Raw genomic sequence first — 57,671 nt, 5'->3', positions numbered from 1 at the left:
TCCGCTGCTTTACGTATCGGATGCGCGGATCCCGCTCCACGTACTTCCGCACGATTCTCTCCGTCTTATCCTTCGAGCCGTCGTCGACGATCAAGAGCTTCCAATTGTCGATCGTCTGCTTCAGCACGCTCTCGATCCCGCGGCGAATGAACTTCGCTCGATTATACGTCGGTATAACGACGGTGACGACCGGCTCGCGTTGCCCGGTCGATTCGGGAGTCTCGCTCCCGGAGTTGATCGTAAACAAGCTTATCTCCCCTTTCGCAGCAATCGGCGATAGATGCCTTCCAGCCTCTTTACTTGCTTGACCGCGTCGAACCGCCTCTCGACCTTCGCGCGGCCGTTCCGTCCCATCTCCTCGCGCAGCGCCGGCTGCTCGATCAAATCGATCAATCCCTCGGCCAGCCGCTTGATGCTGCGCTCCGGCACGAGAATGCCTTCGACGCCGTTCCCGACGAGTTCCGGAATGCCGCCGTGCTTCGTCGATACGACGGGCAGCCCGGTGGCCATCGCCTCCTTGATCGAGTTCGGGATGCCCTCTTGGTTGCCGTCCTTCGTCGTCAAGCTGGGCAGACAGAAGATGTCGGCCCGGCGCAGCAGATCGGTCAGCTTGTCGTGCCGGATATGGCCGCGGAGCCGAACGCGGTCCTGCAGCTTCCACCTGCGGATGAGCCGCTTCAGCCGGCGCCCCTCCTCGCCTTCGCCGACGATGACGAGCCGGCTCGTCGGATGCTTCTCGAGCACCTGCCGGAACGCCTTCACCAAGTACCGAAATCCCTTCTTTTTATGAAGCCGGCCGACGCCGACGATCGTGACCCCCTCCGTCTTCGGCTCCCGTTCGACGTATGGAAACCGAACGAGATCGATCCCGCTGTACATGATCTTGATTTTGCGCCGGGGGCAGCCCCAACGGATCAGCTTGTGTTTCATATGCCGAGACGGCACGGTGAACTTCTCGCCGGTGCGGAACAGCTCCGGCAGCTTGCGATGATAGGCCTTGCGGGGGTTCCGCTTCGTCGGCAGGTCGAAGCCGTGGAACGAGGTCAGCATCGGGATGCGCAGCCGGCGCTTCACCGGCAGCAGGCTGACGCCGGCGTTGCCGAAGCGGGCGTGAATCAGGCGGACGCGGCGTCTGCGGAAGGCGCGGACGATCTTCGAAGGCCGATTCGGCAGCCGCTTGATTTTTTTATAAGGGAATTTCTTCAAGTTCATGCGCTTGCGCGCGAATACGATCGGCCTCACCGTGCGGATGCGCCGCAGCTCTCCGTAGATGAACGTCTCCGACGGAGGAAGGTAGCGAAGCCGGACGAATGCGATGCGTTTCATGCTTTCCCCTCCTTCCCCGCGGACGCGCCGCTTCCGAAGAACCGCTTCATTACGTATTCCGTTCTTCGCCGCTCATGCTCGAGCCAGAACGCCACTTCTTCCTCGGTCATCTTCTTATACTTCTTCTTGCGCAACGTCCGTTCGAATACGTGAGGAAACAGCAGGTCGATCTCGACGAGCCGGCGGACGTCCTGCGCCAGCGGATAGATCTCGAGGTAGCGCCGCAGCATGAGGCGGAACGTCTTCGCTTCGAAGGCGCGCCGTTTCGCGTACATGCTGTGAATGCGGATTAAATCCTTGGACGGGGCGTCGTACCGCACATCCTCGAAGTCGATGAGCTTGAGGCTTCCGCCGTGAATCAGGACGTTCTTGTTGTGCAGGTCGCCGTGCACGAGCGTTCGAGCGCCGGCGCTCCCTTCCGCGTACGCCCCGTAAGCGCTATTCTTCAGCTCGCGGAACGCCGTCTCCCCCGTCTTCAAGAAGAAGGGGATCGCCGCCGCGATCAAACCCTTCTTCCCGCTCTTCGCTTGGCCTTCCTTCGCCAGCCAATCCTCGATAGAGCGCAGCCGTTGGGCGTACTCCTCCCGCCAATCGAGATGGCCGTACACCTGCACGCCGGAGGGGTACTCGATTCCCGCCGAGGCGCGGTGGAACAGGGCCGACAGCTCGACGATCCGCAGCAGATCGTCCGGCTTGTCGAGCGGCGCTCCTTCGCCCGGAAGCCACTCGTACAGGACGTACGGCGCCCCCTCGTGCTCGAAGAAGAGGCGGCCGTCCTTCGCACGCACCGGCGGGGCGAGACCGACGCCGCGCTCCGCCAGCAGCCGCTCCGATTCCGCGATGAATCGCTGACGCTCCGGCGGTTCGAACAGGCTCTTCAGCGCGTACGCTTCGCCGGATTCGGCGATCAGCTTCGCCACGAAGCTGGAGTCCGCTTTATGTTTGATGAGCTCATGCGATTGGAGGCGGATGTCGTACGCCGCCTCTACTTTTTCGTAAAGCTTTTCCGTAGTGACCACGCTCCCCTGACAGCAAACCCCTCTCTCCCCATCAACCTATGCTCGGGCGGAGTACGAGGAGTGGGCAAAGCGGCAACGATTCTGTGCGGACGACCCGGTTTGGAAGGCGGCTGTCTATACACACCTACCCGGCGCGTCATAGAGTAAAGCAGCACATTGAAGGGAGGAATGCCTTCTGAATCGCATCGCCGTCGTGCGTTCCGTCTTTCTGCCCGTCAGCGAAACCTTCATCTATGGAGAGGTTCGCCGATTGAAACGGTACGAACCGCACGTATTTTGCGGAAGGCGCATCAACAGAGGCGAACTTCCGCACGAGCATGTCACCGTCGATCCGTCGCACCGACAGCTGGACGCGCGTCTCGGGAAGGGCGAGTTCGCCTTGATCCACGCCCGGTTCGGCAACTCGGGCATCCGCATGCTTCCGTTTCGCCGGAAATGGCGCGTGCCGCTCGTCACCTCGTTCCACGGCTGCGACGCGCCCGGCACCGCCCGCATGCGTCGACGCCGCGGCGCATTAAAGCGCCTGTTCGCCGAAGGGGACTGCTTCACGGTGCCCTGCGAATCCATGAAGTCGGACCTCGTCAAACACGGTTGTCCCGCGGAGAAGATCGTCGTTCATTACAGCGGCATCGACCTCGAGCGATTCGCCTTCAAGGTACGCGAGGCGCCGGATGACGGTACGGTCCGAATCCTATACGTGGGACGGCTCGTCGAGAAGAAAGGCGCGGATACGCTGCTTCGCGCGTTCCGTTACGTCCATCAGGTGTTCCCGCACGCGCGGCTGACGATGGTCGGGGACGGCAAGCTGAAGTCCCGCCTGAAGCTGCTCGCGCGACGGCTAGGCATCGCGCAATATGTAGAGTTCCTTGGAGCGCTTCCCCATCGCGCGATCGCGAAGCAACTGAACGAAGCCCATATCTTCTGTCTTCCGAGTCGGAAAGACCGTACGGGCAACGTCGAGGGCATCCCGAACGCGCTCAAGGAAGCGATGGCGTCGGGGCTGCCGGTCGTCTCCACGTTCCACTCCGGCATCCCGGAGCTGATCGAGGACGGTATCAGCGGCCATCTCGTCCCGGAGGACAGCGTCGGCGCGCTCGCCGGGAAGCTGATCCACGTCGTGGGGCGGCCCGATACGTGGGCGAAGCTCGGCAAGAACGCCCGCGCGCGCGTGGAGGAGGATTTCGACGCGGCTCGGCAAACGGTGAAGCTGGAGAAGCTGTTCGACGGCGTCGTCGCCGCCTACGAGAAGGCGGAACGCGAGCGCCGGGAGCGTCCGCTGTTCAGCGTCGTCATCCCGACGTACAACCGGGAGCGGTATATCGCCCGCGCGATCCGCAGCGTGCTGAACCAAACGTGCGACGACTACGAGCTGATCGTCGTCGACGACGGCTCCACGGACCGAACGAGTAAGATCGTCCGGTCGTTCGGCCGACAAGTCCGGTATATTCGTCAGCGGAACCGCGGCCCGTCCGAGGCGCGCAACGCAGGCATCCGGGCGGCCAAAGGTCGATTTATCGCGTTCCTCGATTCCGACGACCGGTTCCTGCCGAAGAAGCTCGAAGAAAACAAGGCGTTCCTCGCGCGGCATCCGGACTGCCACTTCCTTTATTCGTGGTACTACGACGTCCGGGGCGGCCGGAAGCGGCTGCGCAAAGGGAAGGAATACGACGACCTCGACCGGTTCCGGTATCGGCTCTATCGGCGCGACTTCACGATCCGTACCTCGACCGCGGTCGTCCGCCGCGACTGCTTCGACAAGATCGGCTTGTTCCATCCGAAATACCGATACTCGCAAGACTGGGATATGTGGCTGCGGCTCGCGACGTATTATCGGGGCTTCTGCCAGCGGAAGCCGTTGGCGATGTACCGCCGGCATCCGCGCAAGCCGATCCCGCACGCGAAACGCCACCGCAGCATCCGGCGTACGGCGCGGACGATGTACCGGTGGGACGAAGCGACGATCGCGTCCTTGCGCGTGAAGTACGACCGCGGAGGACGCCCGAAGCCGCAAGGCGCGCCGCCGGGCTTCGGCGCGTTATTCGGTACTCGAAGGGGGCCAAGAGCATGAACGAACCGTTGCCGTCGATTTTGCATCATAAATATTCTCTCGAGGACGGACACGTCATGGCGCAAATCCGCAATGTGGAAGGCTACCGCGGGGTGCTCGTGACGAAAAGTCCGAAGGAGCTGCGGCCCGGCGCTCCCAAGTCGCAGGTGCTGCAGCTCGAGAAGCTGCGCTCCGATCCGGACCTGCTGAAGCGGCTCCACGTCGCGGGGCTGCACGTGCATCACGGGACGCTGGCGCCGCCCTTCCAATTCCTGAAGGAGAAATACGGCGTCCCGATGTTCGTGGGCTTTCGCGGCAACGACGCGACGGCCTATCCGAAGAAGGACGAGGAATACCGGAAGGCGCTGCGCAAGCTGTTCGCCATCGGCGATCGATTTTTCCCGGTATGCGAGCATCTGAAGAAGGAGATCGTCCGGCTCGGCTGTCCGGAGGACCGCATTCGCGTCCTGTACGGCGGCGTCGATCTGTCCCGCTTCGAGTTCCGTCCGAGGTTCGTCCAAGACGGGAAGAAAATTCGCTTCCTCGCCGTCGGCCGCTTCGTCGAGAAGAAGGGCTTCGACGATCTGATCCGAGCGTTCGCGGAGGTGAAGCGCAGGCGCGAGAAAGCGAAGCTCGTATTGGTCGGTCAAGGTCCGTGCGAAGCGCAATACCGGAGGCTCATCTCGCGGCTCGGCCTCGACGGCAGCGTCAAGATCAAGGGATGGGTCGACTACCGGGGCATTCAGAATATGTATTACCGGTCTCACGTGTTCTGCGCGCCGAGCGTCACCGACGTCGACGGGAATCAGGAAGGGATTCCGAACACATTGAAGGAAGCGATGGCGACCGGTATGCCCGTCGTCTCGACGACGCATGCCGGCATACCGGAGCTGGTCGACTCCTCGATTTCCGGACTGCTCGTCCCGGAACGATCGCCGGCGAAGCTGGCGGAGGCGATGATTTGGTTGGCGGAGCACCCTGAACGTTGGAAGGAGCTTGGAGGGAACGCACGAAAGAAAGTAGAGACGGATTTCAATTTAAGCGTGCAGCTGAGGAAGCAAAAGTCTTATTACGACGAGGTCGTCGAGCGCCGTCCGTAAGGGCGGCGCAGCGGAGTTGTCGGAGGGCGGGGCAGCCGCCTTTTCTTTCTAGCCGGCGTCGGACGGGCTGCCCCGGGGCGGCGGCGCCGCCCTTTAACGAGGGAAGAATAACTGCGAATGGTCGCCGATCCACAGCTTCACGCTTTGCGGAGGCTGGGTCCGGCCAAGCACTTTCGAATCGCTGCCGATCAAGCTTTCGTCGATGCGGCGGGCGACGCCTTCCAACACCGCGTCTTCCATGACGATACTGTTCTCTACCTCGCAGCGAGCGATGCGAACGCGGTCGCCGACCGATGTGAACGGTCCGATGTAGCTGTCTTCGATCACCGCATCGTTCCCGATGACGACCGGTCCGCGAATGACGCTGTTGACGATCTTGGCGTTCTCTCCGATCGAGACGGGACTGGACACCTGCGAGCTCGCGTCGATCGATCCCTTCACCCTCAACCCTTCGATCCGCTGCAAATAATGCTGATTGCACAATATCAAGTCCTTCGGCTGTCCGGTGTCCTTCCACCAATACGGCGACCGGAATACGCCGAGCGGCCGGCCGTCGTCGACGAGACGTTGGATGGCGTCGGTGATTTCGTATTCTCCCCGAGCCGACGGCCGAAGTCCCGCGATGGCGTCGAAGAGCGAAGGCCGGAACAAATAGACGCCGTTGATCGCGAGATTGCTAGGCGGCTCCTTCGGCTTCTCGACGACCTTCACAAGCCGTTCTCCGTCGAGCTGCACGACCCCGAACTGCTGGGGCGATTCCACCTCGCTCACCGATACGAGCCCTTCGAGACGCTCCCTATGGAAGCGCTCGACGAGCGGCGCAAGCGATCCGTCGATCACGTTATCGCCCAAATAAAGAATAAAATCGTCGTTGCCGACGTACGCTTCCGCCATCCGAACGGCGTCCGCGAGCCCTCGGGGCTCCGGCTGCTCGATCAGCGAAATTTCGATATCCCAAGGCGCCCCGCCCTGGAGCGCTTCGTCGAAGGCCTCCCGGTACACGGGCGGAACGACGACGGCGATGTTGTCGATGCCTGCTTCGATCATGGATTCGATGCCGTAGTACAGCACCGGCTTATTCATGACCGGCAGGAGGTGCTTCGGCCTTGAGAACGTGTGCGGCCTGAGGCGCGACCCTTTTCCGCCGCATAAGATGATGCCCTTCACGCGAATAACCTCCCCGAAAAGGATTCCGTGCCGCTCCCCCATCGCCGGCTTCGCGTCCGCGTCGGACTTGTCGCCGGTTGCCGAACCGATTCGGCCCTTATGTCCGCTTGCTCGACCGAACCGTTCGAAGAAGCGACAGCTGTATCGTATTACTCTATGTGGGCAAGTCGCCGCTGGACACGGTAAGTATCACGGAGAGCCATAGGAAAATGTTGCGTTTCTTAGTATAATAACCGAGTGAACCTTCGAAAGGATGGAATCCGCTCATGACGACGGAGCTCGATGCTTTAAAGCGCAAGCTGCTGCGGCTCGCGACCGAACTCGCGACCGGTTGTTCCTTCTGCGTATCCGTATCCGACGACCCCGACAGCAAGGCGCCCGTCGCCTGCACCAAGTGGTCCGGCTCTTCGTACCCGGTGGGCGTCAATCCGGCGACCTGCCTCTCGTGCGGCGAATATCGAAAATCGACAACTTTGACATAGGAGACGCTTGCCATGTGGAGCCCATTGTTCCGAGCCCTTACCGAGCTCTCGTCCAGACCGACGATCGCCCGGCTCGCCGGCGCGTTCGCCAAGTCGGCCGCCAGCCGCAGACTGATTCCGCGGTTCGCCTCCTTTTACGGCATCGCCCTCGAGGAAGCCGAATACGCGATCGACAAGTATGCGTCGCTGAACGACTTTTTCATCCGAAAATTGAAGCCCGGCGCCCGTCCCGTCGACGAGGACGAACGCTCCGTCGTCTCTCCCGTCGACGGCCTCGTCGCCGAAGCGGGGACGATCTCGCCCGATCGCACGTTTCTTGTGAAGGGCCAGCAGTATACCGTCGACGAGCTCTTGAACGGCTCGCCGCACGCGGCCCGTTACATGGACGGAACGTTCGCTGTCATCTACTTAAGCCCGGCGAATTATCACCGCATCCATGCGCCCGTCGACGCGGAGGTCATCGAGAGCGACCGAATTCCCGGCGCCGTCTATCCGGTGAACGATCCTTCCCTCCGGCTCATGAAGCGGGTGTTGTCCCGGAACGTGCGTCTCGTGACGTACTTGGAATCCGAGGGCGGCGCCACGACGGCGCTCGTCAAGGTCGGGGCCATGAACGTCGCCTCGATCCGTTACGTCTCCGGCGATCAGCCGCCGGCGCGCGTCGCCAAGGGCGAAGATCTTGCGTACTTCGAATTCGGGTCTACCGTCGTGTTATTGTGGCAACGCGGCCGATTCGTTCCGACGGAGCGCCTCTCAGCCGGCGTCAAGGTGCGAATGGGCGAGAAAATCGGCGAAATCGCCGTCCCTCGCGGATGACGCTCCCGTAGCGTCATGATATAATACACAAAACTACGTCGGAAGGATGAATTGTTTTCCATGAACCCTCAAGCGGTCCAACTGAACGAGACGCTCTCCCGCGTCGCGCCCGTCGTGCACGACATGCTGTCGCGGCTCGGTCTCGGCATGTATTTTCCGAAAGTCGGCATTCTGAATCAATCCGCCGAAGCGAAAAAACAAGCGACGGCGTTCAACGCGACGATCGGCATCGCGACGGAAGGCAAGACGCCGATGCACCTCGGCATCATTCAAGAGACGCTGTCGGCTTACGCGCCGTCGGACTTGTATCCGTACGCGCCTCCGGAAGGCAAGCCGGAGCTTCGCGGCGTATGGCGCGAGAAGATGCTGAGCGAGAACCCGTCGCTCGCCGGGAAGACGTTCGGCAAGCCGATCGTCACGAACGCGCTCACCCACGGCCTCAGCATCGTGGCGGACCTGTTCGCCGACGAGGGCGACGCCGTCATCATGCCGGAGAAAAACTGGGAAAACTACGAGCTGACGTTCGGCGTGCGCCGCGGCGCGAACATCGTGACGTTCCCGCTTTATAACGAGGACGGCTTGTTCAACAGCGAAGGACTTCTCGCCTCCGTCCTCGCCCAGAAGGAGCGGGGCAAGGCGATCGTCGTGCTCAACTTCCCGAACAATCCGACGGGGTATACCCCGACGGCGCGCGAAGCGGACGACATTCTTTCGGCCGTGAAGGCCGGCGCGGAAGCGGGCGTCAAAACCGTCGTCGTGACGGACGATGCGTACTTCGGCTTGTTCTTCGAGGATTCGCTGCGGGAATCGCTGTTCGGCCGCTTGATCGGCCTGCATCCGAACGTGCTGCCGGTCAAGGTCGACGGCGCGACGAAAGAAGAGTTCGTGTGGGGGTTCCGGGTCGGGTTCATTACGTTCGGCTGCGAGTCGCTTGAAGCGAACGAAGCGTTGGAGCAGAAGACGCTCGGCATTATCCGCGGCACCGTGTCCAGCTGCTCGCACCCGTCGCAGACGTTCGTGCTGAAGGCGCTGCAGCATCCGGATTTCGAGAAGCAGCGAGACGAGAAGGTGGCGATTCTGAAGGCGCGCGCCAACCGGACGAAGCAGGTGCTCGACGCCGGCAAGTACGACGACGCGTGGGATTACTATCCGTTCAACTCCGGCTACTTCATGTGCCTGAAGCTGAAGACGGTGAACGCGGAATCGCTTCGCCGCCACGCGCTCGAGAAGTTCGGCGTCGGCACGATCGCGCTAGGCGACACCGACCTTCGCGTGGCGTTCTCCTGCCTCGAGGAAGGCGATATCGAGAAGCTGTTCGATCTGCTGTACCAAGGCGTGAAAGAACTGGAGCAAGCGTAACGACGACGAAAGCCGCCCCGGCGCAAGGTTTCCTGCGCGGGACGGCTTTTTTTAAGGTTTCACGGTTGCCGATTTGTTAATTATGCGGCCTCCGCCATTTCGCTTGCCGATCGCCGGTTTAACCTCACATGTGCACCTAAGTCTACCTTTTCGCTCGCCGGCAGCAGCGCTCAAAATAAAAAACGGGCCGCCGGCGGTAGCCGGGGCCCGGTCTTGCGCAAACAATTAGTTGCCCTTCGCGCTCTGCAGCGCACGCTCGATCATCGCGAGCGCGTTATCGGCGTTCTCCGAGTCGAGGCGAATGCCGACGATCATATCCTGCATCGCCAGCGGCAACGATTCGGCGAACGCCGTACCTCCGAGGTCGATCCCGTACACATGCTCTTCCCCTAATAAGACGCCGCTCGGGTTGTTCGGGTCGGTCTCCGCCTCGGCCGCCTTCTTCGCCGCTCCTTCGGGGAGGATATCCTTCAAGCGGCCTTCGACTTCCGCGTCCAACGGGAGCAGCACCCCGTTGCGCGCGATCCACTCGAAGCTGGCGCCGTCCATGACGTAGATGTCCGGCGATTCGGTCGCCAGCATGACGACGACCTTCTGCAGCATCGCCGCGTCCGTCATTCCTTGCTCCGCCATATTGAACGTAAGCACGTCCGCCTCGACGCGCTGCCAACCCGGCATCTGCTCGACGATCGCCGCTTCCAACGCTTCTTCCGAATCGTCCGCCGTCGGCAACTGGAATAGGCCTAAGAACGATGCCTCCAGCTCGGCCGGCGGCAGCGCGGCGAGCCTCGCTTGCTCCTCGCGATGCTCCACGTAAGCGAAGATGCCGTAAATGACGAGAGCGATCGCCGCGATTCCGCCGATAAGATGCCATTTATAATAGCTGAAAAAATGATCGACCCGCTCCGCCTGACTCGCATATTTCTTATACTTCCCGTATTGCTTCTCTTGAATCGCGCCGACGGCCTCCCGATGTTCCCACTCCAGGATAAGCTTATACGCCCGGTTGATCTGTTCGAAGTCGCTGGTTTCCCCGCGTATCTCCTTCTGCTTCTCCCGGCGCATCAAAATCTCGTAACGCTTCTCCACTTCATCTCTCGTCGCGCCTGCCGTCAATCCAAGCTTCTCGTACGCTTGTTGTTTCTCCATGTCGCTCATCTCGTCCACCTCGTTTTTCTAACTAAAATTATATACGATTTCACCCCGTTAACAAATAACTTCCGATTTATACTTACGTGGGAAGTATCCCCTTGGATGCAAAAAGGCGCATTCCCAAGCTTTAAAGGGAGTTCTCCGTCTAAACCGCCGAGCGAAGCGCGGAAGCAACCTCCGAGGCGCAGCCAACCGACGCAAAAAAACTACCGCCGACCAATCCGCTAACAGAAATCAGGAACGCAATAAATTGGGGCGCTTCTCCGCAATCAATAGGGCATCCTACCCCGAAAAATGAGGAACTCCTCCCAATTGGCCCCAAAACACGAGTTTCATCTTGGTAGTGAGCTATAAATTGGGGCGCTTCTCCGCAATCATTAGGGCATGCCACCCCGAAAATTGAGGAACTCCTCCCCAACTGGCCGCACAACATGAGTTTCATCTTAGTAGTGAGCTATAAATTAGGACGATCCGTGTGCGTGAATTGGTCAGTCGTAGAAAAAAAAGCGAGGCGGCACAAGGCCGCCCCGCTCCCGCTTACGCGATTATTCGTTCCACAGCTTGACGCGTTCTTTCACGAGCGCCTCGTAGCCGTCTTCCATCTTCTCGACGCCTGCATCGAGCAATTCTTGCTGGTAGGCGTCCCACTTCGCGTCGAATTCCTCCGGCTTCGCCAAGATGATTTCCGGGATTCGCTTCCACGTGATGCCCTTCATCTTTTCGGCCAAGATGTTCGTATCGCTGTCGCTCGGCACTTGGATGTTCCAAGCCGCGCCCCACGGACGAACCGGGAATTCCTCGCCTTTCGGGAAATGATCCTTCCACGTTTGCAAGCCGTACGCCGCAAGCGTTTCTTTCTCGACGTCGTTATACGTCGCGATGATTTGCTCAGGGAAGGCCGTCGTGTAGTAATTGCCCGTCGGATCGAGCACGCCGTCGCCGTAGTGCGCGCCGAGGTTGTGGTAGAAGCCTACGCCGGATTCCTTCTGGAAGCCCGCCGGATCGTTCTTTTTCTTCTCCAGGACGTCGGCCGGGATAACGCGTTTACCGTTTTCGATGACGTAATGCTGACCTTCGACGCCCCAGTTGTCCAAGATTTGGCCTTCGTCGGAAGCGAGGAAGTCCAGGAATTTGATCGCGCGGACCGGATCCGGGTTGTCGACCGTGATGCCGACGCCGTTGCCCGCCATGAAGCCCGTCGGCCAGTACGACGTATCTTTATACTCTTCCGTCAACGTGACCGGATAGTGGCCGTACCCGTATTCGAACTTGCCTTCCGCTTTCAGCGCGTTCTCGCCGTCCGCGAAGTCCCAACGCTGGTCGATGAGACCAAGGACGCGGCCCGATGCGATTTTCGCCTTGTATTGGTCGTACTTTTGTACGAAGCTTTCTTTATCGAGCAAGCCTTCCGCGTTCATGTGGTTCAACCAGCGGAAGTACTCTTTCTCTACCGGACGGCGGAAGTGGTATGTGACTTCCTGCGTATCGATATCGATATGATACTCGCCGTCGTCCGGAGCGCCCGTCGTGTAGAACGCAGGGTTCGTAACGGAGATGTACATGCGCCAGTCGTCCGCATTCAACGTCAGACCGATGTTCGGGTTGCCGTTCTCGTCCGTCGGGTGCTTCTCGAGATACGCCTTGATCGCGTTCTCGAAGTCTTTGACCGTACGGATCTTCGGATAGCCAAGCTCTTTCACGACGCGGTGCTGCAGCTCGAAGCCGCCGCCCGCCTCGAGGCCTTCGCCGCCGACTTCCGCGTAGGTCGGAATGACGTAGATCGACGGATCTTCCTCGCTGTAACGCAAACGTTTGATTTGGTCGCCGAACAGCTTCTTAAGATTCGGCGCATGCTCTTCGATCAGATCGGTCAGGTCGATCATCGCGCCCGCATCGACCAGCTTGCTCAGTTCGCCTTTCGGGCTGATCAGGTCCGGATAATCGCCGGAAGCCGCGATCAGGGCGATTTTCTGGGAGGAATCGCCTACGGCGTATTCCGCGTCAAGCGTAACGCCGGTCCGCTCCGTGATGACTTTGCCGACGGCGTCCTGCATCTTTTGCCAGTTCGGGCTCTCGTCCGCGCCATAGAACGTAAATGTGATCGGCGACGTATCGTCGGCCGCCGCTTCGCCGCCGTTGCCCGCCGGCGCCGGCTCCTTCGCGCCGTTGTCGCCGCTGCCGCTATTCCCGCCGCAAGCCGCGAGCAAGCCCGCTACCATGCTGACGGAAAGAAGAATGCTTCCCCACTTTTTCGTCGTGCCCATGTTCGTAACCTCCCATTTCTATTGACCCTCTGTCTATTACTTGTATTGTACAGGTTACCCTGGTAATACCTTACCCCAGCCGTACGGCCCCCATTCGGTTCAGCTCTTCACCGAACCGAGCGTCATGCCGCCGACGAAATACTTCTGCAGGAACGGATAGACGAGCAAGATCGGAAGCGTGACGACCATCGTGATCGCCATCTTGACCGATTCCGGCGACACCTGCGACATGACCTGGCTCATGTTTTGATCCCGGTAGTCGCTGCCTTGCGTCGTGCTCTGCAGCACCTTCATTAGCTCGTACTGCAGCGTCGTCAACGCTTCGTTCGAAGAGTTGTAGAGGTACGTATCGAACCACATGTTCCATTGGCCGACCGCCAGGAAGAGCGCGATCGTGGCGAGCGCCGGCTTCGTCAGCGGCAGGATCACCCGCCAGTAGATCGTGAAGTCGTTGGCGCCGTCCAGCTTGGCCGATTCTTGAAGCGCATACGGCAAGCCGTCGATGAACGAGCGGATGACGAAGACGTTGAACGCGCTCACGAGGCCCGGCAGGACGTACACGGCGAACGTGTTGATAAGGCCGAGGTCCCGCATCAGGATGTAACCCGGGATGAGGCCGCCGGAGACGTACATCGTCAAGGCCAAGAACACCGAGACGAAGCGGCGTCCTTGGAAGTCGGGGCGGCTCAGCGTGAATGCAAGCATCGAAGCGCTGGCGAGACCGAGTACCGTGCCGACGATCGTCCGCAGACCCGAGATCTTAAACCCTTGCAATAACCCTTCATAAGTGAAAATGACCTTGTAGTTTTCAAGCGTAAACTCTCTCGGGAAAATCGTGATGCCCCCTCGGACGCTGTCGACGGAATCGTTCAACGAAATCGCCAGCACGTTCAGGAAGGGATACAGCGTAGCGATCGTGACGATCATCGCGACCGCGTACACCACGACGTCGAACATCGTATCGGACATGGACTTGCGTTGACCTCGGATGACTTGTGCGGACATGTGCGCCCCTCCTTACATAATGCTTTCTTTGGTAATTTTCTTGAACAAGCCGTTCGCCGCGAACAGAAGCATCAAGCTGACGACGGAGTTGAAAATGTTGATCGCCGTACCGAACGAGAAGCGGCCCATCCCTAACCCGTAATTCAACGCGTACAAATCAAGGACGTTCGAGTAGTCGGCCACCAGATTGTTGCCGAGCAGGAACTGCTTCTCGAAACCGATGCTGATGAGATGCCCGATCGACATGATAAGCAGAATAATGATCGTGGAACGGATGCCCGGCAGCGTGATATGCCACATTTGGCGGAGGCGGCTCGCGCCGTCGACCTTCGCGGCTTCGTACAGCTCCGGACTGATGCCGGCGATCGCGGCCAAGTAGATGATCGCGTTCCAGCCCGTCTCCTTCCACACGTCCGAGGCGGTGACGATGCCCCAGAACCATTCGCCCTTCGCCATGAACTGAATCGGTTCGCTGATGACGCCGAGCCATAGCAGCAGATCGTTAATGGCGCCGTTATCGGTCGACAGCATCTTCGTGACGATGCCTGCGACGACGACCCAAGAGACGAAGTGCGGCAGGTAAGAAACCGTTTGTACGAATCTTTTAAAGAACATGTGTCGAACTTCGTTCAGCAGCACCGCGAACAGGATCGGTACCGCGAAGCCCGCGACGAGACCCATGAAGCTCATCGCCAGCGTGTTCCGCATGACGAGATAAAACATATCGTCTTGGAACAACGTCTTGAAATGTTCGAAGCCTACCCATTCTTGTTCGAAGAAGCCTCGCCCCGGCCGGAACTTCTGGAACGCCATCGTCCAGCCCCACAGCGGCAAGTAACTGAATACAAACACCCATGCAACGAACGGCAATGACATCGCGTATAAGTACCGATTTTGCCAGGCGATATGGAAGAAATGCTTTCGTTTTCCGGCTCTCGTCTCGGTCTTCGCTTGACCCGCTACCGTTACCATCTGTCGGTCCCCCCTAGCTCTATGCTCTTAATCATAAAGAATGAAACCGCATTCAACTACCCGAAGGAACCGACACAAAATCATATAAAAATTAGTGCACATCCGATGTCAGGTCTTCCCATGAAAAAAGCGCGCTTTCGCAGCGCGCCGTATCGAATAGGTTATTCCTTCTTCTTATACGCGGACGGTGACGTACCGACGTATTTCCGAAATTTCGTATGAAAATAATCGACGTTCGCGTACCCGACCTGCTCGGCCACCTGATACACCTTCATGCCCTGCTCGAGCAGCGCCTTCGCTTGTTCGATCCTTACTTTGTCCAGATACGTGTTAAAGTATTCGCCCGTCGACTGCTTAAACACCTTGCCCAAGTACGCGCTGTTGTAATGGAACAGCTCCGCGATCGTCTCGAGCTTCAGATTTTCGTGATAATTGCGGCGAATCAGGTCGACGACTCGCTTCACGAGCTTCTCCGCGCCCTGCTCCTCGGTCGCCGACATGAGGCTGTGGAACAGCGACTTCGTCGCCCGCAGCAGCTCGTCGTACCGATATTCGCGGAACAGGGCGAGCATGTCGACGGACAACCGGCGGTCGACCGTCTGCAGCTCGGGCCGGTTCGTCGCCAGCTTGCCGACGACGGCGGAGACGATCTGCACGATCCTCGTCTTGAGCGTCTGCTCGGGCAGGCACGCTTCCCGCATCAGTCTGCCGGCCTCGTCGACGAGACGCGACGCCGCGTCGGCGTTGCCGACGTCGACGGCGAGGTACAGCTTGTCCTCGAGATCCCTCGTCGCGTCCGCGGCGGTCTCCGCGAAAGACGCCTCGGCCCCGTCAGTCGGGGACGACGCTTGCGCGTCGCCGAATCGACGCAGCTCGTCGGCGTCGTGGTAAAACCGATCCTTCATGAGCTCGAGCGCGCGCTCGTACAACGACTCAAGCCGATCCCACTCGGACGTCGCCCCCCCGGACACGGCGTCGCAATCGAGCCCTCGGTCGTGGCACGGCTCGCGAAGCGACCGCAGCAGCGAATCCCGAGCTTCCGCATCGTCGAGCCGGTGTTTCCAGAGCAAGCCGACGTACGGCTCCGCGGCGAATAGCACGCCCTTGCCGGTCGGCTCGTACGCCGCCGCCCACTCCTTGCGCACGGCGGCGGCCACGATCGGGTCGATGTCTTCCCGCGCGAGCAGCCTGATCAACACGAGCTCGTAGCTCGGCCAGCCGAAGCCGTCCCCGGCGTCCCCTCCGCCGCGGAGCGCGGCCAGCACCCGCTGCTCCTTCGTCGCTTCTTCCCAACGATCGGCTTGTTTCGACCGCGCCCGCTCCTCCTGCAGCGTCGTCTTCAGCTTACGCAAGTACTCCTCGAGCTCGTCCTCGTCGACGGGCTTCAGCAAATAACCGTCGACGCGGGAGAGGATCGCCTTCTTCGCGTAGTCGAAATCCGCGTATCCGCTCAGAATCAAAATATGCAAGCCGGCGTCGACCTCCCGCAGCGCCTCGATCAACTCTAGCCCGTCCATTCCCGGCATCCGGATGTCCACGATCATCAGATCGGGTCGCAGCAGCTCGTGCTTGCGCAGCGCCTCCCTTCCGTTCGACGCCGTGTCGACGACCTCGAATCCGTGCTCTTCCCAAGGCAGCAGCGTTCGAAGCCCTTCTCGGATCATCGGTTCGTCGTCGACGATCAATACGCTATACATATCGATTTCCTCCCAGCGGAATATAGAAGTGGATGGACGTCCCCTCGCCGACGGCGCTTCGAATGACGAGACCGTGCTCGGGTCCGAAGCTGAGCTGCAGACGAACGTGAACGTTGCGCATGCCGATCCGGTTGTGCTCGAGTTCTTCGGGCGCCTGCAGCGTCTCGTTCAGTCTTCGCAACGTCTCGGGACTCATGCCGATGCCGTCGTCCTCGACGGACACGCGGACCCGGTCGCCGACGACGTCGACCCGAATGCGCACCGCGCCGCCGTTTTCCTTATTTTCCAACCCATGGATGACGGCGTTCTCGACGAGCGGCTGGATGATGAGCGGCGGAATCGGCGTCGCTTCGGCCCGCGGGTCGACATGCAGCTCGTACTTCAGCCGATCCTCGTAGCGGAACGATTGAATTTCCAAGTAGCAGCGTACCATGTCGATTTCGTCGGCCAGCTGAATGACGCGGCTGCCGGCCTCGAGATTTTTCCGCATCATCTTGCCGAGCAGACGGACGATGCGGGAGATTTCCTTCTCACCCTTGAGGTGCGCCCGCATGCGGATCGACTCCAGCGCGTTGAACAGGAAATGCGGATTGATCTGGCTCGCCATCATCTTGAACCGAATTTCGTTCTGCTTCGCCTCCAGCAGACTGCGCTGCCGGTTCGTCTCTTCGACCTCGTCCATCAAGTCGGCGATGCTCGCGGACATCGAATTGAATTGTCTCGCGAGCTGCCCGATCTCGTCCTTCCCGTCGATGCGGACCGTCGTCCGCCACTGTCCCGTGGCCATGCGCTGGATATGCTTGCTAAGCCGCAGCAACCGAGAGGAAAGCATGCCCGAGAAGGCGTACATGAGAAGGAGCGACAAGGCGAGGCTCGCGCCGATGACGGACAGGGCCAGCCGGTTGATCCGATTCGCGTCGGCGACGATCGTCTCGATGGAAAACACGGAGACGATGCGAAGGCCGTTCGCGCTCGCTTCCGGCACCAGCGACTCGATGCGAATTTCGGACCATTGCCCGTCGACGACGCCTTCGAAGCGCCCGGTTTCGCCCGCCGTAATGAAGTCCTGCACCATGTCGATGTCCGCAAGCGTCAAGCCGATGCGGTCCGTCCGATTGGCGGCGACGATGCGGTCGTTCGAATCGACGATCATCGTATCGAACGTCTCCTGCAGCAAGATGTCCTGGAGCATCTCCATATTGACGTTCAAGACCAGCACGCCGAACGAACGGTATTCCCAGAAGTCGATCTTGCGCACGAGGCTTAACGTCTGTTTCAAATACCGCTCGTCCTCCATGTACCGCCAAACCGCCAGGCCGTTCGCCTCGACGGCGTCCTTGTACCAAGGCGCGTTCACGATGCGCTCGGTCGGGGGAATAAACTCCCAGTTGTTCAGCATCGTCGGGTTGTCCATATAAAATCGGACGCTGGAAATTTCCTTATATAAGCCGACCGTATCGCGAAACTCCGTAAAGTCCCGGTACGCGGAGACCACCTCGTAGGTGGTGCCGTACCTCCGGTTCGCCACATCCTCCAGCAGCTCGTCGTTCGCGAACCGATACGCGTGGTCGTACGCCACGTCGATGACGTCGCTCGTCCGCTTCATGACCCGCTCGACGTTAATCGCGGTCTGTTCCACCGCGTTGTTGAGCGCCATGGCCCGAAGCTGTCCGGTCAAGAAGAAGCCGACGATCAACACCGGAACGAAGACGACGACGATGAACGAGAAGATCAGCTTCGTTCGCAGCCTTAAATCGTTGATAGCGGTAATCCATCGCTGCCACATCCGAGCGGCCCCCCTCGACTCTCTCCCACAATCGTATTATGAAGCATATCCAAATTACACCGGATTTCGCAACCAATTTCGCGGGTATTTTTCCTTCGCGCCCTCATGATAGAATGAAACCCGCGTAAGTGAACCATGCTGATCCATAGGAAAATGCAACCGTATCCAAGGAGAGGATCGATTCCATGACTGCGAAAACGACGGAAACCTACCCGTTTCAACATCCGGATTTGCCGCTCGACGAGCGGGTGAACGATCTCGTTTCCCGGTTTACGCTGGACGAGAAGATCAACCTGATGTGCCAGTATCAGGACGAAGTGCCGCGTCTCGGCGTCGGCGCATACAAGCACGGCACCGAAGCGGCGCACGGCGTCGCTTGGCTCGGCGAAGCGACGTCGTTCCCGCAGCCGATCGGGCTGAGCTGCACCTGGGACGAAGCGCTGCTGCGGAAGATCGGCTCGATCATCGGGGACGAAGCGCGCGGCTTCTACGCCCGCGATCCGAAGATCAACGGCCTGACGCTATGGGCGCCGACCGTCGATATGGAGCGCGATCCGCGTTGGGGCCGCACGGAGGAAGCGTACGGCGAAGATCCGTACCTCGCGGGCAAGCTGGCCGCGGCGCTCGTGCAAGGCTTGCAAGGCGACCATCCGCTGTACGTGAAGGCGGTCGCATCGCTGAAGCACTTCTACGCCAACAACAATGAAATCGACCGCGGCACATGCTCGATCAGCATCGATCCGCGGAATAAGCGCGAATATTACCTCAAGGCATTCGAGCTGCCGTTCAAGGAAGGCGGCGCTTTGTCCATGATGACGGCGTACAACGCGGTGAACGGCGTACCGGCGAACGTCAACCCGGAAGTGCGCGACATCGTGAAGGGCGAATGGGGCATGTCCGGCTTCGTCGTAAGCGACGCCGGCGACGTCACGGGCACCGTGGACGATCACGGCTACAGCGCGTCGTATAAGGAAGCCGTCGCCTTGACGATCAAGGCGGGCGTCGACAGCATCACCGACGACCATCCGCGCTTCAAGGAAGCGATTCGCGAGGCGCTCGCGGACGGACAGCTCGCCGAGAGCGATCTCGACGTCGCGCTGCGGAACGCGTTCCGCGTCCGCTTCCGGCTCGGCGAATTCGACGCCGAACGGAATCCGTACGCGAGCATCGACGAGTCGGTCATTCTTCGGCCGGAGCACGCGGCGTTGTCGCGCGAAGCGGCGCGCAAAGGCGTCGTGCTGCTGAAGAACGAAGGCGGCGCGCTGCCGCTTCAGAGCGGCAAGCTCGGCAAGGTCGCCGTCGTCGGGCCGCTCGGCGGCATCGTCTACCGCGACTGGTACAGCGGCACGCTGCCGTATTCGGTGACGCCGGCCGACGGCATCGCGGCGAAGCTGTCCGCGGGCGACGTCGTCTTCCGCGGCGGCGCGAACCGGATCGCGCTTCGCTCGTCGTCGACGGGCAAATACGTGCGTCTCGGCGAAGGCGACGCGGCGCTCGCCGCGACGGCCGATGACGCGGCGAACGCTTCCGTGCTGGAGACGACGGATTGGGGCTGGGACAACCATACGATCGTCGCGCTCGAGAACGGCAAGTACTTGACGACGAACGACGAGATCGTCAGCGCGACCTCGACGCAAATTTGGGAGTGGTTCACGAAGGAAGTGTTCCACCTCCGCCGGACGGCGAACGGCGACGCGACGCTGACGACATGGAACGACCGTCCGGTCGTCGTCGACGCGGACACCGGCGCCCTTCGCGTCGTCGACGGCTCGAAGGACGATGCCGAGACGTTCGCCGTCGAGGTGATCGGCGACGGCCTTCAGGAAGCCGTCGAGGCGGCGGCGAGCGCGGAGGCGGCGATCGTGTTCGTCGGCAACCATCCGCTCGTGAACGGCAAAGAGACGATCGACCGACCGGACATTACGCTCGCGGCTTCGCAAGAGCGTCTCATTCAGGAAGTGTACCGGGCGAATCCGAATACGACGGTCGTCGTCGTCGGCAGCTACCCGTACGCGTTCCCTTGGGTCGACGCGAACGTTCCGGCGATTCTGTACTCGTCGCACGCGGGCCAAGAGCTCGGCAACGCGATCGCCGACGTCCTGTTCGGTGACTTCAACCCGGCGGGCCGCTTGTCGATGACGTGGTATCAATCCGTCGATCAGCTGCCGGCGTTCCTGGATTACGACATTATCAAGGGCAATCGCACGTACCGGTATTTCGAGGGCGAGCCGTTGTATCCGTTCGGTTACGGCCTGTCGTATTCGCGGTTCGAGTACGACGGCCTCGCGCTCGATCGCGAACGGCTCGGCGCGGACGACGTCGTCGCGATCCGCTTCCGCGTGACGAACAAGAGCGGCGTCGCCGGCGAAGAGGTGCCGCAGTTGTACGCGCGCGCGCTCCGTTCGCGCGTGAAGCGCCCGAACAAGGAGCTGCACGGCTTCCGCCGCATCGCGCTCGCCGCCGGCGAATCGACCGAGGTGACGTTCGAGCTGAAGGCGGCCGACCTCGCCTTCTGGGACGTCACTCGCGACCGGTATTGCGTCGAAAGCGGCGACTATGAAGTCATGGTCGGCGCCTCCTCCGCCGACATTCGCCTCGCCGCGACGTTCGCGATCGACGGCGAGACGGTGCCGCCGCGCGATCTGTATCGGGCGACGAGCGCCGCGAATTACGACGACTACGCGGGCGCTGCAATCGGCGAAGGCCCGAACGGCGGCGATTGCGTCGTCGTCGACGATCCCGCGGCCGGCGCGTGGATCCGGTTCGACGACGTCGAGCTCGGCGAAGGCGCCGGCGCGAACGGCGTCGAGCTCGTCGCCGCGGCCGCGGCGCCGGCGGCGTTCGAGGTGCGCCTCGACGCGCCGGACGGCCCGATCGCCGCATGCGGAACGGTGGATGGCGTCGAAGGCGCGAAGCCCGCTTGGCGGGCGTTCGCGGCTGCGGCGACCGGCGCGAACGGCCGCCGCTCCGTCTACGTGACGCTCCGCGGCCCGGCGCGCGTCGCAACGATTCGTTTCCTGAAGTAATCAAGCTCGTCGGCTAGCCCCCGTTCGGACCCTCTTGGGTCCTTTGGACGGGGGCTTTTTCATGGATTTTCAAAAATCGAGGAATCGACGTGAAAACGAAAGCTTGCATGATATCGCCGCGGATTCGGCGGCGATGCGGCAAGAAGCGGCGGATTTCATGAAAAATCCCGCTTCGGCGTCGCTTTACTCCCTCCGGGGGAAGGAGTAAGATTCATTTCAGCCATTCGTGATGGAATACGCCAGACCGCTGAATTCCCGGAACCAACGCCCGGGAAACGGGGGAACCATCTGCGGCGCGTTCGAAACGTTCGAACTTTCGAAGCGCGGACCGCATGGGGTGAATCGCAGGAATGCGTCGCCTTGAAGGCGCGCGACCTTGCGTAGGGCGACTCTCGCCGCCCGAATCCGACAGCTAACCTCGTAAGCGTAGATCGAGAGGATTGACGACCTGTGATCCGGGAACCCGCCTCTGCGTTTTTCTATTGCCAAAAATGGCATTACGTTCGAAGGAGCTGCTTGTCCCCATGATTGCCGAATTGAAACGATTCGTGATCGGCCGCCCGTTGAAATCCGAAGGCCTGAAGCGCGCTTATGCGGTTCTTATCGCCGTGGATTCTCGTCATCGCGTTCGCGTTATTTCTGTATAGCTACAACCAGTATAGCAAAAACAAGAAAATTTACGGCTGACCGCAGTCCGATCGGCGGCTTCACGCCGGCGGGCAGTCCTTATGTTCTCGGCCGCCTCCGCGCGGCTTCCCAGCTTCGCAGCCATAGACGGGTAAAGACGAGCAGCAACCCCTGCAAGCAGCCGTAAACGAAGAAGGAATAAAGCAGGTTCCAGTGTTTATGAGTAAACACGCCTGCCAACGTGCCGATCCATTCGATCCCGATGCCGAGCAAGGAATAACCGACAATCCATGCAATCGTCGCCGGTCCCCTGATCCGAAACCGAGCATAGCCGTATATGAAAAAATAAGCGAAAGGCCCGTAGGTGAAATGGAGGAGGATATCCATCAGCTCGAGTTTCGGGTAGTCGTTGATGTCGTATAGCTCGAACGGCGGAACGGCAAGCGTCGCGTCCCACAGCTTCGGCACGGTGATGCCGAATAATACGATCACCAGGCTAACCGGAAACGGAAACAATCTTCTGGGGAGAAAGACGGCCGCGTAACCGGCGGGCCAAACCGGCGATTACGAACCATTCGTTGGCGTCGAACCGCTTGGGAAGCGGCAGAGGATTCACGGCAGAAGCAACTCCTCTCGGATCAAGCGGCGAAATATCGTCATACAACCGGAGTATATTCCCAAAAGTACGAACCAAGCGAGGGCGGACCAATACATGCCGGCGGTAGAGTATCGAATGATACCGGTCCAATGGAACAACGGCTGCACAAGAGCGAGCAACCCGCCGGACACGACGATTGCCGCGAATCCTGCCGCCCGCGACCGCTGCCTCCATGAATCGTAAAGCTGTAAAAAACACAGGGCTAGGATAGGGAACATGATGAATCGGACAACAATGGATGCGGCTACTTTATCAGGGCTTTCAGGCAAGGAGACGAATTGTAAATTCGTAAACACGCTGAACTGATACGTGTAGAAGTAAACGTAAACGATGGCATTGAACCATAACTCGAGCAAGTGAAGCCGTTTCGGAAGGAATGCGAAAACAAGGATAACCAACAGCGTCGCGACCAGATAAGCGCCCAGTACCATGCGGACATTCTCCCACCTTCAAGCCCCTTCGCGATTCTGAGTTAGTATGCTAGAAGTTTCAGAAGTTTATTCCAATTCTTATACAAGCTTGTCCCGCCCATCGGGTAAAGCCGCCCGGGGCGGCGATAACGAACAAACCGCCTTTCGGCGGTTTGTTCGTTCATTCGCGTTTAAAACACCCACTGGCCGTTCTTCTGCACGAGCTCGCCGTCGAGGTAGATTTCCCCGCCGTCTTTAAGGCCCTTCACGATGTCCCAGTGGATGACCGAGACGTTGCCGTCCGGGCCGCCTTGCGGGTACGCCCCTCCGAGCGCCAGATGCACCGAGCCGCCGATTTTCTCGTCGAATAAGATGTCCTTCGTCGGGCGTTCGATGCCGAAGTTCGCGCCGATGCCGAGCTCGCCGAGGTAGCGCGCTCCCTCGTCGGTGTTCAGCGCTTCCTCCAGAAACTCCTGCCCCTTCTGCGCCGAAGCTTCGACGACCTTCCCTTCGCGGAACGTCAGCCGGATGCCGGCGATTTCGCGTCCCTTGTACGTGGTCGGCCACTCGAAAAATATCGTGCCCTCCGTCTTCCGGAAGTTGGGCGTATAATAAAACTCGCCGTCCGGCACGTTGTGGCGGCCGGCCGCGAGGATGCCCTTGCGCCCTTCGATGTCGACGGTGACGTCGGTGCCGTTCGATCCGACGACGCGCACCCGGCTCGCGGCATCGAACTTCGCCGCGGCCGCGAGCATCGAACGTTCGATCTCGGCGTAATCGACGAGAGCGGCGGAGTAGATGAAGTCCTCCAGCTCCTCGAGCGACATCTCCGCGTCTTGCGCGTACGCCTGCGTCGGAAACTTCGTCAGCACCCACTTCGCCTTGTCCGCCATCAGATGCTCGAGCGCCGGCCGGCGCGCCTTGCTGCGGGCGGTCGAACGCCAGGCTTCGACGTTCGTGAGGTCCTTCGTGTTTTCCTCGGACAGAATGTTCACGTAACCGTCCATATGGAAGAACAGCAGCTCCGTCCAGCCGGCGTGGGTCAGCTGTTCCTCCGTCCCTTCGCGCAGGAACATGCCGAGCAACCCTGGAATTTCCACGTTCGTATGCGGGTGACCGCCGGCCTTCAATACGGCGCGGTACACTTCCTTCATCAGAGGGATGGCGCTCGTCGAGCCGCTGATCAAAATTTTCTCCCCGGGCTGCACCTTCAGGGAATGATTCACCAGTATGTCCGCCAGTTTAACGACTCTTTCGTCAGCCATCGAACTACCCCCTGCGTTCTATTATTATCTACACATTATACGCGTTCGGGGCGTGTTCTTGCAAAAAGAAATGCGGCCGCCATCCCCGCCGCCGCACACCCCGCCGCCAGCGGCAGCGAGACGACGAAGGCGGGCGACACCGCCAACAGCGCGGCGGCGACCGCATGCGCCGTTCGGCGGACCGAGCGTTGCGAGAGCGCCCGCGCCGCCTGCGGCTGCGGCGACATCGCGGCGAGCAGCGGCTCCGCGGGCGGCGACTGGATGCCGCGCAGCTGCAGTCCGATCAGCCAGCAGAAGACGACGTACATCGCGACCGCCGTCCACGGATGGGGAAACAGCCATACGAGCGCCGCTTCCAATACGACCATCCGGAGCGCTAGCGACGCCATCGACGAGCGAAGGAACATCCGCCAATACATATACAGGAACGCATGGCCGGCGTCGTAGCGGATGAGTCGCAGCAAGGCGTTCAGATAACGACGCGGGCGATACGTCTCCGCCCGATGCGGCAAGTCGACGAAGAAGCCGAACCAGCTCTCGTGCAGCGCCCTCGTCCGCCGCTCCCGCTCGAGTTGATGCTCCCAGTGAATCCGATACGCCTCCGGCAAGCGCAGCGCGGCGGCGTACGCGATCCAGACGAGCGCGAGCAGCGCGTCCGCCGGTTCGAGCGGTCCCCGGAGCAGCGCGAACGCGGTGGCGACGACGGCGATCGCCTTGACGGCCGCGAACGCGGCGCGGACGCCGCCGTACCGGAAGCGCCGCTCGCGCCAGGCTCCCGCGTACAGCAGCGCCTTCAGCGCCAGCAAACTCGCGGCCGCGACCGCGTACGACGCGGCGCCGCCGGCGCCCGCCGCCGCATACAGCGGCCAATACAGCAGGAGCGCCGCCAGCGTCAGCGCGGTGGACGTCGCCGCCCCCCAAGCCCAGGCGCCGCGGAAATACGCGTTCATCCGGCTCTCCAGCCGGAGCAGCAGCGCGAGGTCGGGTTGCCGCAAATACGTCCGCGCCGGGTTCCATAAGAGCGCTAGCGCGAGCACCGCCGCCGCGCCGAGCGGCAGCCAGGCGTCGGCGCTTCCCGCCGCCCTCGTCCGGTTCAGCAGCGCCGCGTAGCCTTGGATCGTCAGGATGACCGCGAAGCCCATCGCCACGCCGCCGCTGCTCATGACGTATTTCCAGTACGGCAGCACCTCGCGCAAATAACGAGCCCGCCGTTCCTTCCAGAGAAGGCGCAAGTTCATCGGCCGCCTCCTCCTCCCACGAGTCGGAAGAACGCCTGCTCCACCTTGCCGGACGGCGGCGTACCGGCGGCCGCGATCACGTCCTCCGCCGTTCCGCTCGCGACGACCGCGCCGTCGTGCAGCACGACGTAGCGATCGCAATAGCTCTCCAACATGGACAAAATATGCGAGCTGACGATCAGCCCGCAGCCGGCCTCCTTCTCCTCTCGCATCTGCTCGAGCAAGGCCCGAATCGCCAGAGGGTCGAGTCCGAGGAACGGCTCGTCGATGACGTAGAGCGGCGGCCTCGCGAGGAAAGCGCACATGAGCATCACCTTCTGTCGCATCCCCTTCGACAGATGACCCGCGAACTTCGTTCGTTCCTTCTCCATTCGGAAGCGGTCGAGCAGCCGCTCCGCCCGCTCCCGGAACGTCTTCTCTTCGACGCCGTACGCCATGGCGGTCCATTCGAGATGCTCCCAGACGGATAACTCGTCGTATAACAGCGGGCTCTCCGGCACGAACGCGAACGAAGCGCGGTACGCTTCGCCGGACGATTGCAGCGTATGTCCGCACACTTCCACCGTGCCTCCGATCGGCTGCAGCAAGCCGATAATATGCTTCATAAGCGTGCTCTTCCCCGCCCCGTTCAGCCCGAGCAGTCCGAGCAGCTCGCCGGGCCGCACGCTCGCGTCCACGTCCTTCAAGACGGGCCGCCTCCGGCTGTACCCTCCGACTAAGCCCCGCACCGTCAACACCGATTCGCTCATCGTTCACCTCATGGTATGATGTCTTATGGAACATTCTGTTTCCATTATAAACCACGGCGGCGTCGAAATAACATTCGCGGCCGGTTGCCGAACGGAAGGAGACGTTGACTCGCATGAACAAGGAACCTTTATCCCCGCCGGCGCGCGGCATGCCGTTCGACGAGGTAGAATAAAATTCCATGCTTGTATTCCTTGACACGCATATTCGAGCTGCAGTATATTCAAATCATGGATGCTACTACATTTAGCGCTCTCGCCGAGCCGAACCGATTGCAAATCGTCGAACTCTTGAGAGACGGACCGCTCGCCGTCGGCGAAATCGCCGAACGCATCGAGCTTCAACAACCGCAAGCGTCCAAACACTTGCGCGTGCTCAGCGAAGCGGGTCTCGTCGAGGTGCATCCGGTCGCCAACCGTCGGATTTACAAGCTTCGCCCCGAGCCGCTCCAAGAGCTGGACACGTGGCTGGAGACGTTCCGGCGCATGTGGGAAGAACGCTTCGACCGGTTGGACCTGTACCTTCAAGCCTTGCAGAACAAGGACACGAAGCCGGGCGATTTGAACTGACGGAGATCGCCTTGCCATCTTGACCGGGAAGGGGGATCGTCGTAACCGCTTGTTTCCGAATGAATGACGCCGCTCGCACGAGCGGCGTCATTTTGTTTGCCCGAACGTGAAGAGGCCTCAGCCGTATCCTCGGCTGAGGCCTCTTTCCGTAGAGCTTACTTAATGGTAATCAAGGTCACCAATTGGTTCGTGACGAGCAATTCGACGTCCGTTTCGCCCTTCTCGAGCGTCAGCGCGTTGCCGTTCACGACCGCGTCCGGCGAGACGTTATAGATGCGAGTCACGACGCCGTTCGACTGCACGGTGCTGATCGTGATTTGCGTCACTTTGCCGTTCGACGTCCGGTGGCTTTGGTACTTGCCTGCTACGGTGTATACGCCGACGTTGTTATCCGATACCGGATCCGTCACGTTCAAGTGCAGCACCTTCCCGTTCACGAGCAGCACGCTCACTTCGTCGCCCGGCTGTACGACGTTCAGCGCGACGGTGACGCCGTTGCGAACGATCGTCGCATTCGTTTCGACCGCGTACGTGACAGAGGAGCTGCCGTTCCACAAGTCGATTTTATCGGCGTAGACCGCGGAGACGACGCCGGTCGCTTGACCGTTCTCCGCTACGGGTTGCGTCACGAGGACGTGCACGATCACGCCGCCGGCGACGACCGCGGTCACTTGATCTCCCGCTTTCAGTGCGCTCAGCGCGACGGTCGCGTTGTTGCGGACGATGACGGCATCGCTCTTCACCGTGTACTCCGTCGCGACGCCGTCTTTCGTCAGCGTCAGCTTGTTCGTGCCGATCGCCGTTACCGTGCCGGTCTTCTGACCGTCCGTAACGCTGACGGCCGTCGTTACGTTCACGTGCACGATGACGCCGCCCGACACGATGACGGTCACTTGGTCGCCGGTTCTCAATGCACTCAGCGTCGCCGAAGCGTTGTTGCGAATGATCGTCGCGTCGCTCTTCACCGTATACTCCGTCGCAACGCCGTCCTTCGTAATCGTCAATTTATTGGAGTCGATCTTCGTGATCGCGCCCGTCTTCTGGCCGTCCGTGACGGCAGCCGCTTGGGTGACGTTCAAGAAGATGATCGTTCCGTTCGAGACGACGGCGGACACCCGGTCGCCCGGAAGCAGGTCATCGATGTCGACCAGAACGTTATTGCGAAGCACCGTTACGTCCGAAGCGAGCGCGTACGACACCGACTTGCCGTTCACCGTCAAGGTCGCCTTGCCGTTCGCGTAGCCCGTGAACGTGCCGGTCACTTGACCGAAGCCCGAATCGTCTTCCGGAATTTGGTCGCCCGTGCGATCCAGGATCGCCGCGAGCTCGGCGCGCGTCACCGGCTGGTTCGGACGGAACGTGTTGTTTTCGTAGCCGGTGACGAGGCCCTTCTCCAACGCGACCGCCACGTAGCCGACGGCGCCGGCCGGAATTTCCTTCTTGTCTTTGAAGTTCAGCTCCGCGTTCATCTTCGCCTTCGCTTCGTCCTCGAGACCGAGCGCCTTCACGAGCAGGATCGTCGACCACAGACGGTCCGCCGGTTGCTCCGGCTTCACTTCCGATTCGGTCTCGAGGAAGAGATCGTTTTCGACGGCGACGGCGACGTAGCCGACGGCCCACGGATATTTCTTCTCGATCTTGTCCGCATCTTTGAAGTTCAGCTCCGTCGCCATCTCGGCCGCGGATTCCGCTTGCGCGCGAAGACCCATCTGGCGGACGGCCGCCGTGATCGCTTCGATGCGCGTAACTTTCTGGTTCGGACGGAACGAGCCGTCCTCGTATCCGGTGAAGACGCCGCGCTTCACGAGCTCGGCGATATATTGCAGCGCCCAAGCCGACTCGTTCTGGACGTCGCGGAACGTCAGCTCGACTTTCTTGCCGTTCACTTCGATATGGATGCCGCGCACGTCGTCGTCGTCGTCCCGATCGTCATCGTCGTTGCGGTCGTGCTTGTTGTCTTTGTTCGTAGACGGCTTGCCCGCCCACTCCGGCTTCGCCGCGAACGCGGAGGTTGCGCCGCCCGCCACCAACGAGAAAGCCAAACAGCTGATCATCGTCTTCTTCCACATGCTCATCTTCATCCACACTCCCACTATTATGAAAAAGTTTGCCGAGCCCGAAACGGCCCCGATATGCTCATACCGTTCGGACCTCGGGCATCGTTTAGGGGGGTGCAGTCAAAAATTGGGTGCAAGGTCCCAGAACACAGGGAAAAGCGGCCCACCCCCGCATGCAAGCTGCGGAAGCGGACCGCGACGTTCGTCACCTACTCCGGCAACCGTACCGAACGCTTCGTTTCGTGAGCTCGGACGACGGCGTCCAATACTTGTTGGTTTCGGTAACCGTCCAAGAAGCCGGGGAGGCCGTCCGGGACTTCGCCTTCGAGAAGCGCCAGGAAGTCCTCGTACTGCTTCCGCTTGCAGCGGCTCGGCACGTCCAGCGTCGTCCGCGCCAGTTGCCCGGGCGACTCCTCGCGAATCCGGATCACCTGGTCCGGGGACAGCGTCGAAGCGTGAATCGTGCCGCGGTCGCCGTAGATCGAAACCTCGTGCTCGTTGCCCGAGCCGACCGCGTTCCTCGTCGTCTGGAACGTGCCGACGATCGAGTTCGTCAGACGCGCCTGAAAGCTGGCGAAGTCGTCGACGTCGATGCGCACGGGCTCCCCGCTGCCGGGATGTCTCCGCTCGGCGACGATCGTGTGCAGCAGCGCGGACAGCTCCTCGAACTCGCCGAACAAGTACCGCGCCATGTCGATCATATGCGACCCCAGATCCCCCAGCGCGCCGGTGCCGGTGATCTCCTTATCGTAGCGCCACATATAGGGCGTATCGTAGATCGCGGAGCCCCAGCTTTGCAGATAGCGGATCGAGAAGCTGCGCACCGCCCCGATGTCGCCTTGGCGAACCAGTTCCCTTGCATAGCGGAAGGACGGCGTATACCGGTACGTAAACCCGATCATCGCAGGGACGGGACGCCGTTCGTATAACGCCAGCAGCGGCCCCGCCTCCTCGAAGTCTCGGGTGAACGGCTTCTCCGCCAGGAACGGCTTCCCCGCCTGGAGGCAAGCGCGAATAATATCGGCATGCACGCGATTCGGCGTGACGGAAACGACCGCATCGACGTCCGGGTCGCCGATGAGCGAAGCGAAGTCGGCATACCGCTTCTCCTCGCTCAGCCCGAGACGATTCCCCGCGCTCGTCAACGCCTCCGCGCTGACGTCGCTGACCGCCGCGATCCGAAACCGGCCGGTCTCGTTCATCCAACGCAGATGCTCCTGCGCCATGCCTCCCAGTCCGATCAATCCGATTCGGTACCTCTTCGTCTTCATGCCTTCCCCCCGATCCGCTCCAGCGGCTTCGCGTTCCCGTACGCGGGGCGGCTGCGCCGAACCGGCCGAGCCCATGTCGCCGCGTTCGCGATCACGCGCTGGATGTCCTTGTGATAGTACGTCGGATACGTCTCGTGTCCCGGGCGGAAATAGAAAATTTTCCCGTTGCCGCGAACGTACGCGCAGCCGCTTCGGAACACCTCGCCTCCCTCGAACCAGCTCGCGAAGATCAGTTCGTCCGGCGCCGGAACGTCGAAGTGTTCGCCGTACATCTCTTCCTTCTCCAGCTCGATGTACGCTCCGATGCCTTCGACGATGGGGTGCCCCGGCGACACGACCCACAGCCGCTCCTTCTCGTTCGCTTCGCGCCATAACAGATCGCAGCTCGTGCCCATTAACGCCCTGAAGATCTTCGAGTGATGTCCGGAATGCAGCACGATCAGACCCATGCCTCCCAGGACGCGCTCCTTCACCTTGCGGACCGTCTCCTCGCCGACCTCCCCGTGCGCCAGATGTCCCCACCAGACGAGGACGTCGGTATCCCGCAGGACGTCGTCCGTCAGCCCGTGTTCCGGCTCGTCCAACGTCGCCGTTCTCGTCTCGAATCCCGCTTCCGTCAAGAAGCTGGCGATCGCCCCGTGGATGCCGTTCGGATACAGCGCTCCGACGACCGGGTCATTCCGCTCATGCCGATATTCGTTCCACACCGTCACCTTCGTTGTCATCGATCCATACCCCTTTCGAAAATGGTCCCCGCCCTCGCCAAGGCGAAGCCCCGCGACGGCGCGCGGGGCTTCCTCTCGGGCGTCGGGGACGCGTTATTCGACGCTCATATATCGGTCGTACGCTTCCTGATAAATCGCGATTAATCGCTCCAACCCCATCGCGTTGAGCTTCCCGACGTAATCGTCCCAGCCTTCGTCGATGCCGCCTTGCGTCACCCATTGGGCGCGAGCGCTCGCGATGAAGCTGTTGATATCGGTCGTCAGCGTAGGCAGCTCTTGATATTCCTCCGCCGTATGCATGACCTCCGGGTAAGGCTGAGTGACGAACTCCTTGCCGAGCTTGTCGAGCTCCATCTTCAGTCCGTCCCCGGTCGTCGGATCCAGCTTGATGTTTTTCTCGAACGCGGGGCTTACGTATTTCGGACCGAAGTCGCGGAGCGAATTTTCCCAATACCACGCGTCGGCGCTCGTCCCTTCCGGCGGAGCCATCAGCGAGAACGTGCCGTCGTCGTGCTGCTCGAGCGACGTGCCGATGGCGCCCCAGAAGTTCTGAATGCTCGCCTCGGACGTATAGAACTGGTCGATCCAGCGCGCCGTCACTTCCGGATGCTCGTTGAAGGTCGTAATCAACACTTCGTTGCGTCGGAAGTTCAACCCTTCCGGCTCCCCCTCCTGATACTTGCCGCCGTCCGGACCGGCGATCGGCGCGATCGTGACGTATTGATCGCTCCACTTGCCGAAGACGGCGTCCGGCGTCCATTGATACGAAAATCCGATGAGCGGAACGTCCGGATTTTGCCGTTTCGCGCTGAGCATCGTACCGTCCTGCGTGAACGATTCCGGATCGATGAGCCCTTCCGCGTACAGCTTATGCGCCCACTTCAGCCCTTCCTTGTAAGCTTCCGACGTAGGGGAGAAGACGGGCTCGCCGTCTTGGATCATCATGTTATTGGCTCGAAGATTCGTGATGCCGAACGGCATGAGCAGCTGCATCTCGATATCGCCCTCGTTGCTGACCGGAATTTCGTCCGCCTTTCCGTTGCCGTTCGGATCCTGCTCTTTGAACGCCTTCAACACCGCGTAGAGCTCGTCGACGTTCGTCGGCGGCTGCAGTCCCAACTTGTCAAGCCATGCTTTATTGATGACCGGCTGCGTCGCCGAGACGGGACGCGACGGCAATCTCGCAGGGAGCGAATAAATGTTGCCGTCCGGGAAGGTGCTCAGCTTGCGCATGACGGGCGTCTCTTCCATCGCCGCCTTCAAATTCGGCATGTATTCCTCGATATAGTCGTCCAGCGGGCGGAAATACGTTAAGTTATTAATGATGTCGGAGTCGCCGAGCGCAAGATTGCCTAAGATCACGTCCGGCAGCTCCCCGCTCGCCAGCATGACCGACTTCTGTTCTCCCCAATCGTTCGAGGACATGACCTGCCAGTTGATCTTCACGTTGCTCGCTTTCTCGAGCTCCTGCAGCCATGCGTTCTTCGTGAAGCTGTCGCCCATATTGCCCCAGCGTACCGTCAGAACGTCGAGCGTAATCGGTTCGTCTACGAGCGGAAGCCCCTCTTTGTTATAGCCGCTCTCCGCCCCGCCTTCGGCGGGCGAGCCGCCCGTCGCTCCGCCGCTGCAGCCGGCCAGCAGGACGGCGATCGATGAACCGAGAGCGAGATAAGATACCGTTTTCTTCAACATACCGCGTTTCCCCCTAAAATAAATTGTGGTCATTGCTTCACCGCTCCGATCATCACCCCCTGATTGAAGTGCTTCTGCACGAACGGGTACGCAAGCATGATCGGGATCGTCGAGACGATGATGACGGAATACCGCATCAGATTCGCGAGCCGCAGCGCGATTTCCGCGGCTTCTCCGCTGCCCATGCTCGACTGCATCTGATTGGTGATGAGAATGTTGCGAAGCACGAGCTGCAGCGGGTACAGCGATTCGTCCTTCAAATAAATCAAAGCGCCGAAATAGGAGTTCCAATGGCCCACCGCGATCCACAACGCGAGCACGGAGACGACCGCCTTCGAGAGCGGCAGGACGAACTGGAAGAAATAACGGAGGTTCCCGCAGCCGTCGATCTGCGCAGATTCCCATAGATCGGCGGGAATGCTGTTTTGGAAAAACGTCCTCGCCACGATAATATCGAACACGCCGACCGCGAACGGCAGCACCATGACCCAGAACGAGTTATACAAGCCGAAATCCCGAATCGTTAGGAAGGTCGGAATCAATCCGCCGTTAAAGAACATCGTGAACAGAAAGAAGAGCGTAATCGCCTTGCGTCCGAACAAATCTTTCCTCGACAGCGCGTAAGCCGCCGACAAATTCACGGCCAGCCCGATTCCCGTTCCGACCGCCGTGTAGAAAATCGTGTTCCGGTATCCGACCCATAGGTTGGAATGATTCAACAGTTCCTTATACCCGTCCAACGTAAACCCCTTCGGCCACATCCACACTTGCCCGTTCCCGACCGCGGAAGGATCGCTGAACGAAGCGATGACGATGAAGTAAAGCGGATATAACGTGATCAAAAGCACGAAAGCCGCCCACACGTACAATAAACCTTCTAGAAGCGAATCGGCGGATCGCCTCTTCGGCGCTCTCCGGATCGCTGGCGCGAGTTGCATCGCTGCGCGTCCCCCTCCCTTCTTACCAAAGACTGTTGTCGCTGTACCTTCTCGCGATATGGTTGACGAGCAGCAACAGGACGAAATTGATGACGGTGTTGAACAAGTTGATCGCGGCCGAGAAGCTATACTGCGCGCTTAACAGCCCGATTTTGTACACATACGTGGAGATGACTTCGCTTCCGGAAATATTCAGGTTGTTCTGCATCAAGTATACCTTCTCGAATCCGACCCCGAGCAGTCCGCCGATTCGCAAAATCAGCAGCGTCACCGCCGTCGGCATGAGCATCGGAACGTCGATATTCCAGACGTTCTGCCATCGGCTCGCCCCGTCCACCTTGGCCGCTTCGTAAAGACTCGGGTCGATCGCCGACAGCGCCGCAAGGAAGATAATGCTGTTCCACCCCGTCTGCTGCCATACGTCGGACCAGACGTACACGCTGCTGAACAAGGCGCTGGAGCCCATCAGATTGGGCGCTTCCGCCCCGAATAGGCGATAGACGTGCCCGACGAGTCCGTTCCCCGGGGAGAGCAGGATGAGCATCAGTCCGACGAGCACGACGGTGGAGATGAAGTGCGGCATGTACGTGACCGTCTGGAAGAAGCGCCGGAACCGCTCGACCCGCATCTGGTTCACGAGCAGCGCGAACGCGATCGGGATCGGGAACGTCGCGAAGCTGTACAAACTGATCAACAGCGTGTTCTTCATCGTAATCTCGAATTGGTAGGATGCGAAATACTTTTCGAAATACTTGAATCCCGCCCAAGGGCTCCCGGAAATCCCGAAGGCCGGACTGTAATCTTTGAAAGCGATGATCACCCCGTACATCGGTTTATAGGTAAAGCACAACAGCAGCGTCACGGCCGGAAGCAGCAGCAGATACAGCCCCCAATTCCTCGCGATGCTTCCCGCCGCGCGTCGCCATCGGACGATCTCTGGACTTGAGCTCAACATCGAATCCCCTCTCTTTCTTGTCGTCCCTCGGAGCTATTCTCATCATAGCGCATCCGTTCGCGACGAACCGGACCACCTCGCACGCGGAATCCGGACATTGCGCGCAAGCCGGACGCGGCGCGATAGTCGAATCCGGACCTTCCCTGCTCCGAACCGGACCTTCGCGCCGAGAATACGCTTGCATCTTGTATTCCCGAGGGAACGCTTGATAATATGAAAGTCATCCGGGCGTTGCGATTCGGTCGCCGCGTCGCGAGAGGAGGCCGAAACCATCGCGAACCGAGCGGAAGAAAAGATGTATTCGATCAAGCATTACGTACGGATCTTGCTCTGGATCTCGTTCATCGCCCTCATCGTCGATTTCGCGATCAGCTTCTCGTCCATCGCGCTCGTGCGACAGCAGTCCGCCAGGTATTTGCAGGACACGGCGGATCTGTATATCGACCGAATCGACAACAACTTCGCGTACATCCATCATTTCATGGGCTGGACGCTGGCGAACGACGAGAACATGGAGACGATGAGCGAACGGGACGCCGACGACACGCTTTTTTTGAAGGCGAACGACAACATCTATAAGCGTTTCGCCGAGCTGCAGAAGAGCCATGGGAAAGAATATAATTTCTTCGTCTATTTGAAGAATAAGGATTTCCTGCTGAACGTCGCGCCGATGACCCTCACCTTCCCCCAGTTCGAAGCGTTGAAGCGGACCGTGAACGGGGACGTCGGAAGCGCCGAAATTTACCAGAAGTATTATTCCCGGTGGACGACGATCGAATTGAACGGAACGTACTATATGATCAACATCGTGCCTTATCATGATCGGTATTTGATCGGATTGGTGTCCGCGGACGATCTGATCCGTCCCTTGCGCGACATCAATCTCGGAGGGGGCGGCTTCGCTTCCTTGGTGAACGAAGACGGGGTCCGCGTCACGAGTCCGATCCCGAACGTCGGCAAGACGATCCGACATCATGCGAAGCCCGAATCGATCCTCGACCGATTGCAGTCCGGCACGACGGTCATCCGCGAGTTTTCGGACGCTTCGTTCTATATCGAGCTCGTCATTCGATTCGGCGCGTTCGAGAAAATCATGATCGCTCAGCTGTTGGTCGTGATCCTGGCCGTGCTCATCGCCTGCAATTTATGCTTCCTCTTGCTGTATTTTCAAAAGAGAGTGTTGAAGCCGATCAAGCATTTCTCCAACAATCTTGCGATTTTGACGAACGACGGCGAACCGATCGACTTGGAAAACAACAAAATCATAGAATTGGAAAAAGCGAATCGGCAGTTCGTCGACTTGATGAAGCAAATTCGGACGATCAAAATCGACCTGTACGAACGCGAGCTGGAGAAGCAGCGCATGCACCTAAACTATATGAAGCTGCAAATCAAACCTCACTTCTTCCTGAACTGCTTGACGACCATCTACAGCATGGCCCAGATGCAGCTGCACGAAGAGATCGAACGGATGACGTTATCGATTTCGAAATATTTCCGGTACATCTTTCAGAACGGGCGAGACTTCGTTAGTCTCGTAGACGAGATCGAGCATGTCCGCACCTATTTGGAAATTCAGAGGGAGCGCTACCGCGACGCGTTCCATTATCGGGTCGACCTCGACCCCATGGCGGCCGGCGTGCAGCTCCCGCCCCTCTTGATTCAGACATTCGTCGAAAACGCGGTGAAATACGCCGTGTCCCGGGACCGAGAGGTCCGGCTCGCGATCGAGGTCGAGCGACACGCCGGCCTGACGGTCATTCGGATTTCCGACACCGGTCCCGGATTTCCTCCGGACGTTCTGGAGAAGCTGGCGGCCGGACAGCCGCTGGATCAGTCCGGCGGCACGCGCATCGGCATCATGAACGCCGTGCAGCGCTTGAATTATTTGTACGCCGACGCAGACATCCGCTTCTCCAACGCGGCGGGCGGCGGCGCGTCGATCGCCTTACGGCTTCCGGACCGCCCGGAAGCGACTACCGGAACGGAGGTGCGCCCATGAACGCCTTGCTCGTCGACGACGATTACTTCGTCCTGACCGCGCTGGAGAAGAAGATCGATTGGAAGGCGCTGCAGATCGATCGCGTGTACACCGCTCCCAACGTTGCGCAAGCCCGGGACATCATTCTCCGTCATCCCGTCGATATATTGGTTTCCGATATCGACATGCCGCAAGGCAGCGGACTGGAGCTATTGGCTTGGATCCGGGAGGAAAAATACGACATCCAAGCGATCTTTCTCACCAATTACGCCGACTTCAATTATGCGCAGAAGGCTATCGAACTACAGAGCTTCGAATACTTCCTGAAGCCGATCGAGTTCGATAAGCTGATGCTCATTCTGCAGAAGGCGGTCGCTCGCGCGAAGCAGCACCGGAGCGACGAGAAGGCGATCCAAGAGGGGTACTTCTGGCAGAAAAACCACGCGAAGCTGCGGGAGCACTTCTGGCGGAAGCTGATCGACGCATGCACCTCGTTCCCGATGAAGCCCGCCGACCTGACCCGCTCGATCGAAGAGCAGCGCCTCGCTTACCGCATGACGGATACGTTCCAACCGCTGCTGCTCCATATGTTCCCTTATAACGGCAGCTTAGGGGACACCGAGAAGGGACTATTCGACTTCGCGCTGCTGAATGTATTGTACGAATCGTTTCAAAGCCCCGAATTTTCGGTCGAAACGATTTTGGAAATCAGAAGCTACCACTGGATCGCCGTTCTGAAATGGGATCGAACGCCCGACCCCGACGCCGTAGAAGCGCTATGTTCCGCTTTCATTCCGAAGGCGAACCGGTATCTGAAGGCCGATGCCTGCTGCACGGTCGCCTCGTCCGGAAGTCTGGAGCAGATGAGCGGCATCGTCAAGCGGCTTCTGCAGACGAACGACGAGGTCGTCAAGTGCAGAAATCAGACGTTCCATGCGGAACGCTTCCGCCGTCAGTCCGTCGAGTACGCGCCGCCCGACCTGCCGAAGCTGGAGGAATGGCTGAACCTGAACCGTCCCGACGCGTTCCTCGCGGAGACGTCGGCATACTTGAAGCAGCGCCTGAGCCTCCAGGCGTTGAATGCGTCCACGCTCAGCTTGTTCCGGCTGGATATCGTGCAGCTCGTCTATTCGTTCCTCAAGACCAAAGGCATCGAGGCGCATAAGCTGTACGCCGGCCGCACGAACGACCGGCTGCTCGCGCATTCGTTGGATTCGATCGAGGATATGGAAGCGTACCTGAGTTATCTGGTGATCACCGCAATGGACTATCGGAACTTCACCGAGCAGCCGCGGTCGGTCGTCGAACAGATCAAGCGGCACATCCATACGCATTGCAAAGACGATCTGACCCGCAACGATCTGGCGGAGCTCGTCTACCTCCACCCGGACTATCTGGCGAGGCTGTTCAAGAAAGAAACGGGCGTATCGCTCGGGAGCTACATTATCCAGGCCCGGATCGCGGCGGCGAAGCACCTGCTCGAGACTTCGAACTTTCCCGTGCAAGCCGTGGCTCGGCGGGTGGGATACGCGAATTACTCTTACTTCGCGAAGCTGTTCCGGCAAGAGGTGGGCCTTAGCCCGAACGAATACAAGCGGGGGTCGAGGAACGAGGAATTATACGAGCCAAGGTAGAAAAAAACGGCAGTCCCGGACGGATCGTACTCGCCTGGACTGCCATTTTTTTGCGTGTTTTAAAAGAAAGGATTCACCAACTTCAACTTGAGCCGGACCTCGCCTTCTTCGAACGAGACCGTCTCGATCTCGGCCGGGATGCGCGCGTCGAAGGCGAGCGGCACGCGAATGGTGCCGATCGCGAGCAGCGACGCTGGAAGCGGGATGTCCTTCAGCGCGGTCGAGACGTGCGTCGCCTTCACGTCGGGCTTCTCCCACTCGAGTCGGAAGCGGTGGGTGAGCGGCAGGCGGATGCTCCCGGCGATCGTCACGTCGGTACGTACGATCAGCGTGTCGCCGTCCAGCGCGACGTCGGCGCCGGTCATTTCCGCTTGTTCGCCGAGCCGCCGTTCTTCGTAAAGGTTCGCCTTCACGAGCGCGTTCAGCTCCGCCTCCGTAATCGCGGCGGACAGCGACTTCGAGGCGATCATGCCCCGAACTTTCTCGGCGAGATCCGGGCCGCCCTGCGACGACCAGTCGAGCGGGGGCTCCGTTGAGACGTACGCCGCCATTCCCCCGACGAGCAGCCCCGCAATGACGAGAAGCCACAGGAGCGGGGCGAAGGCGCGCCGCACGGGCTTAACCTTTTGGGGTACCGCCATCCGATTCGCCTCCGTTGCCCTCCCGCTTGTCCTTCAGCCAACGAGGGGCGCCTTTGTTTTTCTTGTCGCGCGCGCGTTCCTTGGCGACGGGAGCCGCCGCCGGCGCTTTGCCGGTCCTCGCGGCGGGCTTCGCGCCGCGATGGACGGGCCGTGCCGCGCCGATCGAAACGTTCTTGCCGTTGCGCTCGCCCGGTCGCGCCGCGCGATCCGTCGGCCGCGTGCCTGCGCGCTCGCCCGATCGCGCCGCGCGATCCGTCGGCCGCGTGTCTGCGCGCTCGCCCGGTCGCGCCGCGCGATCCGTCGGCCGCGTGCCTGCGCGCTCATCCGGACGCGCCGCGCGATCCGTCGGCCGCGTGCCTGCGCGCTCGCCCGGCCGTGCCGCGCGATCCGTCGGCCGCGTGCCTGCGCGCTCGCCCGGCCGTGCCGCGCGATCCGTCGGCCGCGTGTCTGCGCGCTCGCCCGGCCGTGCCGCGCGATCCGTCGGCCGCGTACCGCTGCGCTCGCCCGGTCGTACCGCGCGATCCGTCGGCCGCGCACCGCTTCGCTCTCCCGGCCGTGCCGCGCGATCCGTCGGCCGCGTGCCTGCGCGCTCGCCCTGCCGTGCCGCGCGATCCGTCGGCCGCGCGCCTGCGCGCTCGCCCGCACGCGACGCAGGCGCCGGCGCCGTCGGCGGAAAGTACGTCCGCCGCTCCTTCAGCTCGCCGCCCTGCAGCTTCTTCTCCTTGATCTCGATTCCCAGCTGTTCCGCGAACTTCGACGCGATGAACGTCCGGTTCGGCGTCAGCACGAGCACCGACTCGCCGCGGCGCCCCATCCGCCCCGTCCGTCCGGCGCGATGCAAGTAGCGCTCCGCGTCCAGCGGCGGATCGACGTGGATGACATGCGTCACGTCCGCCGCGTCCAGCCCGCGCGCCGCGACGTCCGTCGCGAGCAGCAGCTTCAGCTTGCCGCTGCGGAATCGGCGCATGACCGCCGTCCGCTCCTGCTTCGGCTGATCGCCGTAGATCGCCTCTACCTGCAGCCCGTGGTACTGCAGCTTCGCCTCCACCTCCGCGATCGATTCCGTCTGATTGACGAACAGCATCGCGGCCTTCGGCTGCAGCGTTCGAAGCAGCCGGCGCACCGTGTCGATCCGGTCGCGCTCTTCCGAGACGACGTACGAATGCGTCACCGTCGACGGCAGACGCTGCGAAGCTTCCTCGCCCTGCGGCTCCGCCTCGACCCACACCGCGTTCTTCGTCCACTTCGCGACGACGGCGGCGGCCGCTTCCGGCATCGTCGCCGAGCAGAACACCCGCTGCGCGGACGCCGGCACCGCGGCCAGAATGCGCTCCGCCTCGCCCCCGCTGCCCGCGGCGCCGAGCGCGAACGTCTGGTCCGCCTCGTCGAGCACGATGAGGCGCACTTCGCTCATCTTGAGCTTCTTAATGGTTAGAATCTCTTGAATGCGCCCCGGCGTACCGACGACGAGCTGCGGATGGGTTTTCAACTTGTCCAGCTGCCGCTGCAGCGAAGCGCCGCCGATCAGCGCGAGCGTCCGCAGCTTCGTCCCCTCGACGAGCTCCGACGCTTCCTTCGCGATCTGCATCGCGAGCTCCGCCGTCGGCGTCAAGACGACCGCCTGCAGCTTGTCGAGCGTCGGGTCGATCTTCTCGAGCGCCGGCAGCAGGAACGCCAGCGTCTTCCCGGTCCCCGTGCGGGAGCGAATGACGGCGTCGCTTCCCGCGAGCAGCGCCGGCACGCCGACCGCTTGAATCGGCGCCGCGTTCGCGATGCCCCGGCTCGCAAGCCGCTCGACCCAAGGCCCCTTCACCCCAAGCTCGGCGAACGACGCCGTCGCGGGTGCCGAATCGCGGGGCGCTTCCTTTTCATGATCCAAATCGGGTTCTACTTCGTTCTCGTTCATATACATCCTCCGGATTTCATATTGGTTCGATCGCTTTGACACCTTCAACTTATGTACGATAGACTGGACTCGAACTCGACTACCTCGCGCAAAGGAGAACCGCCATGAAGCTGCTCAACGATCCATCCCTGCGGCAATCGTTCGACGCTTTAATAGAAACCTACGCCGATCTGTTGATCGGCGACACGTCCCCGGACGCGGTGGAGAAGGTGAAGCTGTGGGCGCTCTACAGCCATATCCACAAGACGATGCCCGCGCTCGCGAACCACTGGAACGCGTCGCATCCCGAAGCCAAGCTCGCCGTTCGCGAGCTGTTCGAGGACGTCAAGGCGCTGAACGAGCGCAAACGCGCGCAGACGCCGCCTACTTCAACTTAAGAAAGCGCGCCGAGAACGCGTTCACGAGCCCGATCGGAAGCGCCTGGGACAATCGCGCCGCGGCGCCGAGCCAGCCGGGCACGTTCACTTCCGCCCGGCCCCGGTCGAGCCCGGCGAGCGTCTCTCGCGCGACCCGCTCCGGCGTCACCATCATCGACTTCACGCCGTTCACATAGCCGCCTTCCGGGTCCGCGAGGTCGAAGAACGCCGTGCGCACCGGTCCCGGGTTGACCGCCACGACGCGAATTCCGGTGCCGTGCAGCTCCTGGCGCAGCGCGTTCGTGAAGCCGAGCACCGCGTGCTTCGTCGCAGCATAGCCGGCCGACTTCGCGGTAGCGGTCTTCCCGGCGATCGACGCCACGTTGACGATCCATCCTTCGCGCCGCGACAGCATGCCGGGCAGCGCCGCCCGGGTGCATCGCACGGTTCCGAAATAATTGACGTTCATCATCGATTCGAACGAATCCGCCGGCGCGTCCGCAACCAGCTCGAACCGACCGAAGCCCGCGTTGTTCACGAGCAGGTCGACGCGGCCGAACCGAGCCTCGATCTCCTCGAACGCTCGGGCGACCGAGCGTTCGTCCGCGACGTCGAGCGCGATCGCCGTCGCCCGGCTTCCGAGCTTCCCGGCGAAGTCGTTCAGCTTGTCGACGGACCGCGCCGCCAGCACGACGTGCGCGCCCCGTTCGTGGAGCGCCTCGGCGACGGCCCCGCCGATGCCGCCGGACGCGCCGGTCACGACCGCGATCTTGCCGTCGTATTGCACAGTACCCATCATTATCTTTCCTCCCGAACAACAAAAAAAAGCGAGGAGCCCTCGCTTTGAATGATTACGCGATTAACAGCTGAATGTCAAGTTCGCCGATGCCTTCCATCGTGAGCGGGATCGACAGCACCTTGGTCGCCTCGATTCCCTGTCCGTCCGTCGAGCTGAGAATCTTCGGCGGCGTAATGTCGACGCGAACGCCTTGATTGTACAGCATCGTGCTCGCATTGCCGCTGATCATATTGCTCAGCTCCGAGATCGCGCTATGTCCCATCTCGCCGAGCTCGTCCAAGACGTAACCGCCCATCATCGCGGATACCATCTTCAGCGCGACCGACTCGTGCAAGCCGTAAATAATATCGCCGTTCATCTGTCCGGTCAGGCCGATATGAATCCACAGGTACTCATGGTGCTTCGTGATTTCCTTAATGCCGAACTCGCCGGCGGACGGCTTGACGCCGGCCACTTGTTCGATAACGATTCGCGCGGACTCCAAGAACGGGTGGACATATTCGTGGTTCATTCGCTTGCTACCTCCATGCGGATCAAGTTCGACCTTTCGAACTAGTTGCTATGTAATATGGTCTATTATAACCGACATTTTCCGACAAGTATAGGAGGGAATGCGCATGCCCAATGTATGGACGCATTCGATCTACGGGGAAATCCTTCTGGAGCGGTTGTCCCTGACGGGAATCCTCGAGGGGGATCCCGCGCTCGGCCCGCTGTTTCGGTTCGGCTGCCAAGGACCCGACCCGTTGTTTTACCATCGTTTCTTCCCCTGGACCAAAACGGAGTCCGCCCGCTCCGACGCGCTCGGCGGCCTGCTGCACAAGAGCCGCTGCGGCGCCTTCCTGCGCAACCTGCTGCAGGGCTGCGACGGCGCCGCCCCGAACGATCCGCGCGCCGTCTACGCGCTCGGCTGGCTGGCGCATCATGCGCTCGATCGGATCGCGCACCCGTTCGTCTTCGCCCGGCAGGGCGAGAAGAAGCGCGACCACCAGCGGCTCGAGACCGCGATCGATACGTACGTCGCGGAGCGGCTCCGCGGCGTCGACACGTCGCGGGCGCCCGTCCGGCCGACGCTCGACGCCGGCAAGACGCTTCCGGGCGGCGTCGCGAAGCTGGTCGAAGACGCCGTGCGCCGTACGTATCCCGAGTCCGATACGCCGTTCCTCGACGGCCTATGGCAGCGGAGCTACCGCGACATGCTGACGGCGTTCTCCTTGTTCCACGATCCGTCCGGCCTCAAGACGAAGCTGCTCGCCGGCGCGATCGAGCCGTTCGTGCCCGGTCGACGGGACGCCGCGCTCGACCCGATGAACGATCGCCGCGCGCTTTGGAGTCCGCCCGCGGACAAAATAAAGACGTCCCAGGAATCGTTCTGGGACGTCTGGGAGCGCGCGCTGGACGACGGCGAGCGCCTGCTCGGGGCGGCGGCCGCATGGCTCGCCGCAAGCCGCGCCGGCGGCGGCGGCGCGGCCGACGCCGGAGACGCGTGGCGTGCCTTCGAGGCGGCGCTCGGCGATCTCTCCTACGAGACGGGCTTAGCCTCCGACCGGTAAGGAAACCTTGTTATACCGATAGCGCCGGGTCGCGCGGCGGAACGTCGCCGCCGGCCCGGGCCGCTTCCCGCTCGCCCTTGTCGAGATCGACGAAAGCGAGCACGGCGATGCCGAGGACGAAGAAGGCGATCAACGCAAGAATGCCGAGGCGGCTGTTGCCGAGCATGTTGACGTACCCGAAGACGGCCGGCCCCATAATGCCGGCGAACTTATTCCATACGCTCATGAAGCCGAAATATTCGGCCTCGCGGCCGACCGGGATCAGACGCGTGAAGATCGAGCGCGCCAGCGCTTGGCTGCCGCCTTGCACGAAGCCGACCATGACGGCGAGCAGGTAGAAATGCGTCGCGTTCGTCATGAAATACCCGAGAATCGTAATGACGACATAGATGCAGAGCGACGCGTACAGCGAAGATTTCGCGCCGAACCGGCCGGCCAGCCTGCCGAACAGAATCGCGCACGGAAAACCGACGAATTGCGTAATAAGCAGCGCCGTGATCAGGTGCGACGTGCCGATGCCGATGGTTTCCCCATACACCGTCGCCATCCGGATGATCGTGCCGATGCCGTCGCTGAACAACCAGAACGCGATCAAATATTTCAGCAGCTCCGGATAGTTCTTTAAGCCTCGAAGCGTCGAGCCCAACCGGCGGAACGCCAAGCCGATCGATTGTCCGGCGCGGATCGCCGTCTCCGGCTTCGTCTCCGGCACGCGGCGGAAGAGCGGGATCGAGAAGACCAGCCACCAGATCGCCACGGACAGGAAGGCGAGTCGGGTCCCGCCGAGCGTATCCAGCCCGAACCACTCGGGCTTCTGCACCATCATCAGGTTGACCGCCAACAGCAATCCGCCTCCAAGATAGCCGTAAGCATACCCTTGCGCCGATACCCGATCGCGGTCCGCCGGCTTCGCGATGCCCGGCAGCAGCGCGTCGTAGAAGCTATTCGCGCCGCTGTTGCCGATGACGCCGAGCAGCGTCAAGACGACCGCGAACCATAGCTGCCCTTCCCCGACGAGCGCGTACAGCGCCGTCGACATGACGCCGAGCGCCATGAATATGCCGAGCAGCTTCTTTTTGGAACCGGATACGTCCGCCACCGCCCCGAGAATCGGGGACAGCAGCACTAATAGAAACATCGCGGCCGACTGCGTGTACGCCCAGTACGACGCCGCCGCGTCGCCGACTCCCGCGCCCGGCACGCTGACGAAGAAGATCGGCAGCACCGCCGCCACCATCGTCGTCGAATAGGCCGAGTTCGCCCAATCGTAGAGCACCCACGCCCTTACCGTTTTCTTCTGATCCATCGGCATCGTTTCTCCTTCGCGGCCTTTTGATAATGCTTACATTTTACTTGATGGGGACGCGCGGGGGTACCTTTTTCTTTGTTAATCTTTTGTAATATAATTGATGTTGGCTGAGAGGGGGGCGTTCCGCATGAACTTAAACCAACTGGAGACCCTGATTACGATATCCAAGACGATGAGCTTCCGGAAAGCCGGCGAGGTGCTGAATTTGACGCAGCCCGCCGTATCCGCGCAAATCAAGAGCCTCGAAGACGAATTCGGGACCGTGCTCGTCGACCGGAACCAGCCGGTGACGCTGACCGACGCGGGCGTGCTGTTCCTCGAGCAAGCCGAGAAAATTCTCGCCATCGTCGACGAGCTGAAGATGAGACTCAGCGACATCGACGCGACGCCGCAAGGCCATATTCGGCTCGGCACGACGACGTCGATCGCGATGCAGATCCTGCCGCGCATCTTCTCGTATTTCAACAACCAATACCCGCATATCCAGACCTCGATTCATACGATGCCGTCTTTGCAAATCATGACCAGCGTGGAAAACGGGACCGTCGACATCGGCATCGCCTACTTGGTCGAGAAGACGCCGAGCCTCGTCACTTCGACGCTGTATTACGACACGTTCGAGCTCGTCGTCTCGCCGGAGCATCCGCTGGCGGCTCATAAACATCTGCCGCTGTCGGCGCTCGCCGACGTGTCGTTCATTATGTTGTCGCCCGATACGATCGGCCGGCGGTTCGTCGACAGCGTCTTCGAGAAGCACGGCATCGTGCCGAAGGTCGTGATGGAGCTGTCGAGCAGCGAGGAAGTGAAGCGGATGGTCGAATTGAACATGGGCGCGACCGTCATTTCCAAGATGTCCATCGCCAGCGAGCTGCGGCTCGGAACGTTGAAGATGATTCAAGTCAACGAGCTGGAGATCGCCCACCCCGTCGGAGTCATCACGAAAACGGGGCGCTATCTGAATTCCGCGATGCGGCAATTTTTGAGCGACCTGAAAGGCATGCCGGAGACCCATTTCATCGGCTCGGAATAGGAGGAATCGCGTCATGATGTTCGACTTACATACGCATCACGAACGATGCGGCCACGCGGACGGCCCGATCGAACGATATATCGAAGCCGCGATCGAGAAGGGCGTCGCCGCGATCGGCATTTCGGATCATTCGCCGTATTTCGGCCACAAGGACGATCACCCGAACCCGGGAATCGCCATGGCGACGAGCGAATTCGCGAACTACGTGAACGAGGTGCTTCAGCTGAAGGCGAAGTACGCCGGGCGCATCGAAGTGCTGCTGGGCGTCGAATCGGACTTCTTCCCCGAACATGCGGAGAAATACCGCGGCATCTACGCCAAATATCCGTTCGATTACATTATCGGCTCCGTCCATCAGGTCGAAGGCGTCTCCATCTTCAACCGCAACCGGTGGAAGAAGCTGACCGAGAAGCAGAAGCAGCAAACCAAGGAGCGGTATTACGAGCTGATCGGCCATTCGGCGAAGAGCGGCATGTTCGACATCCTCGGACATATCGACGCGATGAAGGCGTATTACCCGGCGTTCTCGGACATTCAGACGGAGGCGGTCGACAAGACGCTGCAGCTGATCGGGGAATGCGACATCGCCATCGAGATCAACACTTCGGGGAAAATGAAAGACGTCGGCGGCTGGTACCCCGCCGACGACATGCTCGAGCGCGCTTTGTTCCATGGCGTGAAGGTGACGTTCGGCTCGGACGCGCACGTGCCCGAGCGGGTCGCCGACGATTGGGAGTTCGTCCGCGGACGGCTCAAGGAAATCGGCTTCCGCGAATGGTGCTACTTCCGCCGCCGCGAGCGCGTGTTGGTGGAGCTGTAGATCGACGCGGCATAGGAAGCGGCACAGGAAGCGGCACAGACATCGGATACGTTCCGGTGTCAGTGCCGCTTTTTTTTCTACGACTGACCAATTAACGCACAATACTTGGATTCAGCCTCTTGAAGGTACTTTTGTGGGTCGCGGCGGAAGCGGCGACGCTTTGTTGTTTCTTCCAAGCGATTGGACCACCGAATACGTTCTTCTCGGAACACATTGTAACTAACGCTTTGAAGTCGTTTAAGGACGTCCTTCTGACGGAGGGCATCATCGACGAAGACAACAAACTCCCCGGAACGAACGATGTATTCGTTCCAGCTTCTCAATCCTGTCATTCGCCGATGACGTGTTTTGGTCTTTCTAAAAAATCTTTCGTGGTCGTTGTTGGTACGGGGGACATGAGGGTGGTCGTAGCAAGTAAAGAGCCCTTTCCAAAAGCCTTTTGTGTAGCTCATGAAGTTTTTAACCATGAGTTGGTCGGCTTCTTCGGTGTACGTTTGCTCGAGCCAATTCAAAAGACAATTCATTTGTAGCTGTACGGACTCGCTGGATTGGTCGAGCGTTGGGTTTAAGATGTTTGCCACGTGATGCAAAGGTTGCGACCAGCGCTTTACCTCTTCATAGAGCCCGCGGAATTCACTCAGTTTGTTGAATATTCTGAATACGTTTTGGAGTAGCGAGGGCCCCTTTTTTATCCAGGCATGTTTGGAGAGATGCCTGAATGACTTCGGCAGTTTCGTAGATCCGAATGCCGGGCAAGTCTAATGGAGGGTTACCGTCTTCGAGGAGCACAGAGCGGACGGCTGCCAAGTAATCCTTCACAACTTCGGATTCTTCAGAAGTACTCTTGTCGAGTATTCTTTCGATCTCTCGAATACCGCGCAGGCTCTTCTTTATGCCTGTCTTGAGCTTGCGATCCAGATCGACGATGGGCTTGGCAATGTCCTTCAAGTAGTGATACTGGCAGTACTGATACGGAACGTCGGGAAGCAACTCCTCCATAGCCAACCGGATGGACTGCTGACCATCCGTAACAATTCCAATGATGGGAAAGCCAAGATCGATGATCGGTTGTATGAGTTCTTTAAGTTCGGCCGTTGAACTGCTCTTCACACTCTTCGCAACTAGAATAGTGCCGCTAAACACTTCCCGGACTACGTACAACGTCTCGTTTCCCTTCTCGGGTTGAACGCCGTCCATGGAGATCATGATTCCGCTGTTCGTTTCTACAACTTGCTTGAGTTCATCCTTCACGTGATCCGTGACGCTAGAACGCAGCAACGTTAGATACCGCTCATACAAGCGTTGGGAATTACGCTCGGATGTGGCAATCCCACGTTCCGTGAGTTCTTCAGTGATCTCGGCGATCGTCATGTGTTGCTTGAACCTGAGTTGACCTACTAGAGCAAGCACGTCGAAGCCGTATGAGGTATGTTTCATAGCAAGCAGATCCGCTTCCGCGGACTTGTAGTATGTGCTCCGATACTCGCAGTTCACATTGGAACAAACATAAGCCATGCTCCAAGCCTGTATGACCCCATGAAGAGTGGAGATGTTCTTTTTCCAAGCAGTATGACTTCTCTTTAACTTGGCACCGCAATGAAGGCAGTGCTCAAACTCAGGTCTGAAGTATATTTTATCCGTTGGTACGATACGATTCTTCGGTAGTGGCATAAAGAAACCTCCATCAAAGTGGGTAATGAATACTTCGACAGAGGCACATGGAAATCCTTGTTAGTTAATTGGTCGGTCGTAGTTTTTTTTGCGCGCCGTTCCCCCCGCCATCCGCCGCTTTAGCCTCAATTTCACCAACCTAAGGAGATGTAAGTACGACGGCCTATACGAAGGGGAGAACGACGAAACGTAAGAAAGCCGGGGAGAAGCACTCGCGAAAGAGGAACCCGGTCCCGACATGCCGCTCCCCACAAAAAAAAGTGGACCTGGCCGCCGAAGCGTCAGGTCCCAAGATATATTTCAAAAAGGGGGTCTTGCCATTTATAATACATGCCCAATATTAGAGCGCCGTAACGGCAATGTTACCGTTTGATGACAAATGTCAGTCGCCGAGTCCGCGAGGCCCGTTCCCCTGTTCATGTCCGAACTCGGGACCGCGTCCGTTGCTCGGGCCGTTCGGCGGCGCCGGCAGCGACCGCCGCGCCGCGAACAACGGCGCGCTGCGCAAGCCGCCGGCGTCGACCGCGATAAGCTCGAACGCGTATACTTTGTTCGCCGACAACCCCGTCACGCGATGCTCCAGCTCGCTTCCGGGGACGACCGCGACCGTCTGCCCATCCATCGACAGCTCGTAACGATCGACGCCCGCGGCATCGATCGCCGCCGGCCAATGCAGCGTCATCGCCATCGGCATGACGTCGGCAGCGGTCAGCGCCGCGCCCTCGGACCATGCCGGCGGGGTGCGGTCCGGCAGCACCTCGAGCGCGAACATGGCGACCGCAGAGCCGTACGTCGCCGTAATGACGGTCGCGCCCGGCGCCAGCGCCTTCACCGTCCCCGCGCCGTCGATGCTGGCCGCCTCGTACAAGCTCGGCTCGATGACCGTCAGCGCCGCCAGATAGATGATGGCGCTGAAGCCCGCTTCCTTCCAGATGCCGGAGCCGAGGAAGATCGAGATCCACGCCCATTCGCTGTACAGATAAGCGAACGGTTCGCCGCCGAACAGCCGATTCGTCAGCGCGTTGACGACGCCGCTCTGCGAGAAGAGCGTGATCACGATGCCGCCGACGACGACCCAGGAGAAGAAGTGCGGCAGGTAGACGAGCGTCTGGATCATGCGCTTGAACCAGGCCCGGCGCACCTCGTTCAGCAGAATCGCGAGCAGGATCGGGAACGGAAAGCCGACGAACACCGTAAAGACGCTGAGCATCAGCGTGTTCCGAATAATCTGTACCGACTGCGCCTGCGTGAACAGGTTGTTGAAGTTGTCCAGCCCCACCCATTGACTGCCCAGGATGCCCTCGTAGAAGGTATAGTTCTTGAAAGCGATGATCAGGCCGAACATGGGGGTGTACTTGAAAATCAGATAGAAAGCTACGACCGGCAAGAACATCGTCCAGAGCGGAATGTTTTGCCTGACGATTCGGTTCCGCCAGAACGGACGCCGGTTCGCGCCGGACTCGGGCTTCTTCGCTTCTGCAGCGATCGCGTGATTGGGTTGCAAGGTTCGTTCTCCTTTCGGCAGAAGTCGATGTGTGATCGACCTCACAGTACCCCTCTGCCGCCGGTTCCGGCAATATTCATCTTTCTTGTATACGGGAAAGGAAAACCGCCCCGCGGCGCAGGGCCATCGGGGCGGTTACGGTTTCTCTTCGGTTATTTTCGCGCCGGCGTCCTTGCGGTAATCGCCCGGCGTCACGCCTTCGACCTTCTTGAATACGCGGATGAACGACATCGGATACAGATATCCGATTTTCTCGGCGATCGATTGGATGGGCTCCGCCGTCTCCGTCAGCAGCCCCCTCGCTCGCTCCACCCGCACCTTCGCGAGATAATCGACGAACTTCGCCCCGAACTCCTCCTTGAAGATGCGGCTTAACGTCTTCTGGTTGACGCCGAAGGCGTCTCCGACGTGGGAGAGCGACAGGTCGGGGTTCGCGAAGTGCTCCCCGATATATTCGCGCACCTTCGCGGCTAGATGGTAGCTCTCACGGTCCATTCTCAGCTTCTGCAGCTCCCGGTCCGCGTCCCGGAGCACGTCGAACAACGCGTTCTTCGTTTGTATCGCCCACTCGGGCTCCTCCGGAACCGCCTGCAGCCTTCGGGCCCCTACGGAGGAACATACCTCCTGAAGATTGCCCTTAAGCTCCTGCATCTCCCGGTTCAGCTGCGACTTGAACAGACGGATCATGACGGTCACTTCTCCGCGGGTGTAGACGCCCGAATGAATCGTATCGAAAGCGTGGGAGAGCAGCGGCGCCCAGCTCCGGCGATTACTTACTGCCATTCTATCCTTTGTTCTTGTTCCGTTTATTTTCAACCTTTATCGGTTTTAAACGGAACAGTTTATCATTTCCGTCTGCATTGCCGGTAATTACATAAATGGATCGGTCGGGTCCCTCCACTACGTCTCTAATTCTCCCGAATGAAGTGAAAAACGACGAAATCAATTGGATGGAACGAGGGTTTTTCCCCTTAATACTAAATCTTAAAATTTGCCTTCCTCTCAAATTAGCCACCAATAGCTGTCCTTGCCATGGCCCTTTCGAAACAAAGGTCATTCCGGATGGAGCCCATGTTTGGTCTCCGCTATGAATCAAGGGAGGCTGGAAAGGCTCTCTGCGTTCATCCCCTTGAACAATCGGCCAGCCATAATTCGAACCGGCGAGAATCAGATTGATTTCATCATTAGCGACCGGACCGTGTTCCGAACTGTAAAGGTGATCTGTTCGCGGGGACCAGTCCAACCCTTGAGGGTTGCGGTGACCCAAGCTATAAACAGGCGAACCGGGAAAGGGATTGCTTTCCGGTATGGATCCGTCCAGTCCAATACGCAAAATTTTACCGGCCAAACTCGTAGGGTCTTGCGCGGCTGTCGGTACTCCGGCATCTCCAGTTGTAATATAGAGTAATTTGTCAGGCCCGATGTTCAATCGTCCGCCATTGTGGTTTGCGTTACCGGGAATGTTTGTGATTAAAACGGTATCGATCGTCGCCTTGTTATTTCTTTCAACCAAACGAACAACCTGGTTTTTGATCTCCAGTCCATCCTGATAACTATGATAGACATATATATAGTGATTTTTTTTAAATTTCGGATCTACAGCCAATCCTAATAGTCCGCCTTCGCCGATGTTAACGAAAGGCGCCGAAAATGTGAAAACAGGCTCCGCCAAAAGCCTTCCGTCTCGCACTAGCCGAATTCTTCCGGGACGTTCCGTGAAAAAAATCCGATCACCCGGTGCGAAATCAATAGCCCAAGGAGTCATAAGGCCGGCCGCCGCCTCTTTGATTTCATACGGTATGGCCTGCCGTGGCAAATCATTCGATCCATGCATATTTATATTTCACCTCCTCTATCATTCAATCACCATATTATATGTTTGAAATAAAATAATAGATTGGGGCATTTGATAGATTGGATAAATTTTCCATTAGTTCGGATGCAAAAAAACCACTCCTTAACAAGTTAGTGGGTGAATGAAAGCAAGTTTACGACGAACCTTTTAATAGGGTCAAACCCCTTGCGCTTACTTAACCAATGAGCAGCTATATAAATCAACATGTAAATCGGCAGGGAGTAATATATTTCCAATTTATTGGGTCGTAATAACCGATCCAAGCATAAAACGGTTCCGCCGCAAAGGAAACAATAAAACCCAAAAACAACGCTTTCCACAAATAATGTATATGAGGTTGAAACTGGATTAATAAAATTACAGATACAGGTACCAATGTAATGTCCCAAGGTATATACGAGGGAATTGCCGGTGTTAACTTTTACAGGATACCTCCATAGCCCAAATTACTTCATTTTTGCGTTTTCCCCATTTTTTCTCCGTGCCACTTAGATTGTTAGTACATTGGTCAGCCGTACAAAAAAACGCCCGCCATCGGTAAACCCCGAGGCGGGCTTGCAAGGTATGAAAGCTCTACCGAAGCCCCGCCGCGGCGAACGCCTTGTCGAAACCGGCCTTGGACCGCTCCAGCAGCGTCTCGACCGATTCGGTCGGCGGCGACTTCGTCAGCACCTCTTGCGTGACCGCGCCGGCGTAGCCGGTCGACGCCAACGCGCGCAGGAAGCCCGCGAGGTCGATGACCCCTTCGCCCGGCAGGACGCGGTCGTTGTCGAGCGCCTCCGACACCGGCACGTCGCGCGCGTCGTTCAGATGCACATGTACGATCTGATGCGGCTTCAGCTTCGCGATGTCGTCCGCCTTCATCTCGGTCGTGTACCAGTGATACGAATCCAGCAGCAAACCGACGTTCGGTTCCGCGATGGCGTCGGCGAGCTCCAGCGTCTCTTCTTGCGTCCAGATGAACGGATTCGCCCACTGCGTCCGAAGGTGATGCGGGCCGACGTACTCCAGCCCGAGCCGGATGCCGTAGGCGCCTAGCAGCTGCGCGCACAGACGAAGCCTGCGAACGGCTTGCGCCATGAAGCGGGCCGCAGGCAAATCCGTCGAGGGCAGGATGTACGTGCAGCATGTCGTGACGCCGACCGCCGCGGCGGCTTCGGCCGCGTCCCGCAGCTTCCCGAGACCGTTCCGGAACGCCTCGTCCGTCGTCCGCCATTCGACCGGCAAGCCGATCGAGCTCACCTCCACGCCGTGTTTCGCAAGCAGCTCTCGCGCTCCGTCGACGCCGTAGCGCGTCACGAAGCCGACTGGATCGTACAGATCGACCGTCTGGAAGCCGTAAGCGCCCGCCAGCTCGACGAAGCGCTCGTCCGAACCGATATCGCCGAGCCCGGCGCGCGTTAATCCGATTTTCATATTCAATGTCGACACCTCTTCTTTTCTTAGTAATTCCAGTTTAACTTGACTTCGTCCCCTGTGCGAGAAGATTCGTAGATCGCGTCCAGGATGAGGCTGTTCGCGAAGCCGGTCATCGCCGAACTGATCGGCTCCTTGCCTTCGCGCACGCACTCGAGGAAGTGGCGGCTGAGCCGCTGACGCGCGCCTTCGTCGCCCTCCGGCGTCCGCAGCTCCGTCTCGAGCGGGCGGTCGAACTTCTCCGTGAGCAGCTTACCGTGGGCCCCGCGATACGAAGCGCCGCCCTCGCTGCCCATCAGATGGATGAACGGCGCGCTGTCCGTATCCATGTGGACCGCCCAGCTCACTTCGAGCGTCAGGGACGAACCGTCCTCCATCTTGATCATCGCCGTGGCGAGATCCTCCACGTCGTACACGCCGTCCCAGTTCGGCTTGCCCCATGTCCCGATGCCCTTCTTCTTCGGGCCGAATTCCGCGTACGTCGAGCCGTAAACCGATACCGGCTTCGGATTGCCCATGAAGTACAGCGCCAGGTCCAGCATATGGACGCCGATATCGATGAGCGGTCCGCCGCCGGACTCGTTCATCCGCGTAAACCACGTGCCCCAGCCGGGAATGCCTTTCCGGCGGTACCAGCCCGTCTTCGCCGTATAGATGCGCCCGAGCTCGCCGCGAAGCGCCTGCTCCTTGATCTGCATCGGCACGGATTCCCAGCGCATCTGATGCGCGATCATCAGCGTCCGATCCGAAGCGGCGGCCGCTCGCATGATCGTCCGCGCCGCCTCGGCGTCGATCGCCATCGGCTTCTCCAGAAGCACATGCTTGCCGGCTTCGAGCGCTTGCACCGCCAGCGGGGCATGATATCGGTTCGGCACGCCGATCACGACCGCGTCAACGTCCTCGCTCGCGATCAGCGCCTCGGCCGATGCGGCGACCGTCCCGACGCCGTACTCCTTCGCCCGCGCTTCCGCGAGAGGCAAATCAGCGTCCGTCACCGCCGTAACTTCGCATGCGTCGGACAGCTTCGAGAACTCTTTCAAGTGAACGTTTCCAATATTGCCGGCGCCGATGACGCCGAGCCGCAGTTTGTTCGTGCCGTTCATGATTTTCATCCCCCGCGAATCGTTTTTTTGCTATGATCATGGTAACCGAGCCCGGACGAAAATACGTACCGCCCGTTTCGGCGAATGTCTCATTTTTTCGGAGTCGGAGGACCCTCGTCATGACGCACTATCCCGGTTACTTGAAGACGTATCCCAACATGCACGCGCCCTTCCCGTTTCATCTCGGGCTCCATCGGCTGACGAACGGGTTTCGCGCCCACCGGCACGACTTTCTCGAATTTTCGTTCGTCGTGGAAGGCAGCGGCTCGGAGACGATCGACGGCGTGAACCACCCGATGGTGCCGGGCACGTTCACCTTCATCCTGCCGTATCAGGTGCACGAGCTGTTCACGGACCCGGGAAGCACATTGGTGTTATATAACTGCAATTTCGGAATGGACTTGTTGTACGAGACCGGCATGAGCGGGGGCTTCGGCGAGCTGTTCGCCGGGTTGGACGACTTGCCTGCGTACGCAAGGCTTCAAGGCGATGCGATGGAGGAGATGCGGGGCCGCATCGAGGAGATGTACCGCGAGACGATGTCGACGGAACGGTGGCGCGACACGCTGCTGAAGGCGAAGCTTGTGGAGACGCTCGTCCGGTTCGACCGGTACCGCCATCAAGCCGAGGCGGCGCCAGGGACGGGCGGGGCCGCATCGCCCGTCCGGCCTCCCCGGAGCAAGAGCTCGGCGTGGGCCGCCATCCATTACATCCACAACAATTATCAAGAAGAGCTGTCGCTGACCGATCTCGCGAAGCGCTTCTCGTTCAGCGCCTCGCGCATGAGCGAGGTGATCAAGGAGGCGACCGGCCAGACTTTCGTCCGATTCGTGCACGACCTGCGTCTTCGCCAAGCGGCCAGCCTGCTCGTCTCCACCGACATGTCCGTCACGGACATCGTGCACGAGGTCGGCTTCGGTTCCTACAAGACGTTCATTCGGATGTTTAAGGAAGCGAAGGGCATCGCCCCGACCGATTATCGGAAGAACAAACGGGGCCGGCCGACGGCGGTCAGGGACGCATTTCCCCAAGGGAAGGAATCGCAGCTGTGAACGCCTTTTTACTTTCTACTCAGACACGGAACATCGATGCGTCGGAGGACGAGCCCCGCGTTACGCGCCGGGCGTACTCCGAGTTCCTGGAGGAGCATGCGAGCCTGCCGCATGGACGGACGGCTCGCCCCGGTTCTCCCGCTTGATGATCCACGCGAAGTTGAACTGCATGAGCGCGGCCCCGAGCACGACGGCCCCGATCCACGGGCTGTCCAGATCCGACGAAAGCGCGATCATGAGGAACAACGCGACGACGCGCCCGACGTTGATGAACGTCTCGCGGGCGACGATCGTCTCGACCCGCAGGTTGCCCTTCAGCGGCAGCTGGCCGACCAGGCGGTAATGGTACGCGGAGAAGGAGTTCACGAGCAGCGGAATGCAGCCGTAATACGACACCGCGAACGCGGCGACCGTCCACACATGAACGCCGAACGCCGTCAGCAGCGCCGCGCCGGCCGTGAAGGCGCAGGCGGCGATCAACGCGTAGCGCTTCGCGAGCTCGGGCTTCGCGTACCGCGAGAGCAGGTAGCTCGTCAGAATCGTCAGGCCGAGCAGCGCGACGCCCGCATAGCCGACCCAATCCTCGCGGCCCAGCGCGTCGAACAACAAAATGTTCGGCAGAAACAATAGCAGCCCTTGATATAAGCCGAGAATCATCCAGCCGAACAAGCTGTGCCGGAACGACGCGTCCTTGCGGAACACGAGCGGCAGCAGCCGTAAATAATACGATTTATGATGGCTGCCCTTCGCCTTCAATCGGAAGCTTCCGATCGTGGCGAGGACGAACGTGACGAACGCGATCGTAAAGACGATCATATACCCTTCCAACCCGTCGGCGAGCCCGATGATATAGCCGGCCGTCGCCGGACCGATCAACCCCGCGAGATTAAAGCAGATGGAGTTGAGGCCCAGATACCTTATCCGATTCTGGTCCGTGGACACGTCGTACATGAGCGTTAAGTACCCGAGCCAATAAAACGCGCCCGAGGCGCCGGCAAGCAACGCGAAGACATAATAATAGTCGACCACCCGGGGGCCGGCGAGAATGACGAGCAAATAAAACGACGCCGTCATCGCAATGCCGAGCCGATACGCGAACAGCCGATCCTTCGTCTTGGCGTATTTGCCGCCGATCGCGAAGACGATCGGGCCGACGGCGTACGACAGCAGCGCGTACAAGCCGTTGATCGCGAGACTCTCCGTCAGACGCCATAAGTACAAATTGAGAAACACGCCCGACATCGACGCTCCCAGTTGGAAGAAGCTGTGGATCGAGATCGTCGTGACGGCTTCCTTGGATAATCGTTTCTCGAGCGGAACGCCTCCGGAGAAGCGCTTCCATCGTACGCTCGGAAAGGCCATGAACGGTACACCTCGGTTCGGTGAGTTGTCCTGCTGCGCCCGAAGGCGAATTCATTATAGCAGAAACCGGAGCCCTGCGGGGGAAAAGAATCCCGGACTCAAGCGCATTTCGAACCCGTTATTGAAGATGCCATCGCGGAGTGGAATCCTCCCTTCCATACACCTGACCGGAGCGGCAACCGCTTCATGGACGGGAAAACCTCCTTCTTATTAGCGGGAAACGAACGAAAACGGTCGGATACGACGAAATAAGCGGGAGGATTCCCCGTTCGTTCGTACGAGCGGAGTTTCGGCCATAAGGGAATAATGATACCGGAAAATAAAGTATTAGACCGAAGGCATTGATCTAGCGCGGCTCCCTGAACTAAAATCCGGCAACTCTCGAAAAATAAGTATTAGACTGACCCTTATTGAAAGAAAAGCAGCAGCCATGGACTAGAAAATAAAGTCCTAGACTGCTGTTGTTGTTTTGTTGAACTCCCTCAGTACGATGCAGTTTACTTACGAATACTCGCTTATTCGCAGGATTTCACCCCTTCCAGAATTGCAGAAGGAACGTAAGACAACCCTCGTAGTAGACCAGGACAACATGAATTGCGTGAGGAAATAGAGGGGATAGCTGCAAGCCCCATATAATTCCATATACTGCACGCATTCTCCACGCCGCCCCTGGAGGTTTTCACTCCCATATCTCAACGGGTCTATGCCCTCTCATTCCTTCGTTACGCCTGTCCAAGGGGTCGATTCCGACGACAAGATGTTGAGGGGTAACTTTTTCAATGAGTTGATTTTGTTTTTCCTGGGCTTTAAACTTCATGATAGAGCGTCCTCCTGGATGATGGGATTTTAAGGGCTATGACCCGTTGCGTACTCCCATCGTACCGAGGCGCTTTTCTTTATGCAAAGCTGAAAATTAACGCTCTACAGGAATGCTAACGTTCTCTGTTAGCTCATTCAAAACCAGGTTTGGTGGAAAGTCAATTTCCCCCTGTAAAAGCCCATTTTCTTCAATTTCGCGACGAATTACTACATAGACATTTTTATAGTGTTCGGTTCCTCAATTTTAGAATTACATGATACACTTTTCCACCGGCATCATAAGCGAATAGGCTTAATCTCTCCTAGTATTAGGGTAATTAGCGTAGCTGACACCACCCGCAAATACATGGATAAAAAATGTAAGGGTGGTCATAGCCCCGTCAAGTAGACAGTAAGAAAAGAGTATATTAAGCGGCGATCGTTTCCCGGTATTCCACTGGGGAGCGGTCGCCGAGTTTTTTCTGGAAACGTTCGTAGTTGTAGTAAGCAA

General features: G+C 59.7%; 50 protein-coding genes and 1 riboswitch (1 of these 51 running past the window's edge). Of the genes, 15 read left to right on the top strand and 35 right to left on the bottom strand.

Annotation, left to right across the window (positions count from 1 at the left end):
* The 3 genes in view from RIN49_RS24525 to RIN49_RS24515 are tightly spaced (at most 2 nt apart) and all read right to left on the bottom strand, a layout consistent with a single transcriptional unit that may run on beyond the window.
* On the bottom strand, positions 1-247 hold the 5' end (the start) of the coding sequence (locus RIN49_RS24525; protein WP_309122782.1) for a glycosyltransferase family 2 protein. The gene continues 593 nt to the left of window position 1, outside the view; only the first 247 of its 840 coding nucleotides appear in the window; it begins with the start codon at positions 245-247; its stop codon lies off the left edge, out of view.
* Positions 248-249: 2 nt separating this feature from the next.
* Positions 250-1,326 (bottom strand): glycosyltransferase, encoded by a 1,077-nt coding sequence (locus RIN49_RS24520; protein WP_309122781.1) that lies wholly within the window; start codon positions 1,324-1,326, stop codon positions 250-252.
* The gene (locus RIN49_RS24515; protein ID WP_309122780.1) at positions 1,323-2,345 is read right to left on the bottom strand and encodes a phosphotransferase; all 1,023 of its coding nucleotides are present in this window, start codon (positions 2,343-2,345) and stop codon (positions 1,323-1,325) included. Before RIN49_RS24515 ends, RIN49_RS24520 begins: the two co-directional genes overlap by 4 nt.
* 250 nt (positions 2,346-2,595) lie before the next feature.
* On the opposite strand from RIN49_RS24515, the gene RIN49_RS24510 reads away from it, so the two are divergent.
* Positions 2,596-4,413: a glycosyltransferase gene (locus RIN49_RS24510; RefSeq protein WP_309122779.1), complete on the top strand. Its 1,818-nt coding sequence runs from the start codon at positions 2,596-2,598 to the stop codon at positions 4,411-4,413.
* Positions 4,410-5,492, top strand: coding sequence for a glycosyltransferase (locus RIN49_RS24505; RefSeq protein ID WP_309122778.1), 1,083 nt, complete (start codon positions 4,410-4,412; stop codon positions 5,490-5,492). Before RIN49_RS24510 ends, RIN49_RS24505 begins: the two co-directional genes overlap by 4 nt.
* A 93-nt stretch (positions 5,493-5,585) precedes the next feature.
* Here the strand turns inward: RIN49_RS24505 and RIN49_RS24500 are convergent, their stop codons facing one another.
* Positions 5,586-6,659: a glucose-1-phosphate thymidylyltransferase gene (locus RIN49_RS24500; protein ID WP_309122777.1), complete on the bottom strand. Its 1,074-nt coding sequence runs from the start codon at positions 6,657-6,659 to the stop codon at positions 5,586-5,588.
* A gap of 266 nt (positions 6,660-6,925) precedes the next feature.
* Here RIN49_RS24500 and RIN49_RS24495 point away from each other — a divergent pair, with 266 nt between their 5' ends.
* Genes RIN49_RS24495 through RIN49_RS24485 form a run of 3 tightly spaced genes read left to right on the top strand, consistent with a single transcriptional unit; the run spans position 6,926 to position 9,316 of the window.
* Positions 6,926-7,141 carry a hypothetical protein gene (locus RIN49_RS24495; protein ID WP_138192787.1) on the top strand — a complete coding sequence of 72 codons (216 nt, stop codon included), beginning with the start codon at positions 6,926-6,928 and terminating at the stop codon, positions 7,139-7,141.
* A 12-nt stretch (positions 7,142-7,153) separates the two neighbouring features.
* Entirely contained in the window at positions 7,154-7,957 is an 804-nt protein-coding gene (gene asd, locus RIN49_RS24490) for an archaetidylserine decarboxylase (RefSeq protein ID WP_309122776.1), read from the top strand.
* A 60-nt stretch (positions 7,958-8,017) separates the two neighbouring features.
* Complete coding sequence (locus RIN49_RS24485; protein ID WP_309122775.1) at positions 8,018-9,316, top strand: aminotransferase class I/II-fold pyridoxal phosphate-dependent enzyme; 1,299 nt, start codon at positions 8,018-8,020, stop codon at positions 9,314-9,316.
* Positions 9,317-9,541: 225 nt separating this feature from the next.
* Here RIN49_RS24485 and RIN49_RS24480 read toward each other — a convergent pair whose 3' ends face one another.
* The 6 genes from RIN49_RS24480 to RIN49_RS24455 all read right to left on the bottom strand — a co-directional run bounded on the left by RIN49_RS24480 (position 9,542) and on the right by RIN49_RS24455 (position 18,192).
* A complete protein-coding gene (locus RIN49_RS24480; protein WP_309122774.1) occupies positions 9,542-10,474 on the bottom strand; it encodes a hypothetical protein in 933 nt (310 codons plus the stop codon).
* Positions 10,475-11,013: 539 nt separating this feature from the next.
* Complete coding sequence (locus tag RIN49_RS24475) at positions 11,014-12,732, bottom strand: ABC transporter substrate-binding protein (RefSeq protein ID WP_309122773.1); 1,719 nt, start codon at positions 12,730-12,732, stop codon at positions 11,014-11,016.
* Between the two features lie 99 nt (positions 12,733-12,831).
* The gene (locus tag RIN49_RS24470) at positions 12,832-13,737 is read right to left on the bottom strand and encodes a carbohydrate ABC transporter permease (protein WP_309122772.1); all 906 of its coding nucleotides are present in this window, start codon (positions 13,735-13,737) and stop codon (positions 12,832-12,834) included.
* Between the two features lie 12 nt (positions 13,738-13,749).
* The gene (locus RIN49_RS24465) at positions 13,750-14,709 is read right to left on the bottom strand and encodes an ABC transporter permease (protein WP_309122771.1); all 960 of its coding nucleotides are present in this window, start codon (positions 14,707-14,709) and stop codon (positions 13,750-13,752) included.
* A gap of 161 nt (positions 14,710-14,870) precedes the next feature.
* The gene (locus RIN49_RS24460) at positions 14,871-16,406 is read right to left on the bottom strand and encodes a response regulator transcription factor (RefSeq protein WP_309122770.1); all 1,536 of its coding nucleotides are present in this window, start codon (positions 16,404-16,406) and stop codon (positions 14,871-14,873) included.
* Positions 16,399-18,192, bottom strand: coding sequence for a sensor histidine kinase (locus tag RIN49_RS24455; protein WP_309122769.1), 1,794 nt, complete (start codon positions 18,190-18,192; stop codon positions 16,399-16,401). Before RIN49_RS24455 ends, RIN49_RS24460 begins: the two co-directional genes overlap by 8 nt.
* A gap of 185 nt (positions 18,193-18,377) precedes the next feature.
* Between RIN49_RS24455 and RIN49_RS24450 the strand changes: the two genes are divergently transcribed.
* Both RIN49_RS24450 and RIN49_RS24445 read left to right on the top strand, forming a co-directional pair.
* Positions 18,378-21,218 (top strand): glycoside hydrolase family 3 protein, encoded by a 2,841-nt coding sequence (locus RIN49_RS24450; protein WP_309122768.1) that lies wholly within the window; start codon positions 18,378-18,380, stop codon positions 21,216-21,218.
* Between the two features lie 235 nt (positions 21,219-21,453).
* Positions 21,454-21,661: riboswitch (cyclic di-AMP (ydaO/yuaA leader) on the top strand.
* An 81-nt stretch (positions 21,662-21,742) separates the two neighbouring features.
* Positions 21,743-21,865, top strand: a complete 123-nt coding sequence (locus RIN49_RS24445) for a hypothetical protein (RefSeq protein ID WP_309122767.1) — start codon at positions 21,743-21,745, stop codon at positions 21,863-21,865.
* Positions 21,866-21,944: 79 nt separating this feature from the next.
* On the opposite strand, the gene RIN49_RS24440 is transcribed toward RIN49_RS24445, so the two are convergent.
* The 5 genes from RIN49_RS24440 to RIN49_RS24420 form a co-directional block, all read right to left on the bottom strand.
* Positions 21,945-22,337 carry a hypothetical protein gene (locus RIN49_RS24440; protein WP_309122766.1) on the bottom strand — a complete coding sequence of 131 codons (393 nt, stop codon included), beginning with the start codon at positions 22,335-22,337 and terminating at the stop codon, positions 21,945-21,947.
* 120 nt (positions 22,338-22,457) lie between these two features.
* Complete coding sequence (locus tag RIN49_RS24435) at positions 22,458-22,934, bottom strand: hypothetical protein (protein WP_309122765.1); 477 nt, start codon at positions 22,932-22,934, stop codon at positions 22,458-22,460.
* Between the two features lie 170 nt (positions 22,935-23,104).
* The gene (locus tag RIN49_RS24430; protein WP_309122764.1) at positions 23,105-24,178 is read right to left on the bottom strand and encodes an aminopeptidase; all 1,074 of its coding nucleotides are present in this window, start codon (positions 24,176-24,178) and stop codon (positions 23,105-23,107) included.
* Between the two features lie 35 nt (positions 24,179-24,213).
* Positions 24,214-25,416 carry an ABC transporter permease gene (locus tag RIN49_RS24425; protein WP_309122763.1) on the bottom strand — a complete coding sequence of 401 codons (1,203 nt, stop codon included), beginning with the start codon at positions 25,414-25,416 and terminating at the stop codon, positions 24,214-24,216.
* Positions 25,413-26,165, bottom strand: coding sequence for an ABC transporter ATP-binding protein (locus RIN49_RS24420; protein WP_309122762.1), 753 nt, complete (start codon positions 26,163-26,165; stop codon positions 25,413-25,415). The genes RIN49_RS24425 and RIN49_RS24420 overlap by 4 nt, the downstream gene beginning before the upstream one ends.
* A gap of 228 nt (positions 26,166-26,393) precedes the next feature.
* Here RIN49_RS24420 and RIN49_RS24415 point away from each other — a divergent pair, with 228 nt between their 5' ends.
* Positions 26,394-26,732: an ArsR/SmtB family transcription factor gene (locus RIN49_RS24415; protein WP_138192767.1), complete on the top strand. Its 339-nt coding sequence runs from the start codon at positions 26,394-26,396 to the stop codon at positions 26,730-26,732.
* 155 nt (positions 26,733-26,887) lie between these two features.
* Here RIN49_RS24415 and RIN49_RS24410 read toward each other — a convergent pair whose 3' ends face one another.
* The 6 genes from RIN49_RS24410 to RIN49_RS24385 form a co-directional block, all read right to left on the bottom strand.
* The gene (locus tag RIN49_RS24410) at positions 26,888-28,807 is read right to left on the bottom strand and encodes an S-layer homology domain-containing protein (protein ID WP_309122761.1); all 1,920 of its coding nucleotides are present in this window, start codon (positions 28,805-28,807) and stop codon (positions 26,888-26,890) included.
* 191 nt (positions 28,808-28,998) lie between these two features.
* Positions 28,999-30,060, bottom strand: a complete 1,062-nt coding sequence (locus RIN49_RS24405) for a Gfo/Idh/MocA family protein (protein ID WP_309122760.1) — start codon at positions 30,058-30,060, stop codon at positions 28,999-29,001.
* On the bottom strand, positions 30,057-30,785 hold the full coding sequence (locus RIN49_RS24400; RefSeq protein ID WP_309122759.1) for a ThuA domain-containing protein: 729 nt from the start codon (positions 30,783-30,785) through the stop codon (positions 30,057-30,059). Before RIN49_RS24400 ends, RIN49_RS24405 begins: the two co-directional genes overlap by 4 nt.
* Positions 30,786-30,878: 93 nt before the next feature.
* Positions 30,879-32,477, bottom strand: coding sequence for an extracellular solute-binding protein (locus tag RIN49_RS24395; RefSeq protein WP_309122758.1), 1,599 nt, complete (start codon positions 32,475-32,477; stop codon positions 30,879-30,881).
* 29 nt (positions 32,478-32,506) lie between these two features.
* Positions 32,507-33,415 carry a carbohydrate ABC transporter permease gene (locus RIN49_RS24390; RefSeq protein WP_309122757.1) on the bottom strand — a complete coding sequence of 303 codons (909 nt, stop codon included), beginning with the start codon at positions 33,413-33,415 and terminating at the stop codon, positions 32,507-32,509.
* Positions 33,416-33,437: 22 nt separating this feature from the next.
* Positions 33,438-34,370 carry an ABC transporter permease gene (locus RIN49_RS24385; RefSeq protein WP_375295282.1) on the bottom strand — a complete coding sequence of 311 codons (933 nt, stop codon included), beginning with the start codon at positions 34,368-34,370 and terminating at the stop codon, positions 33,438-33,440.
* Between the two features lie 295 nt (positions 34,371-34,665).
* Here RIN49_RS24385 and RIN49_RS24380 point away from each other — a divergent pair, with 295 nt between their 5' ends.
* Together RIN49_RS24380 and RIN49_RS24375 are read left to right on the top strand one after the other, a co-directional pair.
* A complete protein-coding gene (locus tag RIN49_RS24380; RefSeq protein ID WP_309122755.1) occupies positions 34,666-36,372 on the top strand; it encodes a sensor histidine kinase in 1,707 nt (568 codons plus the stop codon).
* On the top strand, positions 36,369-37,985 hold the full coding sequence (locus tag RIN49_RS24375) for a response regulator transcription factor (protein WP_309122754.1): 1,617 nt from the start codon (positions 36,369-36,371) through the stop codon (positions 37,983-37,985). The genes RIN49_RS24380 and RIN49_RS24375 overlap by 4 nt, the downstream gene beginning before the upstream one ends.
* 59 nt (positions 37,986-38,044) lie before the next feature.
* Here the strand turns inward: RIN49_RS24375 and RIN49_RS24370 are convergent, their stop codons facing one another.
* Both RIN49_RS24370 and RIN49_RS24365 read right to left on the bottom strand, forming a co-directional pair.
* Complete coding sequence (locus RIN49_RS24370) at positions 38,045-38,626, bottom strand: hypothetical protein (RefSeq protein ID WP_309122753.1); 582 nt, start codon at positions 38,624-38,626, stop codon at positions 38,045-38,047.
* Complete coding sequence (locus RIN49_RS24365; RefSeq protein WP_309122752.1) at positions 38,604-40,532, bottom strand: DEAD/DEAH box helicase; 1,929 nt, start codon at positions 40,530-40,532, stop codon at positions 38,604-38,606. Before RIN49_RS24365 ends, RIN49_RS24370 begins: the two co-directional genes overlap by 23 nt.
* Positions 40,533-40,636: 104 nt before the next feature.
* On the opposite strand from RIN49_RS24365, the gene RIN49_RS24360 reads away from it, so the two are divergent.
* Positions 40,637-40,909, top strand: coding sequence for a YusU family protein (locus RIN49_RS24360; protein WP_309122751.1), 273 nt, complete (start codon positions 40,637-40,639; stop codon positions 40,907-40,909).
* Here RIN49_RS24360 and RIN49_RS24355 read toward each other — a convergent pair.
* Entirely contained in the window at positions 40,896-41,687 is a 792-nt protein-coding gene (locus RIN49_RS24355; protein ID WP_309122750.1) for an SDR family NAD(P)-dependent oxidoreductase, read from the bottom strand. The two genes, RIN49_RS24360 and RIN49_RS24355, sit on opposite strands and share 14 nt — an antisense overlap.
* Before the next feature lie 52 nt (positions 41,688-41,739).
* A complete protein-coding gene (locus tag RIN49_RS24350) occupies positions 41,740-42,198 on the bottom strand; it encodes a chemotaxis protein CheX (protein WP_309122749.1) in 459 nt (152 codons plus the stop codon).
* A gap of 106 nt (positions 42,199-42,304) precedes the next feature.
* Here RIN49_RS24350 and RIN49_RS24345 point away from each other — a divergent pair, with 106 nt between their 5' ends.
* Positions 42,305-43,240 (top strand): zinc dependent phospholipase C family protein, encoded by a 936-nt coding sequence (locus RIN49_RS24345; RefSeq protein WP_309122748.1) that lies wholly within the window; start codon positions 42,305-42,307, stop codon positions 43,238-43,240.
* A gap of 10 nt (positions 43,241-43,250) precedes the next feature.
* Here the strand turns inward: RIN49_RS24345 and RIN49_RS24340 are convergent, their stop codons facing one another.
* Positions 43,251-44,546, bottom strand: a complete 1,296-nt coding sequence (locus tag RIN49_RS24340; protein WP_309122747.1) for an MFS transporter — start codon at positions 44,544-44,546, stop codon at positions 43,251-43,253.
* 130 nt (positions 44,547-44,676) lie between these two features.
* Here RIN49_RS24340 and RIN49_RS24335 point away from each other — a divergent pair, with 130 nt between their 5' ends.
* Positions 44,677-45,579, top strand: coding sequence for a LysR family transcriptional regulator (locus tag RIN49_RS24335; protein WP_309122746.1), 903 nt, complete (start codon positions 44,677-44,679; stop codon positions 45,577-45,579).
* Positions 45,580-45,592: 13 nt separating this feature from the next.
* Positions 45,593-46,399 carry a histidinol-phosphatase gene (locus RIN49_RS24330; protein ID WP_309122745.1) on the top strand — a complete coding sequence of 269 codons (807 nt, stop codon included), beginning with the start codon at positions 45,593-45,595 and terminating at the stop codon, positions 46,397-46,399.
* Positions 46,400-46,476: 77 nt separating this feature from the next.
* Here the strand turns inward: RIN49_RS24330 and RIN49_RS28895 are convergent, their stop codons facing one another.
* The 7 genes from RIN49_RS28895 to RIN49_RS24295 form a co-directional block, all read right to left on the bottom strand.
* Entirely contained in the window at positions 46,477-46,923 is a 447-nt protein-coding gene (locus RIN49_RS28895) for an IS66 family transposase (RefSeq protein ID WP_375295283.1), read from the bottom strand.
* Between the two features lie 109 nt (positions 46,924-47,032).
* On the bottom strand, positions 47,033-48,070 hold the full coding sequence (locus RIN49_RS24320) for a transposase (RefSeq protein ID WP_309122743.1): 1,038 nt from the start codon (positions 48,068-48,070) through the stop codon (positions 47,033-47,035).
* A 382-nt stretch (positions 48,071-48,452) separates the two neighbouring features.
* Complete coding sequence (locus tag RIN49_RS24315) at positions 48,453-49,574, bottom strand: ABC transporter permease subunit (protein ID WP_375295281.1); 1,122 nt, start codon at positions 49,572-49,574, stop codon at positions 48,453-48,455.
* A 135-nt stretch (positions 49,575-49,709) separates the two neighbouring features.
* Positions 49,710-50,357: a helix-turn-helix transcriptional regulator gene (locus RIN49_RS24310; RefSeq protein WP_309122742.1), complete on the bottom strand. Its 648-nt coding sequence runs from the start codon at positions 50,355-50,357 to the stop codon at positions 49,710-49,712.
* A gap of 1 nt (position 50,358) precedes the next feature.
* On the bottom strand, positions 50,359-51,408 hold the full coding sequence (locus RIN49_RS24305; protein WP_309122741.1) for a PQQ-dependent sugar dehydrogenase: 1,050 nt from the start codon (positions 51,406-51,408) through the stop codon (positions 50,359-50,361).
* Positions 51,409-52,002: 594 nt separating this feature from the next.
* Positions 52,003-52,845: a sugar phosphate isomerase/epimerase family protein gene (locus RIN49_RS24300; protein WP_309122740.1), complete on the bottom strand. Its 843-nt coding sequence runs from the start codon at positions 52,843-52,845 to the stop codon at positions 52,003-52,005.
* Positions 52,846-52,871: 26 nt separating this feature from the next.
* The gene (locus RIN49_RS24295) at positions 52,872-53,948 is read right to left on the bottom strand and encodes a Gfo/Idh/MocA family protein (RefSeq protein ID WP_309122739.1); all 1,077 of its coding nucleotides are present in this window, start codon (positions 53,946-53,948) and stop codon (positions 52,872-52,874) included.
* Between the two features lie 119 nt (positions 53,949-54,067).
* Between RIN49_RS24295 and RIN49_RS24290 the strand changes: the two genes are divergently transcribed.
* On the top strand, positions 54,068-55,000 hold the full coding sequence (locus RIN49_RS24290; protein ID WP_309122738.1) for a helix-turn-helix domain-containing protein: 933 nt from the start codon (positions 54,068-54,070) through the stop codon (positions 54,998-55,000).
* Positions 55,001-55,060: 60 nt separating this feature from the next.
* Here the strand turns inward: RIN49_RS24290 and RIN49_RS24285 are convergent, their stop codons facing one another.
* Both RIN49_RS24285 and RIN49_RS24280 read right to left on the bottom strand, forming a co-directional pair.
* Positions 55,061-56,362: an MFS transporter gene (locus RIN49_RS24285; protein WP_309122737.1), complete on the bottom strand. Its 1,302-nt coding sequence runs from the start codon at positions 56,360-56,362 to the stop codon at positions 55,061-55,063.
* A gap of 679 nt (positions 56,363-57,041) precedes the next feature.
* Entirely contained in the window at positions 57,042-57,179 is a 138-nt protein-coding gene (locus RIN49_RS24280; RefSeq protein WP_309122736.1) for a hypothetical protein, read from the bottom strand.
* Positions 57,180-57,671 lie beyond the last annotated feature (492 nt).

Source organism: Paenibacillus sp. (assembly GCF_031177825.1).
In the GTDB taxonomy this organism is placed as follows: domain Bacteria; phylum Bacillota; class Bacilli; order Paenibacillales; family YIM-B00363; genus Paenibacillus_AE.
The sequence above is the reverse complement of the archived record's forward strand: the minus strand, read 5'-3'. Positions and strand labels throughout refer to the sequence as shown.

Bases quoted from the DNA above. Each gene is read 5' to 3' on its own strand.
- RIN49_RS24520 (WP_309122781.1), bottom strand. From the start codon at position 1,326: ATGAAACGCATCGCATTCGTCCGGCTTCGCTACCTTCCTCCGTCGGAG.
- RIN49_RS24505 (WP_309122778.1), top strand. From the start codon at position 4,410: ATGAACGAACCGTTGCCGTCGATTTTGCATCATAAATATTCTCTCGAG.
- RIN49_RS24495 (WP_138192787.1), top strand. From the start codon at position 6,926: ATGACGACGGAGCTCGATGCTTTAAAGCGCAAGCTGCTGCGGCTCGCG.
- asd (WP_309122776.1), top strand. From the start codon at position 7,154: ATGTGGAGCCCATTGTTCCGAGCCCTTACCGAGCTCTCGTCCAGACCG.
- RIN49_RS24485 (WP_309122775.1), top strand. From the start codon at position 8,018: ATGAACCCTCAAGCGGTCCAACTGAACGAGACGCTCTCCCGCGTCGCG.
- RIN49_RS24480 (WP_309122774.1), bottom strand. From the start codon at position 10,474: ATGAGCGACATGGAGAAACAACAAGCGTACGAGAAGCTTGGATTGACG.
- RIN49_RS24475 (WP_309122773.1), bottom strand. From the start codon at position 12,732: ATGGGCACGACGAAAAAGTGGGGAAGCATTCTTCTTTCCGTCAGCATG.
- RIN49_RS24470 (WP_309122772.1), bottom strand. From the start codon at position 13,737: ATGTCCGCACAAGTCATCCGAGGTCAACGCAAGTCCATGTCCGATACG.
- RIN49_RS24465 (WP_309122771.1), bottom strand. From the start codon at position 14,709: ATGGTAACGGTAGCGGGTCAAGCGAAGACCGAGACGAGAGCCGGAAAA.
- RIN49_RS24460 (WP_309122770.1), bottom strand. From the start codon at position 16,406: ATGTATAGCGTATTGATCGTCGACGACGAACCGATGATCCGAGAAGGG.
- RIN49_RS24455 (WP_309122769.1), bottom strand. From the start codon at position 18,192: ATGTGGCAGCGATGGATTACCGCTATCAACGATTTAAGGCTGCGAACG.
- RIN49_RS24450 (WP_309122768.1), top strand. From the start codon at position 18,378: ATGACTGCGAAAACGACGGAAACCTACCCGTTTCAACATCCGGATTTG.
- RIN49_RS24445 (WP_309122767.1), top strand. From the start codon at position 21,743: ATGATTGCCGAATTGAAACGATTCGTGATCGGCCGCCCGTTGAAATCC.
- RIN49_RS24435 (WP_309122765.1), bottom strand. From the start codon at position 22,934: ATGGTACTGGGCGCTTATCTGGTCGCGACGCTGTTGGTTATCCTTGTT.
- RIN49_RS24430 (WP_309122764.1), bottom strand. From the start codon at position 24,178: ATGGCTGACGAAAGAGTCGTTAAACTGGCGGACATACTGGTGAATCAT.
- RIN49_RS24425 (WP_309122763.1), bottom strand. From the start codon at position 25,416: ATGAACTTGCGCCTTCTCTGGAAGGAACGGCGGGCTCGTTATTTGCGC.
- RIN49_RS24420 (WP_309122762.1), bottom strand. From the start codon at position 26,165: ATGAGCGAATCGGTGTTGACGGTGCGGGGCTTAGTCGGAGGGTACAGC.
- RIN49_RS24415 (WP_138192767.1), top strand. From the start codon at position 26,394: ATGGATGCTACTACATTTAGCGCTCTCGCCGAGCCGAACCGATTGCAA.
- RIN49_RS24410 (WP_309122761.1), bottom strand. From the start codon at position 28,807: ATGAGCATGTGGAAGAAGACGATGATCAGCTGTTTGGCTTTCTCGTTG.
- RIN49_RS24405 (WP_309122760.1), bottom strand. From the start codon at position 30,060: ATGAAGACGAAGAGGTACCGAATCGGATTGATCGGACTGGGAGGCATG.
- RIN49_RS24400 (WP_309122759.1), bottom strand. From the start codon at position 30,785: ATGACAACGAAGGTGACGGTGTGGAACGAATATCGGCATGAGCGGAAT.
- RIN49_RS24395 (WP_309122758.1), bottom strand. From the start codon at position 32,477: ATGTTGAAGAAAACGGTATCTTATCTCGCTCTCGGTTCATCGATCGCC.
- RIN49_RS24390 (WP_309122757.1), bottom strand. From the start codon at position 33,415: ATGCAACTCGCGCCAGCGATCCGGAGAGCGCCGAAGAGGCGATCCGCC.
- RIN49_RS24385 (WP_375295282.1), bottom strand. From the start codon at position 34,370: ATGTTGAGCTCAAGTCCAGAGATCGTCCGATGGCGACGCGCGGCGGGA.
- RIN49_RS24380 (WP_309122755.1), top strand. From the start codon at position 34,666: ATGTATTCGATCAAGCATTACGTACGGATCTTGCTCTGGATCTCGTTC.
- RIN49_RS24375 (WP_309122754.1), top strand. From the start codon at position 36,369: ATGAACGCCTTGCTCGTCGACGACGATTACTTCGTCCTGACCGCGCTG.
- RIN49_RS24370 (WP_309122753.1), bottom strand. From the start codon at position 38,626: ATGGCGGTACCCCAAAAGGTTAAGCCCGTGCGGCGCGCCTTCGCCCCG.
- RIN49_RS24365 (WP_309122752.1), bottom strand. From the start codon at position 40,532: ATGAACGAGAACGAAGTAGAACCCGATTTGGATCATGAAAAGGAAGCG.
- RIN49_RS24360 (WP_309122751.1), top strand. From the start codon at position 40,637: ATGAAGCTGCTCAACGATCCATCCCTGCGGCAATCGTTCGACGCTTTA.
- RIN49_RS24355 (WP_309122750.1), bottom strand. From the start codon at position 41,687: ATGATGGGTACTGTGCAATACGACGGCAAGATCGCGGTCGTGACCGGC.
- RIN49_RS24350 (WP_309122749.1), bottom strand. From the start codon at position 42,198: ATGAACCACGAATATGTCCACCCGTTCTTGGAGTCCGCGCGAATCGTT.
- RIN49_RS24345 (WP_309122748.1), top strand. From the start codon at position 42,305: ATGCCCAATGTATGGACGCATTCGATCTACGGGGAAATCCTTCTGGAG.
- RIN49_RS24340 (WP_309122747.1), bottom strand. From the start codon at position 44,546: ATGGATCAGAAGAAAACGGTAAGGGCGTGGGTGCTCTACGATTGGGCG.
- RIN49_RS24335 (WP_309122746.1), top strand. From the start codon at position 44,677: ATGAACTTAAACCAACTGGAGACCCTGATTACGATATCCAAGACGATG.
- RIN49_RS24330 (WP_309122745.1), top strand. From the start codon at position 45,593: ATGATGTTCGACTTACATACGCATCACGAACGATGCGGCCACGCGGAC.
- RIN49_RS28895 (WP_375295283.1), bottom strand. From the start codon at position 46,923: ATGAATTGTCTTTTGAATTGGCTCGAGCAAACGTACACCGAAGAAGCC.
- RIN49_RS24320 (WP_309122743.1), bottom strand. From the start codon at position 48,070: ATGCCACTACCGAAGAATCGTATCGTACCAACGGATAAAATATACTTC.
- RIN49_RS24310 (WP_309122742.1), bottom strand. From the start codon at position 50,357: ATGGCAGTAAGTAATCGCCGGAGCTGGGCGCCGCTGCTCTCCCACGCT.
- RIN49_RS24305 (WP_309122741.1), bottom strand. From the start codon at position 51,408: ATGCATGGATCGAATGATTTGCCACGGCAGGCCATACCGTATGAAATC.
- RIN49_RS24300 (WP_309122740.1), bottom strand. From the start codon at position 52,845: ATGAAAATCGGATTAACGCGCGCCGGGCTCGGCGATATCGGTTCGGAC.
- RIN49_RS24295 (WP_309122739.1), bottom strand. From the start codon at position 53,948: ATGAACGGCACGAACAAACTGCGGCTCGGCGTCATCGGCGCCGGCAAT.
- RIN49_RS24290 (WP_309122738.1), top strand. From the start codon at position 54,068: ATGACGCACTATCCCGGTTACTTGAAGACGTATCCCAACATGCACGCG.
- RIN49_RS24285 (WP_309122737.1), bottom strand. From the start codon at position 56,362: ATGGCCTTTCCGAGCGTACGATGGAAGCGCTTCTCCGGAGGCGTTCCG.
- RIN49_RS24280 (WP_309122736.1), bottom strand. From the start codon at position 57,179: ATGAAGTTTAAAGCCCAGGAAAAACAAAATCAACTCATTGAAAAAGTT.